The organism is Planotetraspora sp. A-T 1434, from assembly GCF_025420585.1.
Taxonomy (GTDB): Bacteria; Actinomycetota; Actinomycetes; order Streptosporangiales; family Streptosporangiaceae; genus JAOEGB01.
Genome location: NZ_JAOEGB010000030.1, coordinates 1 through 57,671 on the forward strand (window position 1 = coordinate 1; position 57,671 = coordinate 57,671).

General features: G+C 69.8%; 44 protein-coding genes (1 of these 44 running past the window's edge). 24 read left to right on the top strand and 20 right to left on the bottom strand.

The genetic code is table 11. The features are described from left to right. Positions 1-68 precede the first annotated feature (68 nt). The 3 genes from N5079_RS29920 to N5079_RS29930 form a co-directional block, all read right to left on the bottom strand. Entirely contained in the window at positions 69-875 is an 807-nt protein-coding gene (locus N5079_RS29920; RefSeq protein WP_261587509.1) for a ThuA domain-containing protein, read from the bottom strand. Continuing rightward, positions 845-2,278 (bottom strand): aldehyde dehydrogenase family protein, encoded by a 1,434-nt coding sequence (locus N5079_RS29925; RefSeq protein WP_261587510.1) that lies wholly within the window; start codon positions 2,276-2,278, stop codon positions 845-847. The genes N5079_RS29920 and N5079_RS29925 overlap by 31 nt, the downstream gene beginning before the upstream one ends. A 93-nt stretch (positions 2,279-2,371) precedes the next feature. Next, positions 2,372-3,580 (bottom strand): ROK family transcriptional regulator, encoded by a 1,209-nt coding sequence (locus N5079_RS29930; protein WP_261587511.1) that lies wholly within the window; start codon positions 3,578-3,580, stop codon positions 2,372-2,374. Between the two features lie 483 nt (positions 3,581-4,063). Between N5079_RS29930 and N5079_RS29935 the strand changes: the two genes are divergently transcribed. The 5 genes from N5079_RS29935 to N5079_RS29955 all read left to right on the top strand — a co-directional run bounded on the left by N5079_RS29935 (position 4,064) and on the right by N5079_RS29955 (position 15,706). Continuing rightward, entirely contained in the window at positions 4,064-10,078 is a 6,015-nt protein-coding gene (locus tag N5079_RS29935; RefSeq protein WP_261587512.1) for a phospholipase A2, read from the top strand. Positions 10,079-10,266: 188 nt separating this feature from the next. Beyond that, complete coding sequence (locus N5079_RS29940) at positions 10,267-13,308, top strand: AfsR/SARP family transcriptional regulator (RefSeq protein WP_261587513.1); 3,042 nt, start codon at positions 10,267-10,269, stop codon at positions 13,306-13,308. A gap of 116 nt (positions 13,309-13,424) precedes the next feature. After that, positions 13,425-13,817, top strand: coding sequence for a hypothetical protein (locus tag N5079_RS29945; RefSeq protein ID WP_261587514.1), 393 nt, complete (start codon positions 13,425-13,427; stop codon positions 13,815-13,817). A 54-nt stretch (positions 13,818-13,871) separates the two neighbouring features. Next, positions 13,872-15,179, top strand: coding sequence for an acyltransferase family protein (locus tag N5079_RS29950; RefSeq protein WP_261587515.1), 1,308 nt, complete (start codon positions 13,872-13,874; stop codon positions 15,177-15,179). A gap of 77 nt (positions 15,180-15,256) precedes the next feature. After that, complete coding sequence (locus N5079_RS29955) at positions 15,257-15,706, top strand: GNAT family N-acetyltransferase (RefSeq protein WP_261587516.1); 450 nt, start codon at positions 15,257-15,259, stop codon at positions 15,704-15,706. Positions 15,707-15,763: 57 nt separating this feature from the next. On the opposite strand, the gene N5079_RS29960 is transcribed toward N5079_RS29955, so the two are convergent. After that, positions 15,764-16,945 carry an FAD-dependent monooxygenase gene (locus tag N5079_RS29960; protein ID WP_261587517.1) on the bottom strand — a complete coding sequence of 394 codons (1,182 nt, stop codon included), beginning with the start codon at positions 16,943-16,945 and terminating at the stop codon, positions 15,764-15,766. Between the two features lie 404 nt (positions 16,946-17,349). Between N5079_RS29960 and N5079_RS29965 the strand changes: the two genes are divergently transcribed. From N5079_RS29965 to N5079_RS30015, 11 genes are all read left to right on the top strand, one after another. Beyond that, the gene (locus N5079_RS29965; RefSeq protein WP_261587518.1) at positions 17,350-18,045 is read left to right on the top strand and encodes a GNAT family N-acetyltransferase; all 696 of its coding nucleotides are present in this window, start codon (positions 17,350-17,352) and stop codon (positions 18,043-18,045) included. Positions 18,046-18,125: 80 nt separating this feature from the next. Further along, positions 18,126-19,754, top strand: a complete 1,629-nt coding sequence (locus tag N5079_RS29970; RefSeq protein ID WP_261587519.1) for an ABC transporter substrate-binding protein — start codon at positions 18,126-18,128, stop codon at positions 19,752-19,754. Next, positions 19,751-20,707, top strand: a complete 957-nt coding sequence (locus N5079_RS29975) for an ABC transporter permease (protein WP_261587520.1) — start codon at positions 19,751-19,753, stop codon at positions 20,705-20,707. Before N5079_RS29970 ends, N5079_RS29975 begins: the two co-directional genes overlap by 4 nt. Then, positions 20,704-21,534 (top strand): ABC transporter permease, encoded by an 831-nt coding sequence (locus N5079_RS29980; RefSeq protein WP_261587521.1) that lies wholly within the window; start codon positions 20,704-20,706, stop codon positions 21,532-21,534. Before N5079_RS29975 ends, N5079_RS29980 begins: the two co-directional genes overlap by 4 nt. Then, positions 21,531-23,339 carry a dipeptide ABC transporter ATP-binding protein gene (locus tag N5079_RS29985; protein WP_261587522.1) on the top strand — a complete coding sequence of 603 codons (1,809 nt, stop codon included), beginning with the start codon at positions 21,531-21,533 and terminating at the stop codon, positions 23,337-23,339. The genes N5079_RS29980 and N5079_RS29985 overlap by 4 nt, the downstream gene beginning before the upstream one ends. A gap of 79 nt (positions 23,340-23,418) precedes the next feature. After that, positions 23,419-24,276: an alpha/beta fold hydrolase gene (locus N5079_RS29990; protein WP_261587523.1), complete on the top strand. Its 858-nt coding sequence runs from the start codon at positions 23,419-23,421 to the stop codon at positions 24,274-24,276. Further along, positions 24,273-25,295 carry a 2-oxoglutarate and iron-dependent oxygenase domain-containing protein gene (locus N5079_RS29995; protein WP_261587524.1) on the top strand — a complete coding sequence of 341 codons (1,023 nt, stop codon included), beginning with the start codon at positions 24,273-24,275 and terminating at the stop codon, positions 25,293-25,295. The genes N5079_RS29990 and N5079_RS29995 overlap by 4 nt, the downstream gene beginning before the upstream one ends. 2 nt (positions 25,296-25,297) lie before the next feature. Further along, positions 25,298-26,071, top strand: coding sequence for a DUF427 domain-containing protein (locus N5079_RS30000; RefSeq protein ID WP_261587525.1), 774 nt, complete (start codon positions 25,298-25,300; stop codon positions 26,069-26,071). 274 nt (positions 26,072-26,345) lie between these two features. After that, on the top strand, positions 26,346-27,797 hold the full coding sequence (locus tag N5079_RS30005; RefSeq protein WP_261587526.1) for a VOC family protein: 1,452 nt from the start codon (positions 26,346-26,348) through the stop codon (positions 27,795-27,797). Further along, positions 27,794-30,760, top strand: a complete 2,967-nt coding sequence (locus N5079_RS30010; RefSeq protein WP_261587527.1) for an FAD-binding and (Fe-S)-binding domain-containing protein — start codon at positions 27,794-27,796, stop codon at positions 30,758-30,760. The genes N5079_RS30005 and N5079_RS30010 overlap by 4 nt, the downstream gene beginning before the upstream one ends. 184 nt (positions 30,761-30,944) lie before the next feature. Then, positions 30,945-31,910, top strand: a complete 966-nt coding sequence (locus N5079_RS30015) for a LysR family transcriptional regulator (protein WP_261587528.1) — start codon at positions 30,945-30,947, stop codon at positions 31,908-31,910. A 30-nt stretch (positions 31,911-31,940) separates the two neighbouring features. Here the strand turns inward: N5079_RS30015 and N5079_RS30020 are convergent, their stop codons facing one another. From N5079_RS30020 to N5079_RS30060, 9 genes are all read right to left on the bottom strand, one after another. Continuing rightward, positions 31,941-33,476 (bottom strand): aldehyde dehydrogenase family protein, encoded by a 1,536-nt coding sequence (locus N5079_RS30020; RefSeq protein WP_261587529.1) that lies wholly within the window; start codon positions 33,474-33,476, stop codon positions 31,941-31,943. Positions 33,477-33,622: 146 nt separating this feature from the next. Further along, entirely contained in the window at positions 33,623-34,789 is a 1,167-nt protein-coding gene (locus N5079_RS30025) for a Glu/Leu/Phe/Val family dehydrogenase (protein WP_261587530.1), read from the bottom strand. A gap of 109 nt (positions 34,790-34,898) precedes the next feature. Further along, the gene (locus N5079_RS30030; protein ID WP_261587531.1) at positions 34,899-36,254 is read right to left on the bottom strand and encodes a flavin-containing monooxygenase; all 1,356 of its coding nucleotides are present in this window, start codon (positions 36,252-36,254) and stop codon (positions 34,899-34,901) included. A gap of 12 nt (positions 36,255-36,266) precedes the next feature. Then, entirely contained in the window at positions 36,267-36,755 is a 489-nt protein-coding gene (locus tag N5079_RS30035; RefSeq protein ID WP_261587532.1) for a gamma-glutamylcyclotransferase family protein, read from the bottom strand. 39 nt (positions 36,756-36,794) lie between these two features. Beyond that, the gene (locus tag N5079_RS30040) at positions 36,795-37,973 is read right to left on the bottom strand and encodes an NAD(P)/FAD-dependent oxidoreductase (protein WP_261587533.1); all 1,179 of its coding nucleotides are present in this window, start codon (positions 37,971-37,973) and stop codon (positions 36,795-36,797) included. A gap of 44 nt (positions 37,974-38,017) precedes the next feature. Beyond that, positions 38,018-38,521 carry a hypothetical protein gene (locus N5079_RS30045; RefSeq protein ID WP_261587534.1) on the bottom strand — a complete coding sequence of 168 codons (504 nt, stop codon included), beginning with the start codon at positions 38,519-38,521 and terminating at the stop codon, positions 38,018-38,020. A 133-nt stretch (positions 38,522-38,654) separates the two neighbouring features. Next, the gene (locus N5079_RS30050; RefSeq protein WP_261587535.1) at positions 38,655-39,398 is read right to left on the bottom strand and encodes an amino acid ABC transporter ATP-binding protein; all 744 of its coding nucleotides are present in this window, start codon (positions 39,396-39,398) and stop codon (positions 38,655-38,657) included. 4 nt (positions 39,399-39,402) lie between these two features. Continuing rightward, complete coding sequence (locus N5079_RS30055; RefSeq protein WP_261587536.1) at positions 39,403-40,452, bottom strand: amino acid ABC transporter permease; 1,050 nt, start codon at positions 40,450-40,452, stop codon at positions 39,403-39,405. Positions 40,453-40,529: 77 nt separating this feature from the next. Next, positions 40,530-41,495 (bottom strand): transporter substrate-binding domain-containing protein, encoded by a 966-nt coding sequence (locus N5079_RS30060; protein WP_261587537.1) that lies wholly within the window; start codon positions 41,493-41,495, stop codon positions 40,530-40,532. A 547-nt stretch (positions 41,496-42,042) separates the two neighbouring features. On the opposite strand from N5079_RS30060, the gene N5079_RS30065 reads away from it, so the two are divergent. Further along, positions 42,043-43,422: a ricin-type beta-trefoil lectin domain protein gene (locus N5079_RS30065; protein ID WP_261587538.1), complete on the top strand. Its 1,380-nt coding sequence runs from the start codon at positions 42,043-42,045 to the stop codon at positions 43,420-43,422. A gap of 85 nt (positions 43,423-43,507) precedes the next feature. On the opposite strand, the gene N5079_RS30070 is transcribed toward N5079_RS30065, so the two are convergent. The 3 genes from N5079_RS30070 to N5079_RS30080 form a co-directional block, all read right to left on the bottom strand. After that, the gene (locus N5079_RS30070; RefSeq protein ID WP_261587539.1) at positions 43,508-44,965 is read right to left on the bottom strand and encodes an NAD-dependent succinate-semialdehyde dehydrogenase; all 1,458 of its coding nucleotides are present in this window, start codon (positions 44,963-44,965) and stop codon (positions 43,508-43,510) included. A 74-nt stretch (positions 44,966-45,039) separates the two neighbouring features. Next, positions 45,040-45,492 (bottom strand): hypothetical protein, encoded by a 453-nt coding sequence (locus N5079_RS30075; RefSeq protein WP_261587540.1) that lies wholly within the window; start codon positions 45,490-45,492, stop codon positions 45,040-45,042. Positions 45,493-45,521: 29 nt separating this feature from the next. Further along, positions 45,522-47,126 (bottom strand): GMC family oxidoreductase, encoded by a 1,605-nt coding sequence (locus N5079_RS30080; RefSeq protein ID WP_261587541.1) that lies wholly within the window; start codon positions 47,124-47,126, stop codon positions 45,522-45,524. A 196-nt stretch (positions 47,127-47,322) separates the two neighbouring features. Here N5079_RS30080 and N5079_RS30085 point away from each other — a divergent pair, with 196 nt between their 5' ends. Further along, entirely contained in the window at positions 47,323-47,493 is a 171-nt protein-coding gene (locus N5079_RS30085) for a hypothetical protein (RefSeq protein WP_261587542.1), read from the top strand. Between the two features lie 98 nt (positions 47,494-47,591). Here the strand turns inward: N5079_RS30085 and abc-f are convergent, their stop codons facing one another. The 3 genes from abc-f to N5079_RS30100 all read right to left on the bottom strand — a co-directional run bounded on the left by abc-f (position 47,592) and on the right by N5079_RS30100 (position 50,642). Beyond that, positions 47,592-49,226, bottom strand: a complete 1,635-nt coding sequence (abc-f, locus tag N5079_RS30090) for a ribosomal protection-like ABC-F family protein (RefSeq protein WP_261587543.1) — start codon at positions 49,224-49,226, stop codon at positions 47,592-47,594. Between the two features lie 301 nt (positions 49,227-49,527). Next, positions 49,528-50,106 (bottom strand): GNAT family N-acetyltransferase, encoded by a 579-nt coding sequence (locus N5079_RS30095; protein WP_261587544.1) that lies wholly within the window; start codon positions 50,104-50,106, stop codon positions 49,528-49,530. Then, positions 50,103-50,642 carry a CGNR zinc finger domain-containing protein gene (locus N5079_RS30100; protein ID WP_261587545.1) on the bottom strand — a complete coding sequence of 180 codons (540 nt, stop codon included), beginning with the start codon at positions 50,640-50,642 and terminating at the stop codon, positions 50,103-50,105. The genes N5079_RS30095 and N5079_RS30100 overlap by 4 nt, the downstream gene beginning before the upstream one ends. A 216-nt stretch (positions 50,643-50,858) precedes the next feature. Here N5079_RS30100 and N5079_RS30105 point away from each other — a divergent pair, with 216 nt between their 5' ends. From N5079_RS30105 to N5079_RS30130, 6 genes are all read left to right on the top strand, one after another. Beyond that, positions 50,859-51,896: an alpha/beta fold hydrolase gene (locus N5079_RS30105; protein WP_261587546.1), complete on the top strand. Its 1,038-nt coding sequence runs from the start codon at positions 50,859-50,861 to the stop codon at positions 51,894-51,896. Between the two features lie 270 nt (positions 51,897-52,166). Then, a complete protein-coding gene (locus N5079_RS30110; RefSeq protein ID WP_261587547.1) occupies positions 52,167-53,117 on the top strand; it encodes an NmrA/HSCARG family protein in 951 nt (316 codons plus the stop codon). Between the two features lie 5 nt (positions 53,118-53,122). Further along, positions 53,123-54,196, top strand: a complete 1,074-nt coding sequence (locus tag N5079_RS30115; protein ID WP_261587584.1) for an LLM class flavin-dependent oxidoreductase — start codon at positions 53,123-53,125, stop codon at positions 54,194-54,196. Further along, positions 54,196-54,813 (top strand): FMN reductase, encoded by a 618-nt coding sequence (locus tag N5079_RS30120; protein ID WP_261587548.1) that lies wholly within the window; start codon positions 54,196-54,198, stop codon positions 54,811-54,813. The genes N5079_RS30115 and N5079_RS30120 overlap by 1 nt, the downstream gene beginning before the upstream one ends. Positions 54,814-54,881: 68 nt before the next feature. After that, on the top strand, positions 54,882-56,750 hold the full coding sequence (locus tag N5079_RS30125) for an AfsR/SARP family transcriptional regulator (protein WP_261587549.1): 1,869 nt from the start codon (positions 54,882-54,884) through the stop codon (positions 56,748-56,750). Positions 56,751-56,757: 7 nt separating this feature from the next. Continuing rightward, complete coding sequence (locus tag N5079_RS30130; protein ID WP_261587550.1) at positions 56,758-57,324, top strand: hypothetical protein; 567 nt, start codon at positions 56,758-56,760, stop codon at positions 57,322-57,324. A gap of 129 nt (positions 57,325-57,453) precedes the next feature. On the opposite strand, the gene N5079_RS30135 is transcribed toward N5079_RS30130, so the two are convergent. Further along, positions 57,454-57,671, bottom strand: partial view of a SulP family inorganic anion transporter gene (locus tag N5079_RS30135; protein WP_261587551.1) — the final stretch only. Its footprint extends 1,408 nt past the window's final position; 218 of the gene's 1,626 nt are visible here — the last part of the coding sequence; its start codon lies off the right edge, out of view; it ends in the stop codon at positions 57,454-57,456.

Consider the following 57,671-nt stretch of genomic DNA (forward strand, 5'->3'; position numbering starts at 1 on the left):
ACGCCCGCGGAACAGCCTCGCGGGGAGGTTCGGGAACATGGCCAGCACCACGCCGGGGTCGTCCGCCCTCATCGGGCCGCCCAGAGCAGGCCGCGCTCGGTGAGCGTGCGGACCACCGGGTCGGTCAGGTCGGCGAGCCGGTGACCGATCGCCGAGAAGAAGACCTTCCCGGCGCCCCATCGGCGCGTCCACACGACTGGCATGTCGAGGGGTTCGCCCCCGTGGCCGCCGTGCCCCCCTTGCCCGCCGTGCCCCCCTTGCCCACCATTCTGGGGCGCGATGCGGGTCTCGGCCAGCACGGTGCTCAGGCCGTCGGTGAGCATCCAGTACTGCTCGGTCGTCACGTCGAAGTCCGGCAGCCCGCACACGATCGGATGCGCGGCGTGCTCGGGCTTGATGGTGACCCGGTAGTCGAGGAAGTCCGGGGGATGGTGGAGGAACAGGCCCCCGACCATCCGCAGGTAGTCGCGGCTGTCGCCGAACGTGGCGACCATCCCGCCATGCCATCCGGCGAAGCCGGTGCCCGCGTGGACGGCCGAAACCAGGCCGTCCTCCTGCTCCTTGGTGAGGGTGCCCATCGACCAGCACTGGACGATCAGATCGGTCGAGGCCAGGAGGTCGGCGTCCCGGTAGACGTCGAGGTCCTCGCTGACCGTCACGGAGAACCCGGCCGAGGTCAGGGACGGCCGGAACAGCTCGGTCGTCTCGACCGGAGCGTGGCCCTCCCAGCCGCCCCGGACGATGAGCGCGCGTCGTCCCCCACCGTTCCCACTCGCGGGTCCGCCCGTGCTCGGCTCCGCACCGATGCCCGCGTTCGCGGGTCCGCCTGGACTCGTGGCCGCGCTCATGCGCGGGCCGCCGGGTCGGCCGTCCATTCGGGGAGGGTGAGGGGCGTCCGCTGCACGCCGATCCACTGGCGCCGGGTGAAGCCGCCCATCTGGTTCTCCGCCCCGTGCCGGGCGAACGCGTCGTTGATGTGCACCTCGCCCGCCTGGAGTTGTTCGGCGACCCGCATGCCCCGGATCAGGTCGGCACTGAACACCGAGTTCATCAGCATCGGATAGCCGTTGGTCAGCGCGATGGCCTCCTCCTCGGTGTCCACGACGGTGATCGGGATGACCGGGCCGAAGATCTCCTCGGTGAAGGCCGGCATGTCCGGGGTGACGTCGCCCAGCACCGTCGGGCGGTAGAACAGGCCGTCGTACGTGCCGCCGGTGAGGACCTTCGCGCCCATGGCGACGGAGGGCTCGACGATCTTCTTGTGCACCCTGTCACGCTGGGTGGTGCTGATCAGCGGGCCGAGGTCGGCCTCGCCCGTCATCGGGTCGCCGACGCGCAGGGCCTCGACCCGCCGGACCACCGCGTCGATGTACCGGCCGGCCACCTCCCGCATGACGATGTGGCGGCTGGAGCTGATGCAGGCCTGCCCCTGGAACTCCAGAGAGGCGAGCAGCGCACAGGAGGCCGCCAGGTCGATGTCGGCGTCGTCCAGGACGAGGAACGCGTTGTCGCCGCCGAGCTCCAGACGGATCGGCCGCAGGTCGGCGGCGGCTGAGGCGGCGATGGCCAGGCCCACCTCGCGCGAGCCGGTGAAGTCGACCAGGTCGAAGCCGCGGTGTTCGGCGAGCGCCCACCCCGCGCTCTGGCCTTCACCAGTGACGACGTTGAACACGCCGGCCGGCAGGCCCACGTGGTCGGCGGCCTCGGCGAACACCTGGCCGCCGCTGATGGGGGTGAGCTCGGCCGGCTTGAGCACGATCGTGTTGCCGAACGCCAGCCCCGGCGCGACCGCCCGCATGGCGAGGTTCATGGGGTAGTTCCACGGGGTGATGACGCCGAGCACGCCCAGCGGTACGGCCCGCGACAGCGAGAGCTTCCCGGCCTTGTACGGCGGAAGGATGTCACCGGCGTTCTCGGTCGCCTGCACGGCCGAGATGTGGAGCTGCCGGATGGTCGTGGTCACCTCGTCCTCGGCCTTGGCCCGCACACCTCCCGTCTCCCGCATGCTGAGGGTGACGAGCTCCTCGTAACGGTCCCGCAGGTGGTCGGCCATTCCGCGCAGATAGGCGGCCCGCGCGGGGGCGGACAGCGCGGCCCATCCGGGCTGGGCGGCCCGCGCCGCGGCCACCGCCTGGTCGACGTCCCGGACGTCTCCCAGGGCGTAGGAGCCGATACGCGCTCCGGTGGCCTTCTCCTCCACGATGCCGACCTCGCCGGACGCCGACGGGCGCCACGTCCCGTCGATGTACAGACGGCCGTCGGCCGGGTGAGACGTCATGCGAACTCCGGGGATGCTCAGGTGGCAGGGGGGACCACAGTCACTTCGTCTATGACTTAAGCTAAGTCCCACGTTGCCTTCGGTCAATCGGAGTCAGGCCAACGGAAAACCGCCGTTCGCCAGGACGCGCACAACCGGAAGCGTCGCCGCGCCCATCGCGACCGCCTCGGGTCCGAGCTCGCCGACCCGGATCCGCACCTGCCCCTGCAGATAGCCCAGCGCGTGCCGCGTCACAGTGGCCCGTACGGCAGGCAGGATCGCCGGTCCCAGCGTCGCCCCCGCCCACCCGGACAGGACCACGATGTCGGGGTTGAGCAGATTGATCAGGTTGGCGATCCCGATTCCCAGGTACTTCGCGGTTCTGTCGAGGATCTCGGCCTCGGGACCGGGGCCCGTGGCGCGGGCCACCAGCTCGGCGAGGCGCGATTCGGTGTCCGCGGTCTCGAACGGCCTGGCGCCCGGAAGGCCCAGGTAGTCGTCGAGGATCGCCTTCGCGCCGACGTACGCCTCCAGGCACCCGCGTGAGCCGCACCTGCACGGCCGGCCGTCCACGTTGATGACCGTGTGGCCCCATTCGCTGGTCAGGCTGGTGGCGTCCCGCAAGGGATCGGCCGCCGTCGTGACCGCGGCCCCCACTCCCACGCCGAGCAGCGCGACGACCGCCCGCGCGGCGCCCCGTCCGGCGCCCCGCCACATCTCGGCCTTCCCGAGCGTGCGGGCGCAGTTGTCGACGTAGAGCGGTACGGAGATGTCACGCCGGAGCATGTCGGCCAGGGGAGTGGCCTGCCAGCCCAGGGTCGGCGCGTACACCAGCTCGCCGCCGCCGGCCGTCACCGCGCCCGGCACGCCGACACCCACCCCGAGCAGGTCGGTGGGGTCCAGCCCGACTTTGGAGACGACCTCGCCGACCCCCGCGACCACGAGCCGTGCGACGGACTCCGGCTCCAGGCCGGCACCCGCGACCGGATAGGTCTCGGTCGTGATCGTGCCCAGCGTGTAGTCGAAGAGGCCGATCTGGATGTGGGTCTCCCCGATGTCCACCCCGGCGACATGTCCGAAGTCGCCGCGGACGCGGATCAGGGTGCGCGGGCGGCCGCCGTCGGAGCCGACGAGCCCGGCCTCCGCGACCACGCCGTCGTTGATCAGGTCGGAAACCACATTGCTGACCGTGGCCGAGCTCAGCCCGGACTCCCTGATCAGATCCTGCCGGCTGACGGGCCCGTGGAGGTAGAGATGCGACAGGAGGGCCGAGCGGTTATGGCGACGCAGGTCGCGTGTCGTCTGCTGTACCGCACGGTTCACAATGTGAATTCTGCCAGAGCGTAAAGCTTGTCAGAGATCCTCCGCCGATCCTCCCCTCGCTGTCGTACGGGGATGTCCGTGGCGGGCTTCAGCCGCAGACCGGATGGTGTGTTGGGGTCCAACCGTTCCTAGGTCGTGTCTGACAAATCAAGCCCTGCCGCGCGCGGCGCAGCTGGCGCCTCGCTGCGATGTGATGCGTGGAGATGATCGCCGGCGTGCCGCCGGGGCCCAGCGCGTCCGCGGACTTGTTGACGCGCGCGTCCGGATCGATCCCGCTCTCCCTGAACTCGCCCGTCGAATATGGCCGCATAACGGGATCTATACGGCACCTATACAGCCTCTGGCCAGTCTGAGTCACACTGCCCGTCCGTATGCGGAGGAAACTCGGTGTTGACGAAGAAACTCGGCCGGCTTACGGCGATGCCGCCCTTAATCGTCCTGGCGCTGGTGTCGACCACTCTTTCACCCCTCTCAGCGAGGGCGATGCCCGTACCGAAGAAGATCCAGGCCGCGAAGGCGGCCTGTCCCGATGAGATGCCCACCGAGGCCTCCGCCAGGCTGGCCGCGGCGGTCTGCGGCAAGCGGTTGAAGGTGACGTCGCTCACCTCGGAAACCGACGAGTTCTACATAAACCCCAATGGCACCGTGACGCAGGAGCACCGGTTCCGCCCGGTGCGCGTGAAGCAGGGCGACCAGTGGATCGCCGCCGACGCCACGCTCACCGCGAACCCCGACGGGTCGGTCACGCCGAAGGCGGCCTCCGTGTCCTACCGCTTCTCCGGCGGTGGTGACGGCCCGCTGGTGACCGCGTCGGAGAAGGGCACCGAGCTCACCCTCGGCTCGCCGCTGGGCGCCCTCCCCAAGCCGGTGCTGAACGGCGCGACCGCCACCTATCCCGAGGTGCTGCCGGGCGTCGACCTGGTGCTGACCGCCGATGTGGACGGCTTCGCCGAGAAGCTCGTGGTCAAGACCCGTGAGGCGGCCGCCGATCCGAAGCTGAAGGCGCTGTCGTTCGGTACGTCCCTGAAGAAGGGCAAGATCAAGGCCGACAAGTACGGCAACGTCACGGTCGTGAACGCCAAGGACGACCCGGTGTTCGCCACCTCGTCGGCGGAGATGTGGGACGCCGCCGCCGAAGCCGCCATGAAGCACAACCCGGCCGTCTCGACCGGCGCCTCGATCGCCGCCGCCCAGCCGGGCAAGCGCGGCAAGATGGACGTCAAGCTCGCCGACGGCGCCATAAAGATCACTCCGGACGCCGGGCTACTGGCCGACCCGGCCACGGTCTTCCCCGTGACGATCGACCCGAGCTTCACGGCCACGAAGTCGGGCTGGACGTATGTCGACTCCGCCTACCCGACCAGCACCTACTACAACTCCACAAACGACGCCACGTCCGGAACCAGCAACTCCGGCGGCTTGAAGCGGCGCTCGTTCTTCAACATGGGCCTCTCGGGGATGGCCGGCAAGCACATCATCTCCGGGACGTTCAACATCAGGGAGACGTGGGCCTGGTCCTGCTCGGCGCGGAACGTCGAGTTGCACCGGACCGCCGCGGTGAGCTCGTCCACCAACTGGAACAACCAGCCGGCCTCCAACCTGAGCATCGGCGCGAAGAACGTCGCCTACGGCTGGTCGTCGAGCGGATCGGGCGGGCCTTCGAGCTGCCCCGCCGCCTGGGTGGGCTGGGACGTGACCAGCGCCCTGCAGAGCACCGTGAACGCGGGTGGCACGTCCATCACGCTCATGGTCAAGGCCGGCAGCGAGACGGACAACTACTACTGGAAGCGGTTCGAGAACAACCCGAACATTTCCATCAACTACAACACGCTCCCGGCGACGCCGTCGAGCCTGGCGATCGCGCCGTGCACGACCTGCACCAGCCCAGCTCTGGTGGGTACGGCCCAGCCGACGCTGTCCGCCAAGGTCAGCGACGCCGACGGGCAGGCGCAGCGCGCCGACTTCGAGGTGTGGACGCCTGACCACGTGACCAAGGTCACCGGCGGGTCCGTCTCCAGCATCGCCTCCGGTGCCACCGGCTCCTGGAAGGTCGGTACGGCTCTCGCCAACAACACCTACCACTGGCGGGTCCGCTCCTTCGACGGCACGGACTACGGCGCGTGGTCGGGCTGGTTCACGTTCACCGTGGACGCGGCGCCTCCGGCCGCTCCGGGCGTGTCCTCCACCGACTACCCGGAGGGTCAGTGGGCGAAGGGTTCCGGCCAGGCCGGCAAGTTCACCATCACCCCGTCGGGCACCGACGTCGCCAGTGTGCTCTGGTCGTTCGACGGCGCCGCCCAGCAGTCGGCCGCCAACACCGGCACGCCGTACATCGTCACCTGGACCCCCACGAGCGACGGGCCGCACACGCTGAAGGCGTGGGTCAAGGACAAGGCGGGCAACACCTCCGCCGCCACGACGTACACCTTCAACGCCGGCACCTCGGCGGTCACCTCTCCGACGGACGGGCAGACGACCGCCCGCCGTACCGTGCTGACCGCGAAGGGCAGCGCGGGGCTGACGGCGGTCACCTTCTCCTACCGGCGCGGCGAGGCGGACACCTGGCACCAGGTCCCGGCCGCCGACGTCCGGAAGAAGGCCGACGGCTCGGCGGTCACCTGGCCCGTCGCGATGGCGAACGGCGTCTCCCCTGAGCTCGTCTGGGACACCACCCACACGCTGACCACGGACGGCGTGATCCAGATCCAGGCCGAGTTCACCACCTCCTCCGGCACGGCGGCGTCCCAGTCCGTCGACCTGATCGTCGACCGCGACGCGGAGGGCGCCACCACGCAGCCCGTCGGACCGGGCTCGGTCAACACGCTGACCGGCGACTTCAAGATGGCGGCCACCGACGCCAACGTGTTCGGCGTGGGGCTCATGCGCTCCTTCTCCTCGCGGAACCCGCGGAAGGGCTCCTCGCTGCCGGGGGTCGCGGCCATCTTCGGCACCGAGTGGACCCCGACCGGGCTCGCCCAGGCGGGGCAGGGCACCTTCGCCCAGCTCACCCCCACCTCGGCCACCTCGGTCGAGATCAGCGGCGAAGGCTCCACCGTCGCCTTCACCAAGAACGCCGACGGCTCCTTCACACCGCAGCCGGACGCCGCGAACCTCAAGCTGACCTACGACTCGGCGACCGACCGCTACACCCTGTCCGACGTCAACTCGGCGGACCGGACGGTCTTCGGCAAGGTCGACCCCGCGGTCGCGACCTACCTGGTCCGCGCGGTCTACCCGGCCACCGGCAAGGCCAGCACGATCTTCGTCTGGGAGTCGGTGACCGGGTCCGACGGCAAGCCGCTCGCCCGGCCGGTGAAGATCATCGCGCCGTCGTGGGCGGTCGCCCAGCAGTCCGACTGTGATGTGAACACCCTCGGCGCCCTCCCGCAGGGTTGCCGGTTGATCAAGTTCGAGTACGCCGCCACCACGACCGCCGGCGCGCAGCTCGGCGACGTGGCCGGCCAGGTCAAGCGGATCGACCTCTGGGAGGGTGGCGCGAGCGCGCCACAGGGCCTCGCCGAGTACCGCTACGACGACCTGGGCCGCCTCCGCGATCAGTGGAACCCCAACACCCCTGACGTCAAGACCCACTACGACTACGACCTCGGGGGCCGGGTCAACCGTTACTCCCCGCCCGGCGAGCTGCCGTGGACCTTCACGTACGGCAAGGCCGGCAACCCGGACACCGCGGCCGACGGGATGCTGCTCAGCGCCTCCCGGCCGACGCTCCGCCCCGGCACGCTGAGCGAGACGAACGGCACGGCCACCGTCTCGGTCGTCTACGACGTCCCGGTCAGCGGGAGCGGTGCGCCGTACGCCATGGCCTCGGCGAACACGGTGACGTGGGGCCAGAACGATCCGCCCGTCGACGCCACGGCGATCTTCCCGGCCGACCAGGTGCCCGCGAACAACACCGGGCGCGGCGGCCTGGCGGCGTCCGACTACGGTCGTGCGACGATCACCTACCTGAACGCGTCGGCGCAGGTGGTCGACCGCGCGGAGCCGGGCGGCGGCGTGTCCGTCAGCCAGTACGACGCGTTCGGCAACACCGTCCTGTCGCTGTCGGCCGGCAACCGGGCGCTCGCGCTGGGACAGGGGCCGAACGCGGCGAACGACCTGACCCAGCTCAACCTGATCAACACCGCGTCGGCGGACCGGGCCCGGCTGCTGTCCGAGGAGACGATCTACACCTCCGACGGGCAGCGGGTGCAGTCCGAGCTCGGGCCCCTGCACCTCGTCAAGGCGAACGGCGCGCAGGTGCCCGCGAGGAAGCACACCGTCAACACCTACGACGAGGGCAGGCCGGCCGACGCCAAGGTGGCGAACCTGGTCACCACCGTCGCCGTGGGCGCCTGGGTGTCCGGCCAGACGGCCGACGCCGACGTCAGGATCAGCAAGACGTACTACGACTGGGCGACCGGCAAGGCGACCAAGACCGTCGACGACCCCGGCGGCCTGACCATCACCAAGACGACCGCCTACGACACCGAAGGCCGGGTGATCAGCACCACCATGCCGAAGTCGTCGGGTGACGACGCCGGCACGACGACCAGCGAGTACTACACCGCCGACGGCACCGGAACCTGCGGCGCCAAGGCGCAGTGGGCCGGGCTGCTCTGCCGTACCAAGGCGAAGACGACCGTCTCCGACGGCGGCTCCAACCCCGCCGAGCTGGTCACCAAGGTCTACACGTACGAGCCGGGCGGCCGCGTCAGCGACGTGACCGAGACGGCGAACGGAGTCACCAGGACCACCTCCATGACGTACGACGTCGCGGGCCAGATCGTGAAGACCACGGTCACGGGCGGCGTGGGCGCGGCGGTGCCCGAGGTGAGCGCGACCTACGACGCGGCGGGACGCACGCTGAAGACCATCGCGTCGAACGGAACCTCGATCACCCGTGAGTACGACGTCCTGGGCCGCCAGGTGTCCTACACGGACGCCGACGGCGGGGTGACCCGGGTGGAGTACGACGCGCTCGACCGGGTGATCAAGAAGACGGACGGCGCGCCCTCCACGGTGACATACGTCTACGACACCTCGGCCGACCCCAGGGGCGTGCTCACCTCGATGACCGACTCGGTCGCGGGCGCGTTCACCGCCACCTACAACGTGGACGGGGCCGTCGTCCGGGAGACCCTCCCGGGAGGCGTGTCCTACAGCGTCCTCCGGGACCCGTCGGGTGAGCCCACCTGGCGCGGTTACCAGACCGCGGGCGGCGTGAAGCTGGTCGACGACTCGGTGACCTGGTCGATCCACGGCCAGCAGGTCGCGCACAACGGGCTCTCCGGTCAGCTGATCGACTACGACAAGGCCGGCAGGATCGGCTCGGTGGACGACACCGTGAACGGGACCTGTGCGCGGCGCAAGTACGGATATGACGCCAACTCCAACCGGACGTCGCTGACCAGGAGCGCCTGCGACGGCTCGGGCGCGGTCACCGAGAACCACGTCTACGACGGCGGGGACCGGCTGGCCGACTCCGGGTACGTCTACGACGCCTACGGCCGTACGACCGCCACGCCGGCGGGGCTGACGGTGGACTATTACAACACCGACCTGGTCAAGTCGATGACCTCTGGCCCCGTGCGGCAGTCCTACACCCTCGACCCGCAGTTGCGGCGCAACACCACCACGGTGGAGCAGCAGACCGGCGGGACCTGGATCGGCGCCGGCACGCGGACCGAGCACTTCGACGCCGACGACGACACCCCGGCGTGGATCGTCGAGAACGCCGCGACGGGCGCCGTCACCAGGAACGTCCACTCGATCTCGGGCGGCCTCGCGGCGGTCACCTCGGCCACCGGAGATGTCCGGCTGCAGCTCACCAACCTGCACGACGACATCAACGTGGTCTACAGCCTGTCCGACGGGGTTCCGCTGGCGCTGGACTTCGACGAGTTCGGCAACCCGCGCCCGGGTCAGCCCTCCACGCGGTACGGCTGGCACGGCGCGGCCGAGCGGGTCTCCGACACCCCCGACGGCACCATGCTCATGGGCGTCCGGCTCTACCAGCCCAAGCTGGGGCGGTTCCTCCAGACCGACCCGGTGGACGGCGGCAGCGCCAACGCCTACGACTACGGCAACCAGGCGCCCACGTCGAACGCCGACCTGGACGGCAAGAAGTGGTACTGGTGCACCAACTTCTGGCACTTCGCGTTCAACCACTGCGGCATCAACTACGCCTGGTACCACGGCAGCTGGCGCTACGTGTGGTGGGTCATGACGCCGGCCGGCTGGTGGGTGCGTGGCGTGTTCTACGACTACTGCACGCACGCTCCCGACAAACCGCTCGGGTTCGACTTCCGGGCGGCGTGCATGATGCACGACTACGGATACGCCCTGCGCGGCATGGGAGTCATCTCCAGCAGGAAGACGGTGGACGACGTCTTCTACTACGTCCTCTACTACGGCGTCTGCTCGCACTACTTCTGGAAGGGGACCTGCAGAGGCATCGCCTACAAGTACTACCTGGCGGTTCGGGCCTTCGGGGGGTGACCCAACGCTGAACCACTGAGGCGCGATCACTAACATCCAACCCGCACCGGCGGGGGCCGTCACAACGGCTCCCGCCGGTGTGTCCTTGTGACAGGAGCCGACTCATGGGTTGACGGAAGTAAATACCATCGTGCACATTGAAGCGGCTTTGATCTTCCTTGAGCACGATCGTTCGTCCGGGGAGCGCGATGGAGTTCGCCATCTTAGGACCGCTTCACGTCACAGCCGGTGCTCTAACTCTGCCGCTCGGTGGCGGCAAGCAGCGCGCCCTGCTGGCCGAACTGCTCTGCCACGCCGGTCGCGCGATCCCGCCGTCCGCGCTCATCGAGGCGCTGTGGGGTGACGCCCCGCCGCGCACCGCCTCCGACAACCTCCGGCTGTACGTGCACCAGCTCCGCAGGGCGCTCGGCCACGACCGGATCGTCCGCACCGACATGGGTTACGTGCTCGAAGTCCACCCCGGCGAGCTGGACGCCGACCGGTTCGAGGCCCTGGCGGAGCAGGGCACGATCGCCCTCGCCGCCGGAGACCACGAGCGGGCCACCACGCTGCTCCGGGAGTCGCTGGAGCACTGGCGCGGCCCTGCCTACGCGGGTCTCAATCTCACCGCCGACCTCCGCGACCACGCGTTCCGGCTCGAGGAACGGCGGCTGACCACGCTGGAGAACCGCGTCGAGGCCGACCTGGCGCGCGGGACGCACGCCGCGCTGGTGGCCGAGCTCAGCGGGCTCGTGGCCGAGCACCCGTTGCGGGAGCGGCTTCGCGCGCAACTGATGCTGGCCCTGGCCAGGTCCGGAAGGCAGGCCGAGGCGCTCGCCGTCTACGGGGACGCCCGCCGTCTGTTCGCCGCCGAGCTCGGCCTGGACCCCGGCCCCGAGCTTCGCCACCTTCACCAGGCCATCCTCACGGGCGAGACTCCCGCCGAGCCGTCCGCGGTGTCGTCCGCGGTGTCGTCCGCGGTGTCGTCCCGCGACCCCTCTCCGGCCCAGCTCCCGACCGACATCTCCGACTTCACCGGCAGAGCCGACCAGATCGCCCAGTTGACGGATCTCCTCGGCGGACAGCCCGACCCGGGACGGGGACCTGTCCGGGTGTGCGTCATCGCGGGGATGGGCGGGGTCGGCAAGTCCACGCTGGCCGTCCACGCCGCCCACCGGATCGCCGGAGACTACCCCGACGGCCAGCTCCACGTGAACTTGCACGGCGCGGAGGCGTCTCCCGCCGATCCCGCCCAGGTGCTCGCCGCCTTCCTCACCGCGCTCGGACTGCCGGGCCCCGCCGTACCGGAGACCACGGAGGAGCGGGCCGCGCTCTACCGCAGCCACCTGGCCGACCGCCGGATGCTCATCGTGCTGGACAACGCCGCCTCGGAGCAGCAGGTCCGCCCGCTGCTCCCGGGCACGTCCGGCTGCGCCGTCCTCATCACCAGCCGGGTACGGCTCACCGGGCTGTCCGGGGCGACCCTGATCGACCTGTCGGTGCTGGAGACGGAGCACGCGGTCCGGCTGCTCGCCAGGATCGCCGGGGCCGACCGGGTGGCCGCGGAGCCGGAGGCGGCCGCGGAGATCGTCCGGCTGTCCGACCGCATCCCGCTCGCCGTCCGGGTGGCGGGGGCCCGCCTGGCCGCGCGGCCCCACTGGTCGCTGAACCACCTCGCCGGGCAGCTCACCGACGAGCGGCGACGGCTCGATCACCTGGTCATCGGCGATCTCGCGGTCCGGGCGAGCCTCGCGCTCAGCTACGTGGGGCTCGACCTCGTCACCCGGAAGGCGTTCCGGCTGCTCGGCTCGCTGAACGCGCCGGACTTCGGCGACTACGTCGCCGCGGCGCTGCTCGACCTGCCCATATCGGCGGGCGAAGAGCTCGTCGAGGCGCTGGTGGACGCACAGCTGGTGCTGATCAGCGGGATGGACCCGGCCGGGCGGCCGCGATATCGCTTCCACGACCTCGTCCGCCTGTACGCCCGCGAGCGCAGCGGGCTCGAGGACGACCCCGAAACCGTGACCACGGCCCTGAGCAGGGCGTTCGGAGCCTGGCTCGCTCTGGCGGAGCAGGCGACCGAAAGGGTGCCGGGGAGCTCCTGCGCCATTATCCACGGCACCGCCCCGCGCTGGACCCCTCCCGACGCCCAGCACGGCTCGCGCTTGCCCGGCGCCCTCCAGGGCTTGGGGGACTGCCTCGTTGAGCAGGACCCGATGGCGTGGTTCGACACGGAGCGGGCGGCCCTGGTCGCGTCGATCCGGCAGGCCTGCACACTCGGCCTGGAGGAGGCCGCATGGGATCTGGCCTGCTGCGTCGAGCGCTACTTCGATGTGCGCGGGCTGTTCGACGAGTGGCGCGGCACCCACGAGGTCGTCCTGGAGGCGTGCCGTACGGCGGGCAACAGGCTGGGCGAGGCGATGATCATGCGCGGGCTCGTGCACGCCACCACGTGGATGGAGGGCGGCGACGAGGCCATGGCCGCGCAGTACGACGGGGCGGAGCGGTTGATCGCCATGTTCGGCGAGCTGGGGGAGGACCGCGGGCTCGCCGACGCCTACGTGCTGCGGGCCTGGGGAGAGGGAGCCCGGGGCGACACCGAGCAGGGCCTGAAGTCGGGGGAGATCGCGTTACGCCTCGCAGAGGGAAGCGGCCACCTGGCCGGGCAGGCGCGGGCGCACGTGTGCATGGCGGTCGCGTACGGCCTGCGGCGGATCAGGCAGGGCATCGTCCACCTGCTGCGCGGTCTCGAGCTCGCCGAGAAGCTGGGCAACCCCCGGTTCGAGGCCACGACGCTCCAGTTCCTCGGTCTCGCGCACGCCCAGACCGGGGAGTTCGAGGCGGGTCTGGAATACCTGGTCCGGGCGCTCGCCATCTACAGGGAGCTCCGCGACCCGCTTCTGGAGGCGATGGGGCTCGTGGCGCTGGCCAAGCTCTACGCCGTGCACAACGACCCGCGGGCCAGGGCGGCGGCGGAGGCGGCCGAAGCCCTGAGCCGCTCCCATCGCCTGGCCCACCACCGGGCCGACGCGCTCTGGGTGCTCGGCCGCGTCGACCTGGCCGAGGGCAGGACCGCCGAGGCGGTGGCCCACCTCGAGGAATCGGTGCGGCTCTGGCGCACGCGCGGCTGGCAGGAGTTCCTCGCGGGCACGCTGGACAGCCTCGCCGACGCCTACGCCGCCGCCGGAGACATCGAGGGAGCGGACCGGGCCCGCCGCGAATCGGACGACCTCGTCGGGACGGCCCCGTGACGCCGGTCGATGTACTTACCTCTGTTTAGGTATATCCACACTTCTCGGGCAGGACGCCAACGGGCGAGGATCGGAGGGGTAAGCAGCATTCCATCGGGTCCAGGGAGCACGCTCACATGCCGCGACCGCAGCTCGGCACCGTCACCGTGTGGACGATCGCACTGATCGTCGCAGGGTCCATCGCTGTGGCGATCTGTCTCATCACCTCGCCGCCGGTCGCACCCGACGCGCCCCGCGACTTCTTCGACTCGCCCTACCTCTTCCCCGCCTTCGTGTGCCTGGGGATCCTGGCCGGCCTGGCCGGGTGGCTGGTCCCCCGGGCCGGGTTCCTCTGGGGCCTGCTCGCCGCCGCGCCCTTCTACGTCGTCTTCGCCGTGGGGGTCATCAGGGAGGTCGGGGAAGACGGCCAGGGACTGTGGCCCGTCGGCCTCATGTTCCTGGTCGGCCTCACCGTCATCCCGGTCCTCGCCGCACTGGTCACGTCCCTCATCGCCTCGCGGGCCTCATAGGGATCTCGACCAGGTTCAGCCGGATATTTGGCTCTATCGCCTAAAGTCAGGCGAATGGCTCCGACGACTTCCCAGCCGGCCGCGCCAACCACGCCGACCACTTTCGCCGGGCAGTCCCGGCAGTCCCGGCTGGCCTGGCTGGACGCTCTGCGGGGGCCCGCCGCGCTGGCCGTCGCGCTCCATCACTCCGCCTGGACCTTCATCCCGGGCTTCTGGGCGGAGGTCGACCGCAGGATCGACGTCGGCACCTGGGGCGTCTTCGTGTTCTTCCTGGTCAGCGGCTATATCATCCCCGCGTCCCTGGAACGGCGCGGCGACCTGCGCGCCTTCTGGATCGGCCGGGCCTTCCGCCTCCTTCCCCTGCTGCTCACCGCGATGGCCCTGGCGCTCCTCCTCGCGTGCGGCGGAGCGTTCGTGTTGCACCCTGACCTCGGCGTGCGCCCCCTGCCTCTTGTCGTCCTCGGCAACGTGACGATGCTGCAGGAACTGCTCGGCGTCCCCGCCGTCATCAACGTGATGTGGACGCTCTCCTACGAGTTGGCGTTCTACCTGCTGACGGCCGGGCTGTTCACCGTACGGCAGGCGCATCGGCCGGCCAGGACCGCGATCGTCCTGGCGCTGCCGGCCGCGCCTCTCGGGCTGCTGATGCCGGGCGCGACCATCAACGGCCGCGCCGACGTGGTGGCCGCCCTCCTCGGCGTCGCGGTGGTCGCCGTCATCGTCGTGTCGGCACGGTCGCGCGGCAGGGCGCGTACGGCCGCCGCGGTGGCCGGCGGGCTCCTCGGCCTGGCGCTGGTGATCCTGGGCAGCCGGGTCGGCGCCTGGCAGGGCCTGATCATCTTGGCCATGATGTTCGCCGGCACGGCCGTCTACCGCGCCGAGCAGGGGACGATCCGGTGGCGTACCGCCATCGCGGCCGTGCTCACGGTCCTGGCCTGCGGGGTCCTCGCCAAGGACGACCCCGGCTGGGCGCCGGCGATCCTGCTGGCCGCCGGCTTCTTCGCGGCCGCGTTCGCGCTGCGGCACCGGCACTTCCCCCGTTGGCTCGCCCACCTCGGGGTGATCAGCTTCTCTCTCTACCTGCTGCACCCGCTCCTGCTCCGGCTGAGCCCCAACCTGCCGGTGTTCTTTCTCATCCTGGTGCCGCTCGGCTACCTGACCCATCGCCTGATCGAGGCCCCGGCGCAGCGCCTCGGCCGGCGGCTGGCGCGAAGGACCCGTGGGTCACAGGTGGACATCCAGCGCCACCAGCCCGTTGGCGGTGGCGATGACCAGGGTTCCCGGCTCGCCCTCCGCCATGGAACGGACGTCGATGTCCAGGTCGATCTCCAGAAGGGCGGGCCCGGCCAGGCCGTCCAATGACCAGATCCTGACCCATCCGGCCCTCGGAATAGTGTTCTGATCCGGCTGGCGTGGCATTCGGACAAGTTGGAGAAACCATGCTCGACCACGACGTTCGTACGGCGACCCCGCAGGACTACGACGCCATCGCCGCCGTGGTCGATGAATGGTGGGGCCGGCCCGTTCTGCCCTTACTGCCACGGCTCTTCCTCGATCACTTTCACCGGACGAGCTTCGTGGCGGAGGCGGAAGGCGAGCTGACGGGGTTCCTCATCGGGCTGCTGTCCCCTTCTCTCGCGGACGAGGCGTACATCCACTTCGTCGGAGTCTCACCGGCGATGCGGGCGAACGGCCTCGCGCGTCACCTGTACGAACGGTTCTTCGATCTGGCTCGCGAGCACCGTCGTCATGTGGTGAAGGCGATCACCTCGCCGGTCAACGAGACGTCCATCGCCTTCCACGGCGGCATGGGCTTCACCGTGAGCCCGCCGATTCCGGACTACAACGGCCCCGGCCGGGACCTCGTCACCTTCGAGCGGACCATCTGACCGGGCCCCGCCTCCAAGCCCCGGACCGCCCTTGGGCCGTGGACACCGAGGCCTGAGTCATTCCCCCGTGACGTCGTGGTCCGCCACGACGGTCGCGTCCCAGTCGATGTGGTGACGGTGGACGGCCGCGAACATCTGCTCGGGGGCCGGCATGGCGGGCTGGGCGCCGGCCTGGCCCGCTTTGGCCTTGTTCTTGGCGGCGGCGTCGCCGCCGATCATCTCCACCCGAGGGCGGCGCAGGTGTTCGTACGCGGTGAAGGCGGCGGCGACGGGCAGGTCGCGGAGGCAGCGGGCCAGTTCGACGGCGCTTTCGACGGCCAGGGAGGCGCCCTGTCCGGAGCTGGAGGAGGGGGCATGGGCCGAGTCGCCGACCAGGACCATGCGACCGCGGTGCCAGCGCGACACTGAGGGCATGCGCTCCATCGGGCCGACGACCATCAGGTCCCGTGGCTCCGTGTGGCCCAGCAGGGCCTCGCCGGGGACGTGGCCGGCGTACAGCTCGCGCAGCCGGGCCAGCCAGTCGGCGGCGGGGACGCGACCGGCCTCCGCGGAGGTGAGCGGCTCGGTTCGGGGAAGACCGGCGAACCAGCAGACGCGGTCGTCCGGCAGCCGCCAGTAGCCGATGAAGGTGCGGCCGAAGGCGAAGTACATGCTGCCCGGCTCGGCCTCCACCCCGCTCCCGCCGCTGTAGCCGCCGAAGCTGAGGACCCCGCCGTACTCGGGGCCCGGCGCGCCGGGGTCGATGAGAGTGCGGACGGTGGAGCGGATGCCGTCGGCGCCGATCAGCACGTCGGCCGTCGCGGTGGTGCCGTCGGAGAAGGTGGCGGTGACGCCGGTGGGGGTCTCCTCCGCGGTGACGAGCCGCTTGCCGTACTCGATGGGCACGCCGCAGGCGACCGCATGGTCGGACAGCGCCCGGAAGAGATCCGCGCGGGCCATCGCCAGAGTGGCGGGCAGTCCGGGGAAGCCGCCGAACTCGGCGAGCCGGTTTCCGCCGCCGTCGGCCATCACCACGCCCGGCACCGGCTGCCCGATGGCCTCCACGGCCTTGGCCGCTCCGATGATCTCCAAGGCGGCCAGCCCGTTCGGCGCCACGCTCAGCATCGAGCCGACGCCCTCGGCGGCGGCCGCATGCGCCTCGTAGATGGTCGACTGGATGCCCGCCTTGGCCAGTGCCAGGGCCGTCACGGGTCCGGCGATGCCGCCTCCGATGACGAGTGCGGTCCTCACCCTGCTCATGCTCGCTCCTCAGCTCATGCGATGTTCGGATTCCAATGGTTTCAATGAAACTAGTTCTTTGTCAACTAGTGCAACTGAGGCTAGTATTCTGAGCATGGGCACCGCAGTACGCAGTTCCCCGGCGATCCCGCTATGGATCCGATAACCAACTTGCCAAGTAGGTATTGACGGGAATGTTCCTCTGTGGTGTGGTGAAACCTCACGAACGCCAGAAAGGGCGCAACCATGCCTGTGGAGTTCCGCGGCCTCATCCTCGGCGGCCGCGCAGGTCGCCGCGTGATCCCGCTTGTCAGGCAGGCGGTCGCCGAGCGTGACCGCCAGAAGGCCCGTGTGTCCGCCGAGCTTGCTCCGGTTGGATCGTGACGCTCCAAGCCGGGCGGCCCGATCATGATCGAGGTGGAGCCGTGAGCGCGCGGCATCCGTTGGACAATCCCGCCTACGAGTCGTTGTCGGGGGCGCACGCGCATCTGGCCGAGCGGCGTGGCGCCGTGCTGCGCTATCAGCCTGACGTCGCCCCGTTCCTCGCGCTGCCCAGTGAATCGTCCCCCGACGACTGGGACGATGTCGCCGCCCTGGCGGGACCCGACGCGGTGGTGCCCCTGGCCGGCCTGGCCGGCGCCCTCCCCGCCGGATGGCAGGTGGAGCTGAGCATGCCGGGCGTCCAGATGACCGGCGCCGATGTCGCCGGCGTACACGACGACGAGGCCGTCCTTCTGGGGCCCGAGGACGTCCCGGAGATGCTGGACCTCGTCGCGCGGACCCAGCCCGGCCCCTTCCTGCCACGGACCATCGCGCTCGGCGCCTACCTCGGCATCCGCCGGGGTGGCGCGCTGGTCGCGATGGCCGGTGAGCGGCTGCGCCCGCGGGGCTGGACGGAGATCAGCGCCGTCTGCACCGACGACGCCTTCCGAGGTCAGGGGCTCGCGACCCGGCTGGTGCTGGCGGTGGCGGCGGGCATCCGGGAGCGGGGGGAGACGCCGTTCCTCCATGCTCGCGCCGACAACACCACGGCGATCCGGCTCTACGAGACACTCGGCTTCCGGTTGCGCCAGACCACGACCTTCCTCGCCGTACGGGTACCCACTTACCTGGCCGGCTGACCCGGCGCACGATGATCCATGGCTGAGCTGTCAGGTCGCCCGGGTTGACAACCCCTAATACCTACCTAAATAGTATAGATATGCCCAGAACGCTCGAGTTGCCTGATCAAGACACGCTCTCCAGACTGCCGGGCCTGTCCCGGCGGTTGTTCCTCGGGGGGACGGGCGCGGCGGCACTGACCGCGCTGCTCGCCGCCTGCGGAGCCGACACCACCCCCGCGACTTCGACGCCGTCCGCGGCGAGGGCCGCCGTCTCCGCCGCTCCCAAGCGCGGCGGCGTCCTGCGGGTGGGCACCCCGCCGCCGCCCACCAAGGTGGATCCGGTCAGCATGTACGACGGCAGCGCCATCGCGATCGTGCAACTCGTCGCCGACTACCTGATCTGGCTCGACAAGGACTTCAAACTCGTCCCCCGCCTCGCGGAGAAGTGGGAGTCGCGGGACGGTGGTAAGCGCTGGGTCTTCACCCTGCGCCAGGGCGTCAAGTTCTCCGACGGCACGCCGCTCGACGCCGACGCCGTCAAGGCCACGTTCGATCGGCTGCTCGACCCCAAGAGCAAGTCCGCGGCGCTGTCGGCGTTCGACAGCGTCCTCGCCCGGGGCGGCGTCAACGTCTCCGGGCCGTCGACAGTCGTTTTCACCCTGGAGCGGCCCTTCTCGGACTTCCCCTACCTGGTCTCCGCAGGCAACTACAACGCGGTGATCCTGAAGAAGGACCACGCGGGCGACTTCACCAAGAACCCCATCGGCACCGGGCCGTTCCTGCTCCGGTCCTACGACCTGTCCCGTGGGGCGTCGCTGGTTCGTAACCCGTCGCACTGGCGGGAGGGGCGCCCGTACCTGGACGGGATCGAGGTGAAGTTCTACGCCGACGACCAGGCAGACCTGCTGGCGCTCCAGAGCGGCGAGATCGACGCGCAGATCCTCAGCAGGGCCCAGCTCGTCGGGCCGCTGAAGGGCGCGGGCGACATCGTGGTGGACCAGGTGCCGGCCACCGCCCTCACCGCCTTCACGTTCCGCGTGGACCAGCCGCCCTTCGATCGCAAGGAGGTCAGGCAGGCCGTCGCGTACGCACTGGACCGCCCCGGCCTCAACGCCACCCTCTACGAGGGGATCGGCGCGCTCGGCAACGACCACCTGTTCGCTGCCCTGTTCCCGGCCGCGCCGGCCGACATCCCGCAGCGTGGTAAGGACCCCGCGAAGGTGGCCGAACTGCTCGGCGGCCAGAAGCTCACCTTTCCGCTGACGTTCGACCCGCCGACCAAGGACTACGCGCTGGCCCTGCAGGCCCAGCTGAAGGCGGTCGGCATCGAGGTCACCCTCGACCAGCGCACCTCCGCCGACTTCTACGGCGGCGACCAGGAGAAGGACACGCCCTGGCTGTTCAGCACGGCCAATCTGGTCGGCTGGGCCGGACGGGCGGTGCCGAGCCAGTTCATCATCCCGATGGTCAAGTCCGGCGGGGTGTGGAACGGCTCCAAGTACGCCAATGCCGCGCTCGACGCCGCCGCGGACGCGTACGACGCGGCCACCACCGACACCGAGCGCAAGGCCCAGGCCGAGATCATCGCCAAGGCGCTGAACGAGGACGTCCCCGTCGTCATCTCCGTGTGGGGCGGCGCGGTCCGCGCACACAACGGCGCGAAGTTCGCCGGGGTCGCCGCCCATCCGTCGAACTACGTGGACTTCAGCGAGGTTCACGCGCTGTGAGAAGGTTCCTGCTGCGGCGGCTCGCCACGATACCGCTGACATTGTTCGCGGTGTCGCTGCTGGTCTACGCGGCCACCGAGCTGGTGCCCGGCGACGTGGCGCGGACCATCCTTGGGCGGGAGGCGAGCCCGGCGTCGGTCGCGGCGCTGCGCGCGCAGCTCGGGCTCGACCGGCCGGTCGTCCAGCGCTACCTGGACTGGCTGTCGGGTTTCCTCACCGGCCGCTGGGGCGACTCGTACACGCTGGGCGCGCCGGTGCGCGGGCTGGTGCTCGACCGGCTCGGGGCCTCGCTGCTGCTCGCCGGCCTGGCGTTCGCGCTGCTCGTGCCGGTCGCGCTCACGCTCGGGCTGATCGCCGGGGTCAGCCACGACCGTCCGGCCGACCGGGTGATCAGCGTCACGGGTCTGACGCTCGGGGCGGTGCCCGAGTTCGTCACCGGGGTGGTGCTGCTGGTCGTCTTCGCCGTGCGGCTGCACTGGCTCCCCGCGTCCGCGCAGGCACCGGAGGGCGCCTCGCCGGTGACCAGGCTCGGTCACCTCGTCCTGCCCGCGCTGTCGCTGGTGCTGCTGTGCATGGGCTACGTCGCCCGGCACGTCAGGGCCAGCACCGTCGCCTCGGTCGAGAGCCCGTACGCGCGGGCGGCCGCGCTGCGGGGGGCCACCCGCGCCCAGGTGGTGCGCCGGCACGTGCTGCGCAACTCCACGGTCCCCGCCACCAGCGCGCTCGGCGTGCAGCTTCAGTTCCTGCTCGGGGGGCTCGTCTCGGTGGAGTTGCTGTTCAACTACCCGGGCGTCGGGGCGCTGCTGCTCCAGTCCGCGGTCGACAAGGACCTGCCCACACTGCAGGCGGTGGCGATGGTGCTCGGTGTCCTCTACATGCTGATCGTGCTCGCGGCCGACCTCACGTACCGGCTGCTCGACCCGCGCGTCAGGCTCGGAGAGGCGGTCGCGTGACTGCGATCCCGCTGCCTCTCCCCAGACGGCGCTTCGGCGTCGCGCTCGCTGTGGGAGCCGCGCTGGTCGCGGCCTGGACGGTCGTGGCGCTGCTGTGGCCGTCGCTCGCGCCCTTCGATCCCGGGGCGCAGGACCCGCTTCGGCGCTTCGCCGCGCCGGGGGCCGGGCATCTGCTCGGCACCGACCAGTTCGGCCGTGACACCTTCTCCCGCATGCTGGCGGGCGCCCGCCCCGTCCTGCAGGTCGCGCCGCTCGCCACCGTGCTCGGCGTGCTGCTGGGCACGGCCATCGGCCTGGTCGCGGGCACGCTTGGCGGTCTGGTAGACGAGATCGTGATGCGACTGCTGGACGCGGTCGCGGTCTTTCCCGCGATCATCGCGGCCGTGCTCTTCGTGGCGCTCGCCGGACGGTCGGTGACCGTTATGGTGCTGGTCATCGCGGGCGCGTTCACCCCGATCGTGGCCCGCAGCGTACGCGCCGCGACGCTGGTCGAGCGTGAGAAGCCGTACGTGGAAGCGGCCAGGCTGCGGGGCGAGCGGCCCTGGGCGCTCATGGGACGAGAGATCCTGCCGAACGTCGGGACGACCGTGCTGGTCGAGGCCACCTCGCGCTTCGGCGACGCGATCTTCGCCGCCGCCACCCTGTCATTCCTCGGTCTCGGCCAGCCGCCCGGCTCGCCCGACTGGGGCGCCTCGGTGTCGGACAACAGGGTCTGGCTCCAGATCGCCCCTTGGACCGTGCTCGCGCCCGCGCTGGCCATCGCGTCCCTCGTCGTCGGCATCGCCCTGGTCGCCGACGCGCTGCGTGCCCGATGGGAGGCGTCATGAGCGACGGACTGCGCGTGGAGGGGCTCACGGTCGCCTATCGGGGCGTCGAAGCCGTCAGCGACGTCTCGTTCTCCGTCGCGCCCGGCACGACGTACGGGCTGGTGGGGGAGTCGGGATGCGGTAAGACGACGCTCGGGCGCGCGCTCGGTGGCGGCCCGCCGCCCGGTGGGGCGGTCACGGGGGGCCGGGTGTACGTGGACGGCGTCGACGTGTTCGGCCTGTCCCCGGCCGAGCTGCGCCGCTGGCGCGGGTCCGCGCTCGCGGTGGTCCACCAGGAGGCGGGCAGCTCGCTCGACCCGACCATGCGGGTCGGCCCGCAACTCGCCGAGATCCTGCGGGCACACGGGCGCAGCCGCGCCGATGCCCGGCGCGAGACGCTCGGCCTGCTGGAGAAGGTCCGGCTGCCCGACCCCGCGGCCATTGCCAGGCGCTACCCGCACCAGCTGTCCGGCGGCCAGCAGCAGCGGGTCGTCATCGCGGCCGCGCTCGCGGGCCGCCCCCGCCTGCTCGTGCTGGACGAGCCGACGACCGGGCTCGACGCGACGGTCGAGCGGGAGATCCTCGACCTCATCTCGGCGCTGCGCGCGGACATCGGCGCGGCCGTCCTGCTGATCAGCCACGATCTGGCCCTGGTCGGGCGGCTGTGCGACGAAGTCGGCGTGCTGTACGCGGGTCGCGTCGTGGAGCAGGGCCCGGCCGCGTCCGTGCTGTCGGCGCCCAAGCATCCGTACACGGCGGCGCTGCTCGGCAGCGTCCCCAGGATCGGGGTGTCCCGGCGGTCGCGCCCGCTGGCCGCGATTCCCGGCCGCCCGCCCGCCCCGGGGGAGCAGGCGCGGGGCTGCGCCTTCGCGCCGAGGTGCGCCGCCGCCGACGAGCAGTGCCGCACGGTCCTGCCGGTGCTCGACCAGGTCCGCTGCCACCATCCGGGCGCGTCGGCCGTCCCGGCTGAGGTGGCGGGACCGCAGGACGTGCCCGCGCCCGGCGCGCCGCTGCTCGAAGTGCGTGGCCTGACCATCGCGTACGGCAGGACGACCGTTCTGCACGGCGTCGACCTCACTGTGCGAAAGGGGGAGATCGTGGGCCTGGTCGGCGAGTCGGGCAGCGGCAAGACGACGCTCGCCCGCGCGGTCGCGGGCCTCGGGCCGCACGGCACGGGGACGATCACGCTCGGGGGGACGGAACTCGCCGTCGGCGTGGGCCGCAGGGACCAGGCGACCAGGCGGCGCGTCCAGATGGTCTTCCAGAACGTCGACGGGTCGCTGAACCCGAGCCATACCGTGCGCACGATCCTGGCCCGCGCGCTGCCAGAGCGCACCCTCAAAAAGCCGGGAAAGCCGGGAAAGCCGGGAAAGCCGGGAAAGCCGGGCACAGGGCAGGGCGACCCCGAGCGGCTGGCCGAGCGGTCCGGCCTCGACCCACACCTGCTCGGCTCCCGGCCCGACCGCCTGTCGGGCGGCCAGAAGCAGCGGGTCGCGATCGCGCGCGCCTTCGCGGGCGAGCCCGACCTGGTGATCTGTGACGAACCGGTGTCCGCGCTGGACGTCAGCGTGCAGGCGGGGGTGCTGCGGCTGCTCGCCGACCGGCAGCGTGCGACCGGCGTGTCCTACCTCTTCATCTCCCACGACCTGGCGGTGGTCGGCTACCTGGCCGACCGGATCGCCGTCATGCGCGACGGCCGGATCGTCGAGGAGGGACCCGCGGAGCAGGTCCTGCTCGCGCCCCGGCATCCGTATACGGCTTCCCTCGTCGCCGCCGCCAGGAACGACCCGCCGCGCGAGCGGGAGAAGGAGGACGCCACCGCCTGACCGGCCGTTCGCACGCACCTCACCCCCGGAGACATCCCCTCGGAGACATCCCCTCGGACGCATCCCTCGGAGACACAGCATGTCGACCAAGCTCGCCGTACCCGACCAGGAATTCGCCCTGGTGCCGGTCACCGACCCGCGCCGGATCCAGCGCCGCTGGCTCAGCGTCGTGGCCGGAGGCCACGTCAGTGGCGTCACGTGGGGCAACCCGCCCATCCAGACCGTGCTGCTGCACGACGCCGGGCGCAGCGCGCGCTCCTTCGACCGGCTGCTGTTCGCGTTGGACCGTCCGGCGCTCGCGCTCGACCTGCCCGGTCACGGCCGTTCGAACTGGCGCAACGGCGGCGACTACGCCCCGCGCCGACTCGCCGGGGCGACCGCCGAGGCCATCAGATCGTTCGCCCCCGCCGCCCGGCTGGTCGTCGGCGCCGGGCTCGGCGCGCTCACGGCGATCGCGCTGACCATCAGGAGGCCCGAGCAGGTCGGCGCGCTCGTCCTGCTGGACACCCTGCCGGGATCGGGCGTCGGACCCGTCCCGTCCGATTCCCCCCGGTACGCGTCTCAGGAGGAGGCGCTCGACGAGCTGCGGCGCATCCGGCCCGAGGAGGCGGAGGCCGACCTGGCCGACGACGTTCGCTACGAGACCGCCCAGGAGCCGGACGAAACCTGGGCCTGGCGCCACCACCTGGGCAACCTGCCCGCCGACGCGGCCGGGAACCTTGACGACGCGACCCTGTGGGAGCCACTTGCCGCGCTGGCCGCCCGCCAGATCCCCGTCGTCCTCGTACGGCCCGCCGAGGGCGGCCGCCTCAGCGACGAGGCCGTCGCCGAGTTCCGTCGACGCGTGCCTACCGCCGACGTCGTGGCCGCTGGGGAGCCCGAGCTGCCCCAGCTGCTGCGCGACCTGCTCGACCAGATCCAAAGGAGCACCGTATGACCCACCAGATCCCCGTCGTGGACCTCGAACTCGCCCTCAGCGACGACGCACCGGCAGAGCTGCTCCAGTCCGTACGGGAGACCGCCGAGCGGATCGGCATCATCCAGGTCGTCAACCACGGCGTGCCCGAAGAGCTGATCGACGGCTTCCACGACTCCATCGGCCGGGTGCTCGACCTGCCGCGCGAGGAGAAGGCGCGGCTGGCCAGCCCGACCGGACACCCGTTCCGCGGTTGGCGGCAGTGGCCGGACGACTTCGGCCGTCTGGAGCTCGAACGCTACAACATCGGCCAGTTCGACAGCGCCGAGGAGGCCGTCGCGGCAGGCCTCTCCGAGGAGTACGCCCAGCTGTACACACACGTCAACGTGTGGCCGCCGCAGGAGCCCGGCCTGCGCGAGCTGGCCAAGAACTACCACGACGCGTCCGTGGGCGTGGCGGAGCGGGTGCTCGCCCTCTACGCGCGGGTGCTCGACGTGCCGCTGTCGACGTTCCCGATCGCGGGCCGTCCTCACTACACGACCTTCGTCGTCAACGACTACCCGACCTGGTCCTACGACGAGGCGTCCTCGGACGAGGAGAAGCTCCTGCTGCTCGAACACGCGGACGGCTCCGTTCTCACCGTGCTGCACCAGCGCGGCGACTACGCGGGGCTCCAGGGCCAGGCGCCCGACGGGAGCTGGATTCCCGTGCCGATCGTGCCCGGCGCGTTGCAGGTCTTCTCCGGCCACATCCTGACCCAGTGGACCAACGACCGGCTGACGGCGGGACGCCACCGTGTCGTCGCGGGCGGCACCGTCACCCGGCGCTCCACCGCCGTGTTCTGGCACCCGTCGCTCGACACCGTGATCGAGCCCCTGGCGCCGTTCGTCGGAGCCGACGGCACCGACTACGAGCCCGCGCTGCTGTGGGACCGTGTCAAGGACAACGTCGAGAACTACCTTCAGGTGTTCGGCCGCCCCGACCAGGTCGCCGCCTGGCGCGAGGGCCGGCCGTACGTCGCGGAACTGGCTGAGGTGTGACCGTGCCGTACAACAGGACATTCAACTGGGAGCCGAGCCGGCGCTGGGTGCGCGGCTACAAGGGCGCGGTCGCCGTGGTGGACAGCCGCGCCGCGGTCCTCGTGTGGGAGCCGGGGCATCCCGTGCCCCGGTACGCGTTCCCCGAGGCCGACGTGCGTACCGACCTGCTGCGCCCGGCCGAGAACCCGCCCGTCGGAACGCACGAGGGGGCGACGAGGTTCTTCGATCTGGTGGTGGACGGGGAGGTCGCGTACAACGCCGCGTTCGAGTACCCGGATCTCCCCGGGTATCTGTCCCTGGAGTGGTTCCAGCGGGCCGAGCCCGTGCTCGACCGCTGGCTGGAGGAAGAAGAGGAGATCTTCGTGCATCCACGCGACCCCTACAAGCGGGTCGATCCGATCCCCAGCTCGCGCCACGTGCGGATCGAGATAGGGGGCCAGGTCGTCGCCGAGTCCCACGAGCCCGTTCTCCTGTATGAGACAGGGCTGCCCACCCGCTACTACATCCCGCCGAAGGACGTGAACTTCGACCTGCTCGTGGCCACCGACACGCACACCCGGTGCCCGTACAAGGGGGAGGCGTCCTACTGGTCCCTGCGTGAGCCGGTCGAGGGCGTGCCCGCGGACGTGGCCTGGGCCTACCCGGACCCGATCCCGGCCGCCGCGGCCATCAAGGACCACGTGGCGTTCTACAACGAGGTTGTGGACATCGTGGTCGACGGGGTGAAGGAAAAGCGCCCCGCCACGCTGTTCAGCAAGCGCCTGGCCGAGGCGTAGACCCGTCCGCCCCCCGGGCCCGCCGCGTGTGGGCCCAGGGGGCGCGACAGGGCTGCCCATTTCGTCGCGGGTGTTCTGTTCGCCGACCGGCATGCATCACGTACCTCGTGAAGCACCAGTGTTCCTGTGTCTGGGAGCAGGCAGGTCGCAGTCTCGTGGTCTTGGCCCCGGCTCGGGGAGTCAGTGATCCTTGGGGTGCGCGGCTGTCCGACGCCGCCACGAAGGAGTTCAAGGTGCCCCAGGCAAGGCATCTCGACGGGCTGGAGCACCTGGCATGACGTACCTCGAGACCTGGCGGCTCAGAGCCGAGTTCGCGCGGAGGCTGTCCGACCTCTACGGCACGGAGGTGCCCGCGTACACGACGCTTGTCGACGTTTCCCAGAGGGTGAACGCGAAGGTGCTCTCCGAGCGGGGCGCCTCCGCCGAGAGGCTCGGGTCGATCGGCAGGGTGACCGCGGAGCGTCACGGGGCGATCCGGGTCGGGACGCCGGCCGAGCTCGCCCAGGTGGCTCGGATCTTCGGTGCGCTGGGCATGAGCCCGGTGGGCTTCTACGATCTCCGGGACGCCGCGCCGCGTCCCATCCCCGTCGTTTCGACGGCGTTCCGGCCGACCGCCGCCCCGGAGCTGGCGAAAAACCCCTTCCGGGTCTTCGTATCGCTGCTCGTGCCCGAGGACGGGCGATTCTTCGACGCCGATCTCACGAGGCGTCTCCACGCGTTCCTCTCACGCCGGCGGCTGTTCCCCGACGAGCTCCTGACGTTGGCGGATTCCGCGGAAGCGGACGGCGGCCTCGACACCGGCCGCGCCGCCCGCTTCCTCGATCTGGCGGTCGCGGCGTTCGCCCTGTCGGACGAGCCGGTCGATCGCGGCTGGTATCAGGAGCTCGAGGCCGTCTCGAGTGTCGCCGCCGACATCGGTGGCGTCACCACCACGCACATCAACCACCTCACCCCGCGTGTCCTCGACATCGACGAGCTCTACCGGGAGATGAGCCGCCGAGGCGTCGAGATGATCGACGAGATCCAAGGCCCGCCGCGATGGGACGGGCCCGACGTGCTGCTGCGCCAAACGTCCTTCCGCGCCCTGGCGGAGCCCCGCCGCTTCCGTGACGCGGATGGCACCGTCGGCTCTGGGGAGCTGCGCGTCCGCTTCGGTGAGGTCGAGGCACGCGGCATCGCCCTGACCACCGCAGGACGGAATCTGTACGACGCCCTGGTGGCGGAGGTGGACCGAAGGCAGCCCGGATCGACGTCGCCCCGTCAGGACGTGGCGCGGCAGGTCTGGTCGGAGCACATGCCGCGCACCGAGCGCGAGCTCGCGGCCGGCGACCTCGCCTTCTTCACCTACGAGATCGACGGCACGAGGCCCCTGGACGGCACGGCTCCCCCCGCCGGCCTCTCCCGGCTGCTCGCGGAGGGCTGGGTCGTGCCACGCCCAATCGTCTACGAGGACTTCCTGCCTCGATCCGCGGCCGGTATCTTCTCGTCCAACCTCACGAGCGCCGGGGCCGTCACGGACACCGGCGGCGGTGTCCATCGGGACGCCGAATGGATGTCCGCCGCGATCGGCCGCCGGGTCCAGGAGCCCGGTGAGCTGTACGAGGCGCAGCGCGCGGAGTCGTTGCGGCAGGTCGCGGCAGGGCTCGGCCTCGACGCGATCCACCTGCCCGGCGACGAACTCAGCTCGGTGGCAGGGGGCCGTACCGCTCACGGCGGCGTGAGATGACCCGTGATGCGGGTGGCGTGGACGCGGATCTGGTCGCGGCCCTGCGTTCGGCGGGCGTCGGAGGCGTGGACGGCTCGCCTATGCGCCGGTCGTTGTACTCCTCCGACGCGTCGCTGTACCGGATCCCCCCTCGCGTGGTGGCCGCGCCGCGTCATTTGGACGAACTGGCCGCTGTGCTCCAGGTGTGTCGCGAGCATGCCGTACCGCTGACGATGCGGGGAGCCGGCACGTCGATCGCGGGCAACGCGGTCGGGCCCGGTGTGGTGGTGGACGTCAGCCGCCACCTGAACCGCGTGCTGGAAGTGGACGCGGAGGGTGGAACGGCGCTGGTGGAGCCCGGTGTGGTGCAGGCGGAACTGCAGAAGGCGGCGGCGCGGCACGGCCTGCGGTTCGGGCCCGACCCGTCGACCCACAACCGCGCCACGCTGGGCGGGATGATCGGTAACAACGCGTGCGGGTCGCGGGCGCTGGGGTACGGCCGGACCAGCGACAATGTGCTGGGGCTCGACGTGCTGGCCGGCACGGGGGAGCGGCTGCGGCTGGGCGCGATGGACAACCCCACGGCGAGCTCGCCGCTGCTGACGGATCTGCGGGGCGTGGTGCGCGACGGCCTGGCGACGATCCGCACCGAGCTGGGGAGGTTCGGGCGGCAGGTGTCGGGCTACTCACTGGAGCACCTGCTTCCCGAGAACGGGTTCGACGTCGCGCGGGCACTGGCCGGCAGCGAGGGAACGCTGGCCTTGACGCTCGCGGCCCGGGTGCGGCTGGTGCGCGACGCCCCCGTGCGGCTTCTGGTCGCGCTGGGATACCCGTCGATGGCGGACGCGGCGGACGCCGTCCCCGCCGTCCTGCCGCACGCTCCCGTCGCCTGCGAGGGGCTGGACGCGCGGATCGTCGACGTGGTGCGTGAGCGTCGGGGGCCGGCCGCCGTCCCCGAGCTGCCGCGCGGTTCCGGGTGGCTGTTCGTCGAGCTCGTGGGGGAGGAGAGCGGCGCCGTACAGGCCGCGGCGGCCAGACTGGTCGCGGACGCCGGGGCGCTGGACGCGCGGGTCGTCACCGATCCCGTCCAGGCAGCGGCGCTGTGGAAGATCCGGGAGGACGGCGCGGGGCTGTCCGCGCGGACGCCCGACGGCGCCCCCGCCCACGCCGGATGGGAGGACGCCGCGGTGCCGCCGCAGCGGCTGGGCGCCTACCTGCGTGAGTTCGAGACGCTGATGGCTCGGCACGGGCTGACCGGCCTGCCGTACGGGCACTTCGGCGACGGGTGCGTCCACATCCGCATCGACTTCCCGTTCGACCGCGGCACCGGCGTCTTCCGCGACTTCCTGCTCGCCGCCGGCGCGCTGGCGGCCGAGCACGGTGGGTCGATGTCCGGGGAGCACGGCGACGGCCGTGCCCGGAGTGAGCTGCTGCCGCTGATGTACTCGCCGCGGGCGATCGGGCTGTTCGAGCGGGTCAAGGCCGTGTTCGACCCCGATGACCTGCTGAACCCGGGCGTCATCGTCCGTCCGGCCCCCTTCGACGCCCATGTCCGGGTCGCGGCGGCGAAGCCGTTGAGACGCGCCGAGCTGGCCACCCTCGGCCTGGCGTACCACCACGACCGGGGTGACCTGTCGGCGGCGGTGCATCGCTGCACGGGGGTGGGCAAGTGCCGGGCGGACAACAGCGCCGACGGCGGCGTGATGTGCCCGAGCTTCGCGGCCACGCGCGACGAGAAGGACTCCACACGTGGCCGCGCCCGGGTGCTGCAGGACGCGGTGTCGGGCAACCTCGGCCCGGACGGGTGGAGATCGCAGGCGTTGCACGACGCCCTGGACCTGTGCCTGTCGTGCAAGGGCTGCTCGTCGGACTGCCCGACCGGTGTGGACATGGCCGCCTACAAGGCCGAGGCGCTGCACCAGAGGTATCGGCGCCGGCTGCGTCCGCGCTCCCACTACGCGCTCGGATGGCTGCCACGCTGGGCACGCCTGGTCGGCCGCTCGGTCGCCCTGACGAGGCTGGCCAACATCGCCATGCGGTCGGAGACGCTGCACCCGCTCGTCGCCTGGAGCGCCGGGATCGACCGGCGCCGGTCGCTGCCGGCATTCGCGCAGAGCCCCTTCCGGCGCTGGTTCGCCCAGCGGTCCGTACAGCCCGGCACGGCGAAACACGGGCAACACGGGCAACACGGGCAACAGGGGGCACACGGGGAACAGGTGGAACATGGGGAACACGGGGAACACGGGGACGTCGTCCTGTTCGTCGACACTTTCACGGACGCCTTCTCACCCGAGGTCGGGCAGGCGGCCGTCGCCGTCCTCGAAGACGCCGGCTACCGCGTCACCGTCACCGACCGGCCGGTCTGCTGCGGTCTGACCTGGATCTCCACCGGCCAGCTGGACGGCGCCCGCCGGCAGGCACGCGCCACGGTCGACGCGCTGCTGCCGCATGTGCGGGCCGGTGCAAAGATCGTCGGGCTTGAGCCCTCCTGCACCGGAGTGCTACGGGCCGACACCGTCGAACTGCTGGGCGGGGAGGACGGCACAGACGCCGAGGACGCCCCGGCCCTGGTCGCCGCCAGAGAGGTCGCCGCCGCGACCCGCACCCTGGCCGAGTTGCTCGGCCAGACGCCCGGCTGGACCCCGCCGGATCTGACCGGCACCACCGGGGTCGCGCAGCCCCACTGCCACCACCACGCCGTGATGGGCTGGGCCGCCGACGCCGCCCTGCTGCGGGACGCCGGGGCCGACATCGAGCGGCTCGGCGGGTGCTGCGGCCTGGCCGGCAACTTCGGGGTCGAGCGCGGACACCACGACGTCTCCGTCGCCGTCGCCGAGCAACGGCTTCTGCCCGCCGTCCGGGCGGCCGGGCCCGGCACCGTCGTGCTCGCCGACGGGTTCAGTTGCCGCACCCAGCTCAGCACGCTCACCCACCGCACCGGCCGGCATCTCGCCCAGCTCCTGGCCGAACGCCTGCCCCGCTGAGCGCTGCTGTACGGCCGGCCGCCACGGCAAGGGCCGAAATGGTGGTGCGCGCCGGGGCCGCCGTGATCGCGATGGGGGATGCCCTGAGGCCATATCACCCCAGTTCGCGACCTATTCTGAGCCGAAGCGTCCGCCTTGGCTCTCTGTCGCCGAGGCGTCGGCTGAGCTGCAGATGGGATTTCGGATGCTCAACCCCGTTCATTTACGGACACTTGTCGCCGTGATCCGTACCGGCTCGTTCGCTGATGCGGCACGGGATCTGGGCTACACGGGCTCCGCGGTTTCGCAGCAGATCGCCGCCCTGGAGCGGGTCGTCAAGGTTCCCCTTTTCGAGCGGGCCGCGCACAGTGTGCGGCCCACGGCGGCGGCGGAGTTCCTGGCCACCCGCGCGCACGACACCCTGGCGAGCCTGAAGGCGCTTGAGGACGACATCACCGGCATGGCCGAGGGCACCGTGGGGCGCATCCGGATAGGCAGCTTCCCGACCGCGAGCGAGCGGCTGCTTCCCGAGGCGCTCGCCGCGTTCCTCACCGACCACCCGAAGGTGGAGATCCTCCTCGACGAGGGTGAGTCCGAGGATCTGGTGAACAGCCTCCAGGACGGCAGAATCGACCTCGCCCTGGTGTACCACTACGACCTGGTCCCTCGGTCCTGGCCTCGGAGCCTCCAGGCGAAACCGCTGCTGGACGAGGAGCTGATCCTGCTGCTCCCCGAGGACCACCACCTCACCACCGTGGACACCATCGTCCTGTCCGATCTGGCCACTGAGAACTGGATCTCGACCCGGGAGGGGACTGCGGGGTCCAAATGCATGAGACGGCTGTGCACCGGCAAGGGCTTCGAGCCCGCCGTGGCCATGCGCAGCAACGACTACGACGTCATCCGCAGTTTCGTGCGCTCCAGCCTTGGGATCGCTCTCGTGCCGGCACTCAGCCACGTCACCAGCGACGGGGTCTTCGCGGCCCCTCTACAGGACGTGACCGCCCGCCGCCACGTCGCCGTGCTGCATCGGGCGACGAAGTACAACCGTGCCGTCACCGGGGCCCTGCGGGCGCTCGAGCGAGCCGCGGCCGCGATCGTCGGCACCCAGCCGGGAGTGCGCCCGCCCACGCCCGGGTACGTGACGCACCCCGATGCCGGCAACGGTTGATCTCAAGCGCCATGCCGGCCGTACACGGCCTCAGACCGTGAAGTCGACGCCCTGGGCCAGGGGAAGCTCGCCCGAATAGTTGATGGTGTTGGTCGCCCGCCGCATGTAGGCCCGCCAGGCGTCCGATCCCGACTCACGGCCGCCGCCGGTCTCCTTCTCGCCGCCGAACGCGCCCCCGATCTCGGCGCCGGACGTGCCGATGTTCACATTGACGATGCCGCAGTCCGACCCGACAGCGCTGACGAACCGCTCCGCCTCCGCCTGGTCGGACGTGAAGATCGACGACGACAGACCCTGCGGGACGTCGTTGTTGAGGTCGATGGCGGTGTCCAGATCCCGGTAGCGCATCAGGTAGAGCAGGGGAGCGAACGTCTCCTCCCGCACGATCTCGCTCTGCGCGGGCATGCGGACGATGGCCGGCTCGACGTAGTAGGCATCCGGGCTCACGTCCTCCAGACGGCGTCCTCCGCCGACGAGAAGCTCTCCCCCTTCCTTGTGCGCCCGGTCGAGAGCCCCGGCCAGACTCTGGAAGGCACTTTCGTTGATGAGCGGGCCCACGAGCGTTCCCTCCGCCGTGGGATCTCCGATCGGGAGGCGCCCGTATGCCGCGACGAGACGGCGTTCCAGTTCGTCGGCGACGTCCTCGTGGACGAACACGCGGCGCATGCTCGTGCATCGCTGGCCCGCGGTGCCCGCGGCGGAGAACACGATGCCGCGTGTCGCCAGATCGAGGTCGGCCGATCGTGCGACGACCGCCGCGTTGTTCCCGCCGAGCTCCAGCAGGCACCGGCCGAACCGGGCCGCCACGCGTGGCCCCACGGCCCGCCCCATCCGCGTGGAACCCGTGGCGCTGAGCAGGGCCACGTCGGGGTGATCGACCAGTCGTTCGCCCACATCGGCTCCGCCGAGCAGGACCTGGCTGACGTGCCGTGGCGCTCCGGTCTCCTCGATCGCCCGCTGGAGAACGGCCTGGCAGGCCAGAGCGGTCAGCGGCGCCATCTCGGACGGCTTCCAGACCACCGGGTCGCCGCACACCAGAGCCACCGCCGCGTTCCACGACCACACGGCCGCCGGGAAGTTGAAGGCGCTGATGACGCCCACGACCCCCAACGGGTGCCAGGTCTCCATGAGCCGGTGACCGGGACGCTCGGACGGCATGGTCTTCCCATAGAGCTGACGGGACAGCCCGACGGCGAACTCGCAGATGTCGACCATCTCTTGCACTTCGCCGAGCGCCTCAGAGACGATCTTGCCTACTTCGAGGCCGATCAGGGTTGCGATGTCCTCCTTGTGCTCGACGAGCAGCTCGCCGAGCCTGCTCACCAGCGCTCCGCGCACAGGTGCGGGGGTCTCCCGCCAGATGAGGAAGGCTTCCCGGGCGCGCGACACCGTCTCGTCGACGGCATCGCCGTCCACCCACGTGACCGGCAGCAACTCCGCACCGTTGATGGGAGACCGTGAGGAATGGGCGCCGCGCAACAGCGCGGGGTCCACGCCACAGCGCTCAAGGGCGCGCCGGGCCTCTTCGCGGAGCCGGCCGGGCGTGGGCAGGGGGGCGGTTGACAAGGTGGCGGGCGAGGCGGTGGGCGAGGACGGGGTCACAACAGTTCTCTCAATCTATGGTTATGCGAATCCGGCCGGGGGAGCCGAGTTTTGTCACGATTTCTGACCTCGGAGCCGGGCCCGTACGAGGCGCCGGGCTCGGGCTCGGCTCATGCCACGGGCTGCTTGGCGTGTTCCCCGATGGCGGTCCGGCCACGCAGGCGCATCGCCGCCAGCACTCGCTCCTGGGCGATCTGCCGAGCCGCGACGTGCGGCGTGGTGCCGCGCGTGCTGCTCTCCAGCAGGACCGTCGCGGCGTTGCCGCGGATCTTCGCGGATATGTGCGCGAAGATCTGAGCGGGGTCGGTGGCGAACGCCGAGTATCGGTTGTCCATGGAGAACGCGGCGGCGATGACCCCTCCCGCGTTGGCGATGAAGTCCGGAACCACGGAGACGCCGCGCGCGGCCAGCACCTCCAGGGCCGGACCGGTCGTCGGCATGTTCGCTCCCTCGACCACCAGGGAGGCCGTCGTCGACCGGGCCACGTCCACATCCACCACGTCCTGGATGGCCGCGGGGACCAGGATGTCGCAGTCGAAGGCCAGCGCGTCGCCGGTCGGTCTGACCCCGCCGTACTCCCGCACACACCCGTCGCCCGCCTCGCCGCGCAACTGCAGAAGCCGGTTCAGGTCCAGGCCGTCAGGATCGTGCACGGAGCCGACGGACGTGGACACCCCGACAACCGTGGCTCCCAGGGCGCGGAACCGCTCGGCGGCCGCCGCGCCCACCGCGCCGAAGCCCTGAATGACGACCCGGGCGCCCTTCATCGTGACGCTGAGGGTCTGGGCCGCGGCATCGGCCGCCTCCGCGACGCCGAAACCGGTGACCCCGAGCTCGTCGTAGGGCACTCCTCCCAGCGCCGTGGGAAGGCCGACCGCCGCTCCGCGATCTCCGAGCTCGTCGACGAAGATCGCCGCGTCCTTCTCCGAAAGGCCCATATCCAGGCCGAAGACGTACTCCTTGGGCACCTCGTTGGAGAGGGCCCGCGCGAAGGCCCGCAGGAGTTGCTCCTTGTTCGCCGCATTGGGGTCTCCCACGAGGCCGGCCTTGGCACCGCCGTAGTAAAGATCCGCGGCCGCCCATTTCCACGTCATCGTGCGCGCCAGGCGAGCCACCTCGTCAACGGACAGCGTGGGACTCATCCGGGTGCCGCCTTTGCCCATGCCGCGAGCGGTGTTGTCCAGGACGAGCACGCCCTTCATCCCGGATTTGCGATCCGAGACGCAGACAACCTTCTCCGGACCCCATTCATCCATGAGCGCGAGGACGTCCGTCACAGTTCTCCTTAGGTCATTGTGATGCCGACTCAGCATCACTGAGGCGGTAGCCGCTTGGAAGGTTCTCAGCCGCTGGGTTTCGACACTCGAGCACCAGATCCGCTGGTGGTCATGGACCTTCAGTGGCGCCGTCGGCCCGCCGTACCGGCGATTCCGGAAACGCTGAGCGGGCGGGTCCGTGAAGAGCGCCGGCCGCCGGAGGGCGCTCCTTCAGCCGGCGTGCCAGACGCCCTGCCTTGGCCATGTCCCGTGCCCACACATGCCGGAGTTGATCGATCTGGTCCGTCGCGGCTCGTGCTCCGCCGAAGTATTCCGCCAGGGGTTTCGCCACCTTCTCCTGTACGGCCAGCAGGTCGAGGAGCAACTCCGACTGCGCCGAATAGACGGGCAGTTGAGGACCTCGTGGGGCGATGAGTCCCACGAAGAACAGACGCGCGGCATTGAGGGGCAGCACGCCGCCCGCGACCCTCAACGGAACGCCTCCACGGGTCTCGAGGGCGGAGGGCTCCAGGAACCGGAGGCTGACCTTGAATCCCGAGGCCCACAGAATGGAGTCGAATTCCTCGGTGGTCCCGTCGGCGAACGACACGGCCCTGCCGTCGATGGCGACGACCTCGCCCACCACCCGGATGCGACCGTGGTCGATCCAGTAAGTCAGAAGGCTGTTGACGACGGGGAGGTTCTCGAAGAGGTTCCGGCTGTCGGGCTTCGGGAGCCCGCGATGGCTTTCCGGGTCCCCCACGGCGATTCTCACCAGCTCACGCAGCACGCGCTCCTGAAGCCGCGGCGGCAGTTTCGCGACGAGTTTCAGCTCGCTGCGCGGCCTGCCGTACAGCGTCTTGGGCTGGTAGACCCGGCCGCCCCTGATCGAGATGCTGGTGGTGAAGCCGGCCTGCGCGGCGTCGACGGCCAGGTCGCATCCCGAGTTGCCCGCGCCCACCACGAGCACCCGCTGTCCTTCGAGATCCCGGGTGTTGGTGTATTCGGAAGAGTGCAGAGAAACACCGGTGAATTCACCGGCGAGATCGGGGAGGGCGGGATCCCACAGGTGTCCGTTCGCCACGACGACCCCGTCGAAACGCCGTGTGGCGCCATCAGAGGTCGCGACGAGCCAGCCCTGGGTTGAGTCCCCGTTGACAGGCCTGACCTCGACCACCTCTGTGAAGAACAGAATGTGCTCGGTCAGTCCGTTGCTCGTTCCGTAGTCGACGATGTAGTCCCGCATCTGGTTCCGGCTGGGAAACGTCGGATAGGTGCCGGGCATCCCGCGGTCCGCGAAGCCGGAGGAATCCCGGGGCGTGATCAGGTGCAGTGCCTCGTAGTCCGTGTGCCAGTGCCCGCCGACGCGGTCGCTGCGTTCGAAACATGTGACATCGTGGCCCGCGCTCACCAACGCCTTGAGCGCGGCCAGGCCGGCTGCTCCCGCGCCGATGACGCAGTACGCGGGTTTGGTGGACTTTGTCACGTTGATATTCCTTCAGGAGGCCCTGTGCGGGGGCAGCGCGTCGAGGTAGTCGTTCAACTGGACGACGAAGTCATCGGGGAGACCGGCTGAATGCGATCCTTCGCGCACCAGGCCCACGTAAGCGTCGTCGGGGGTCGCCGGTCGCAGAGGATCCGTCAGGAAGTACGTCGTGACCACCATGGGCAGGCCGTCCACCGTGGTGACGTCGATGGGAAGGCGCCGGAACCAGTCGCGGCCGACACCTGACGCCCGATCGAGGTCTGCCATCTCCGAATCGGTGACCCGGTAGACGACTCCGTACGCGTTCGTTCCCGGCGCCTCGGCCAGGTGGCATCCCACGCGACCGGCTTCGTCGCTGTAGGCCCAGAATTCCAGCCGATGATCGGGGAAGGAGGCGACCGCGATCTTTTCGGCGCCCGGACAGTATTTCCGCATCTCCTCGGTTCCCAGCAGGGTGCCGTAACCGAAGTAGTAGGTGGTGGATTCATCGGGCGAGGTCATTGTCATTCCTCTGAGTAGCGGGGCTTCGGGAGGCGGGGTTCACCCGATCGTTCGTTTGGCGTATTCCGCGCCGGACACCGGGAACCCGGCACCCGCGAATCGATTCAGGTTGAACGGCGTCAGATCGACGGTCGTCGCGTCGTGGCCGAGGATCAGCTCGCTGAGGGACAGCCCCGCCGCCGGTGCCACCTTGTGCCCCTTGCCGGCCGCGGCGACATTCAGGTACAACCCCGGCATCTGATCCACCCCACCGAAGATGGGCTTGCCATCGGGGGCGTAGGTGTCGGCTCTGGTCCATGACCGCCTGACCCTCGAGCGGCCGAGTGACGGTATGCGGGAGGCGACCTTCGCGATCCCTTCCGCGTCGGCGGCCGGATCGACGCGCAGGTCGTAGCTGTCGGGATCCACGGGCTTCGCGGTGAACCGGTCTCGAAGCGTGATGATGCCGCGACCACCGGGCCGGGGCGTCAGCCAGGAATCGGTGATCGGATCCATGTACGAGCTGACTCGGCCGAGCTCTTCGGGAAGGTCGATCTCGCCTACGGATATCGCCCGTGACTCCAGCGGCAACGCGATGCCCGCCGACGCGGCGAGGGGCTTCGACCAGGCGCCCGCCGCGAGCACGACGGTGCGCGTGGCGATGATCTCCCCGCCGGCGGTCTCAACGCCTGTCACTCCGCGGGCATCGACCAGGATCCGGGTGGCGTCCGTGGGGCTCACGCGGACGCCCAGTCGCCTGATCGCGGCAAGAAGCGTCGTCGTGCACAGCCAGTTGCCGGCCGTTCCGGCGTTGGGCTCATAGACCGCCGCGCCGATCCCGTGGAGGTCGAAGTAGGGGTGGAGTTCGGCGATCTCCGCGGGGCCGAGAACGAGCGCTTCCACTCCGAGGTCATGCTGAATGGCGACATTGGTCTTGAGGCTCTCGACCTCGTCCTCGCCGACGAAGCGGATGAAGCCCGAGGGGAGCCACCCGTTCGGCGCCCCCACGTGTTCCTCCCAGTGCTCGAAGAACGGCATGCTCGCCGCCGCCAGGGCCGCCTCGGGCCTGTTGTCGTGGTGGGTTCTCAGCAGGCCGACAGCGTCCTGAGACGCGCTACGGCCGGCCATGGTTCCGGTCAGGAGAGTGACCTGGCCCGCGCCCAGTCGGGACAGGTGATATGCCGTCGCGGCACCGTTGAGGCCGCCGCCGATGACGACGACGTCTTGTGTCACGGTCATGGGTGTTGGTTCGCTTTCTGCCGGCGTCGGGGTGCGACCGTCGGCTATTCGTCCGAGAGGGGGACCGGGTTGGCGCGTCCGGGATCGGGGCATGCCTCGGCCGCGTCATACGTCGCCCGCAACTCATCCCCGTAGGACCGCGGCAGGGTCCACGCCTCGATGCCGGTCAGGATGTGATCCCACTCGTAGTCCGGGACCTTCATCGGCTCACCCGGATTGTTCAGGCAGTACGTCCAGCAGTCGTAGACGGCGCCGTCATCCCCGTACACGCTGAGGAACCGCGCCCCATTCGCCGCGAAGACCCGCGCGTCATGAGGCAGGCCCATTTCGATGATCGCGCCATATGCGACCCGGCCCCAGGCGTCACCGGTGTCCGAGAGGTGACACCAGCCCTTGCTGCCTTCCGAGTCCGCCGACCGGCGGAACTCGACTCGCCGGTTGTGAGCTCTGCCGAGGGTGACGACCCTCGCGCTGGGAGCCCTCGCCTTGAGGAGGCGAGGGTCCAGCCAGGTGCAATAGGCGAAGTAGTAGCCGATCTCGTCCGTCATGAAATCTCGTCCGTCATGAAAGTCGTGTTCTCCCGTTACGCGGCTTCCGTCGTACGGTGGCCGCCGCTCTCGATGTGTAGAGCCGCTGCGATTAGAGCCGGTGTCTTTAGAGCGCTGTGATCAGAGCCTGCGATCAGAGTCGGTGCGATTCGACGAGGCGGCGGAGGAATGCCTGCGTCTTCGGCCGATCCGGGTCGGACAGAATCTTCGCCGCGGGGCCTTCCTCGTATATCGCGCCGTCGGCGACGAAGCACACACGGGTGGCGACCTCGCGCGCGAAGCTCATCTCATGGGTCGCCAGCAGCATCGTCATTCCCTCGTTCGCGAGTTCGCGGACGATTTCCAGGACCTCGCCGACGAGTTCCGGATCGAGCGCGGAAGTGATCTCGTCGAGAAGAAGAGCCTGGGGGGACATGGCGAGCGTGCGGGCGATCGCCACGCGCTGCTGCTCGCCTCCCGAGAGCGCCTCGGGATACTTGTCGACCTTCTTCGACAGGCCGACGCGGGAGAGGAGCCGAAAGGCGATGTCTCGTGCCGCTCCCTTGTCTCTGCCCAGAACGCGCCGTTGAGCGACCATGACGTTTTCGATGGCCGTCATGTGCGGGAAAAGATTGAAATGCTGGAAGACCATGCCCACGCGGCGGCGCACGGCGTTCATGTCCACGATGGGACTCGACACCTCGAGGTCCCCGACGAAGACGGCTCCGGTCTGAATGGACTCCAGGCCGTTGACGCATCTGAGCATGGTGGACTTGCCGCAGCCGGATGGGCCGATGAGGCACACCACTTCGTGCTTGTCGACCCGGAGATTCAGGTCGTTCAGCACATTTATGGGCCCGTAGGTCTTTCCCACATGTTCAAGTCTGACGAATGACATTCACTCACGCCTTTCCCTGGCGCTTACGCGCTGAGCGCATGATGATGTAGTCCGTGAGCCGTGACAGCGGCAGCGTGACGACAAGGAAGCACAGGGAGACCCCCACCAGGGGGCTCAGGTTGGACATGAAAGTGACCTGGATCCTCGCCGTCGTCAGGCCTTCGACCAGGCCGAGCACGGACAGCAGCGACGTGTCCTTGAGCACGGAGATGTACCAGTTGAGCAGCGAGGGCAGAGTCGACCGGATCGCTTGGGGCAAGATGATGTGGCGCATGGCGCCGAAATATCCGAAGCCCAGGGAACGCGCCGCGGCGAGTTGCCCGCTCGGAATCGCGTCGATCGCTCCGCGGAAGATCTCGGCGACGTAGGCGCCGTAGACCACGATGAGGGCTATGGCACCCGTTTGGTACAGCGACATGGTTGCGAAGAAGCCGATGCCGGTGGCGGGCAGTCCGAACCCGATCAGAAGGATCGTCAGAAGGCCGGGAAGCGCGCGGAACAGGTCGATATAGCCGACGACGATAAGTCGTATGGGGAGATATGCCCGGCCGGGCAGGGAGCGGCCCACCGCGAGAACAAGGCCCCAGATCACGATGCCGATCTCGGCCGTGATGGAGACGGTGAGGTTGCTGACAAAGGCGCCGGCGATGTCCGGGATGCTCTTGCTGAGGGCGTCGAGGTCGAAATACGCACGCAGCACGGCGTGATCGTTGAGCAGGAGAAACGCCGCGACCGCCACCACAATGAGGGTGGTGAGGGCCGCGCCGAACGCGTATGTGGCCCAATTCCGTGCCCTCAAGGCCTGCGCGACGGCGGGCTTCCCCTCCCGCACCGACCTGCGATATCTGACCGCGTTGACGAGGGAGACCAGCCCCACCGGCGGGAACAGCACCGTTGCCACGATCGGTGGAATCATGCTCGGGAATCCGTGCGGTGCGTTGTCGCCATCAGAATCAACCTGCCCGACGACCAACAGGCCGTCCGGCGACTGCGCCGGATTCTCAATGGTTTGATCCATGGTTCGCTTCCCTGCTCGGCGGGAGAGCGCGGCCATCCCGGGGGATGACGGCCGGGCTCTCCCGCGTGATCACTTCTTCGATGGCCGGCCGGAGCCGGCCGCAGAGGCCGGCATCAGCCGAACGACGGGCATGTCGGCACGGAAGCCGGATCGACTCCACCGAGAGTGGGCAGGACGTTCTTTTCCTGCATCGCCTTGATGGTTCCGTCCGCCTGGTACTTCTTCAGCAGGTCCTGAACCTTGGGGAAGACCGCTGCGCCCTTGTTGAGAATCCAGGCGTATTGGCTTTCCTCGGGCAGTTGGCAGGCGGCCTGCATTCCGGAGTATTTGGGGGTCTGCATCTTGGAAAGGATCGTCGGCAGGTTGCCGAGGGCGCCGTCGATGCGGCCGTCCATCACCGCGTCGTACTTCTGCTGGTCCTCGTCGAAGCCCAGAGGCTTGACGTTGGGCTTGATCACGTTGTTGATGTATTGGGACGTGTCGCAGGCTCCGCAGGAGCCCAGCTTCAGCCCTCGGATCTTGTCGGCGGTGCTCGCGTCAACGCCCTTCTTGGTGGCGATCGCGATGTGGTCGGACCAGATCGGAGTGGTCATATCAAATTTCTTGACGCGCTCCGGAAGGATCGAGAACGTGTCGGCTGAAATGTCGTAGTTCTTCGCCTGGCCGCCGATCATGGCCGTGAAGTCGATCTTGTTGTATTCGACCTTGAGGCCGAGGTCCTTGCCGATCTTCTGAGTCAGGTCGACGAAGTAGCCGCCCGTCGGGGCGGTGGGGTCGCTGCCTTCGATGAAGCCGGGGTAAGGGAAGTCCGCGAAAACCACGGTCAGCACGCCGGGCTTGACGGTTTCGATTCCGGACTTGTTTCCGGCGGCCGGGTCGGAGCTTCCGCATGCCGCCGTGGTGAGGGCAGTGAGGAACACCGCGCCGATGGCCAGAGAAATGCGCTTCGTGGTCATCGCTTGCCTTTCCATGCTTCCCGGCGTGGTATCCCAGTTTGGGTGTTCCACTCCGGACCGGGGGGTCGCGCTTTTTCGGGGTGCTGCAACAAGTGATAGACCGTTGTGCTGTCGAATTTCCATCCGCCGCGGCTGAGGGCAATCACTGTGCTGCGAGTCTCACGGGCGCCGGATGCAGTGTCCAGACGATAAGCGCGCGCCAATATTGCGCTGAGGATTAGCGATGCTAACCGCTGTATTCTGGATCTTGGCGCGGCCGGTTGAAGTGTTCGGCTGTGGGATTGATTTCGCGCCCCGGCCGGCGTGGAGGCCCGTCAGGCGCGCCGGGCGGGCGGAGGTTCCACAGGCCCCCGGCGTCGCCTGGATCGGCTCACGGGCCTCCTGTCCGGGACCCAGGATCCGCCTCTCGGCCGGCGTCGGCGGGCACGGGGTCTCCGACCCCGGCAGAACCGAGATCCAACCTGACGGCAGTGCGGCCGGCAACTTGCCTCTTGACTCACCGTGCCCGGCCAGCTTTAAATTCAGACCATAAAATAAATAAGAAACCTTCCTGTCAGTATCGGGGCCGCCCGTCGCGGGCTGCGGGAAGGCGGACCAAGGGAGGTTCTCAAGCCCTTAATTCGGAGGTTAGTTCAAGTCAAGCCTCTCTCGGAGAAAGAGACACGCCCCCATGAAATCGCAACGCTCCGGCCGCCACCTGCGTCTCCTCGTGGGCGCGCTGGTGGCCGCCCTGTCCCTCGTCGCGACCGGCGTCGTCCCCGCGTGGGCGGCCACCGGAGAGATCACCGGCTACGGCGGCAAGTGCGTCGACGTGGCCGCCGCCAGCAGCGCCAACGGGACCCAGGTGCAGCTCTACACCTGCAACGGCACCGGCGCCCAGCAGTGGACCGTGGGCACCGACGGCACCATCCGGGCGCTCGGCAAGTGCCTGGACGTGGCCGCCGCCAGCAGCGCCAACGGCACGAAGGTGCAGATCTGGGACTGCAACGGCACGGCGGCGCAGAACTGGACGGCCGGCTCCGATGGCACGCTGCGCGCTCTCGGCAAATGCCTGGACGCCACCGGACCCAGCTCGGCCGACGGAACCCCGCTCCAAATCTGGGACTGCTTCGCCGGCGCCAACCAGCGGTGGACGCTGCCCAGCGGCACGACCCCGCCGCCGCCACCCCCGCCCGGCAAGATGCCCGGCGCGCCGTACCTCTACATGGGCTGGGGCAGCCCGCCCAGCGCCACCTCGGTGATGAGCGCCACCGGGATCAAGTCCTTCACCATGGCGTTCATCCTCTCCGGGGGCGGCTGCACGCCGATGTGGGACGGCTCCCGCCCGCTCACCGGGGGCGTGGACGCGCAGACGATCTCGTCGATCAAGGGGGCGGGCGGCAGCGTCCAGGTCTCCTTCGGCGGCTGGTCGGGCAACAAGCTCGGCCCGAACTGTTCGTCGTCCTCCGCCTTCGCCGGCGCGGTGCAGCAGGTCATCAACGCCGTCGGCCCCGCCGTGGTGGACTTCGACATCGAGAACACCGACGAGTTCCAGAACTACACGGTCCAGGACCGCATCCTGGGCGGCCTGAAGATCGTCAAGCAGAACAACCCCAACGTCAAGGTCGCCCTCACCTTCGGCACGACCACCAGCGGGCCTGACGGCGACGGCACCCGGCTGATCAACCAGTCCCGGGCGCTCGGCGTGCCCATCGACAACTACACGATCATGCCGTTCGACTTCGGCGGCGGCGCGAACATGTACCAGAGCACGGTCAACGCGGCCGAGGGCCTGAAGACCGCGCTCAAGAACGCGTGGGGCTGGACCGACGCCCAGGCGTACGCGCACATGGGCATCTCGGGCATGAACGGCGTGTCCGACCAGAACGAGATCACGACCCAGTCCACCTGGACGCAGATCCGTGACTGGGCCAACTCCAAGGGCCTCACCCGCCTGGCGTTCTGGTCGGTCAACCGCGACCGTCCGTGCGCGGGCGGCGGCCTTCAGGAGACCTGCAGCGGCCTGTCCGGTAACAACTGGGACTTCACCCGCATAACCGCCGGTTTCTAATCAGCTCGTCGTAGCAGCCCGGCCACCGTCACGAGGCGGTGGCCGGGCGTGCGTGGCGTGCGTGGCGGGCGGGTGCGACGGCCGGTCACTCCGTCGCGGCGGCGGTGGGCTGCTGGGCGGCCGTGGGCGCGATCCAGACGCTTCGCACGTTGGTGAACTCCCGGACGCCGGCCGCCCCCAACTCCCGGCCGTACCCGCTGCGCTTGATGCCGCCGAACGGCACCCGCGGGTCGGAGGAGACGAACGAGTTCACGAACAGGCACCCGGACTCGATCCGGCCACCCACCGCGAGGGCGTGCTCGACGTCCCGGCTCCAGACGCTGGCCGCCAGGCCGTACTCCGTGTCGTTCGCCACGGCGATGGCCTCCTCATCGTCCTGGACGCGGATCAGGGCGGCGACGGGGCCGAAGGTCTCCTCGGAGAAGACCGGCATGTCCCGAGTGACGTTGGTCAGGACCGTCGGCGCGAAGAAGTTGCCTTCGCGGTCGATCCGCTCGCCGCCGCACAGCACCTTCGCGCCCTGCGCGACGGACTCCCGCACCTGGTGCTCTAGGTGGTCCAGGAGGTCCGCGCGGGCGAGCGGCCCCACGCTCGTGCCTTCGGCCGTGGGGTCGCCGACGGTCGCGGCGGCGATGGCGTCGACGAAGAGGCGCTCGAACTCGTCGGCGACATCCGCGTGCACGATCACCCGCTTGGCCGCGATGCACGTCTGACCGGCGCACATCAGACGGGACTTCGCCGCGTGAACGGCGGCCGTCCGCAGGTCCGCGTCCGCGAGCACCACGAACGGGTCGGAGCCGCCGAGTTCGAGCACGCTCTTCTTCAGCGCCTTTCCGGCCGCTGCCGCCACGTGGCCGCCCGCACGGGTCGACCCGGTGAGGGTCACGGCGGCGATCCTGCTGTCGGCGATGAGGCGGTCGGCCACGGCCGGGACGTCGCTCTCGTGCACGACGAGCGTGCGCAGCACCCCGCGCGGCAGCTCCGCCGTGAAGACCTCCTCGATCGCGAGGGCAGAGCCCGTGACGTTCGGCGAGTGCTTCAGCAGCACGGTGTTGCCCGCCAGCATCGCCGGCACGGCGAACCGGAAGAGCTGCCAGAACGGGAAGTTCCACGGCATCACGGCCAGCACGACGCCCAGCGGTTCGTAGACGATGTAGCTGGATTCCGCCGCGGTCTCGATGTGCTCGGGCTTCAGGAGCTCGGCTCCCGACGTGGCGTACTGGTCACACTGCCAGGCGCACTTGTCGATCTCCGCCAGCGCCTCGGGCAGCGGTTTGCCCATCTCCGCGGTGATGAGCCGGGCGAGCTCCTCCCGCCGCGACCGGAGAACGCCCCCGACCGCGCCGAGACGCCTCGCCCGCTCCTCGACGGCGACACCGCGCCACGCACGCGCCGCGCCGTACGCGTCGGCCAGCGCCTGGTCGATCTGCTCCTCGGAGAACGCCGGATACGAGCGCAGAGGGCGCCCGGTGGACGGGTTGACGGTGTCGATGGTGCGGGTCTGGATGGGGGTCTCGGTGCGGCCCTGGGTCTCGCTGGTCATATCAGTCCTTGCCGGGTTGTCGGTACCGCGGTGCAGTTGAAGGGAGTGCGGTCAAAGGGAGCGCGGTGAGGGCACTAGGCCTCGCGGTAGCGCGGGCCGCGCTCGATCACGCGCGACAGCAGCTCCTCGTCGATGTCCTCGGCGATGCCGACGACGTGCGGCTGCTGGCCGGTGTACCCGAGCAGCCCGCGGACACGCGGGTTGGTGTAGTAGCCCCCGGCCACGATGAGGCAGAGGGCGTCGTGGGCGGTGGGGTCGAGCGCCCGGAGTTCGGCCATGACCTCCGGCGGATCGGTGTCGACGGTGAGCGTCCATGCGCGCAGCAGATGGTGGGTCAGGTCCGGCCGGCTCCTGAGCACCACGTCGAGCTGGCGGGCGGCGACGCCCGCGTCACTCGCGGCGGGCATGGTCTCCGACGCGGGGATCAGCAGGTCGGCGACGCGCCGCAGCCAGTCACGGCACTCGTCCGGTACGGCCGGCTCGTCGGCGGGGCCGGCGACGTCGACGGAAACCGCCTGTGTGGTCATTTCCGCAGCCTCCTTCACTCGTCCCGCCATCAGGCGGGGATCCGCTGCTGCCTGCGGTTGGCGACCAGGTGCTCGGCCGACCGCAGGGCGAGCGCCACGATGGTGCTCGTCGGGTTCACGCCACCCGACGTGACGAACACGCTGCCGTCCATCACGTAGAGGTTCGGCACGTCATGGCTCCGGCCGAACTCGTCGACCACGGAGGTCGCGGGGTCGGCGCCCATCCGGGCCGTGCCGAGGAGGTGCCAGCCGGAGTAGCGCATCAGCGACTCCGTGGCGATGTCATAGGCGCCTGCCTCGCGCAGCGACTCGGTGGCGCGCGCGATGTGGAAGTCCAGCAGCCGCCGCGAGTTCGCGCCGACCTTGTAGGTGATCTTCGGTGCCGGGATGCCGGAGGAGTCGGTGAGGGACGAGTCGAGCTCGACGGCGTTCGACTCGTCCGGCAGGTCCTCGCCGAAGATGCCCCAGCTGATCGTCCGGCCGAGGTGGCGGCGCACGTGCTCGTGGTGCTCCGGCCCCCACGCGTCCTCGCCGGCTCGCGTGGGCAGTGCGGCGTTCAGCGGCCCACCCGTCGGCGCGAGGCTCCACTTGGCGCCCCGTACGAAGTCGCGGTCCGGGTCGGTCTCGTAGAACTCGTAGCAAGTGATCTTGGCTCCGACATGCCCGTTCCAGCTGGCCATGTCGTCGTCGAAGTAGCCCATGACGTTGGCGAAGGGGTGCACCATCAGCCGCCGCCCCACCAGGCCGCTGGAGTTGGCCAGGCCCTGCGGGTGAAGCGGCGACGCGGAGTTGAGCAGGATCCGGGGCGTGCCGACCGCGTTGGCGGCCAGGATGACGACGTCGGCGCGCGCGATGTCCCACGACCCGTCGGGACGGACGAACTCCGCGCCGGTCGCCAGGCCCTGGCGCGAGACGAGGATGCGGGCCACCCTCGCCTCCGTGATGAGCCGGGCGCCCTTGCCGATGGCGGCCGGCCAGTGGGTCAGGTCGGTAGACGCCTTGGCTCCTTCGGGACAGCCCTGCATGCATGCGCCGTACTGGACGCACGGCCGGCGTCCGGCGTAGGGAGCCGACAGTACGGCCTGCGCCGCCGGCCACCAGTGCCAGCCGAGCCGGTCGTGCGCGCGGGCCATCCGCAGCCCGGTCTGGCCGATGGGCAGGGGCGGCAGCGGCGGTTCCGCCCCGTCCGGGTAGGCCGGGTCGCCGCCGGCACCGGAGACCCCGAAGGCCACGTCGGTGCGCTCGTAATAGGGCCGCAGGTCCGCGTAGCGCAGCGGCCAGTCGTCGGCGACGCCGTCCAGCGACCGGACCCGGAAGTCGGACGGCAGGAGCCGGGGCCAGTCCGCCGCATAGAGGGTCATGCTGCCGCCGACACCGGCGTACATGAGCGGCACGATGTCGGAGTCGCCGTCGTCGATCGGGTAGTCGCCGGCGTTCCGCCGTACGTTCGGGCTGCCCGACCACTGTTTGCGGGCCTCGAGTTCGTAGGTGACCCGTTGCGCGGGGAACTCGGCCCGGTCGGGCCACGTGCCCTGTTCGAGGCACAGCACATCGAAACCCGCGTCCGCGAGCGCGGTGGCCGCGACACCGCCCGACGCCCCGGCACCGATGATCAGAACCTCGGCCTGTTCCATGCTGTCCTCTTCCGCGCTGCCTCGGAAACCGCTTTCCCGCCACCATATGAAAGCGCCCAAACGGTGGCAAGGAGGTGATCCCCACCGCTCCCCGGCGCCGGGTCAGCTCCGCGCGGAACCTCTCCGTCGCGCCGTGGTTCTCCGTCTACCGCATGCACCGCAGAGGGCTGTAGAGGGCTGTAAAGAAAGGCGAGGGATGTCCGCACCACTTGGGTTCGCGATGGACACGTTCGGGGATGTCACCGTCGGCGCGGACGGGAACCGCTTGCCGTACGCGCAGGTGATCCGCAATGTCGTCGAGGAGGCCGTGCTCGCCGACCGCGTGGGGATTCTGGCCGAGACCCCGGCCGCCGCGCCGACCGCCTGAAGCGTCGACGACCGCAACCAGGAGGCGGTCGCCACGCTGTCAGCTGACGGCCGGGCGTCGAAGACGCCTCCGGCATCCGCCCTGAACGGCTGAGCGCCTCATGCGCCGGGGGCGCTCGCATCGAGCAGACGCCCCCCGGACAGCCGCAGCCGGCGGGTCACTCCGATCTCGGCCAGGAACCGCTCGTCGTGGCTGACCACCACGAAGGCGCCCTGGTACGACTGCAGGGCGCTTTCGAGCTGGGCGACGCTGACCAGGTCGAGGTTGTTCGTCGGCTCGTCGAGGAGGAGCAACTGCGGCGCCGGTTCGGCGTACAGGACGCAGGCCAGGGTGGCGCGCAGCCGCTCGCCGCCGGACAGCGCCCCGACCGGGAGGTGGATGCGGGAGCCCCGGAACAGGAAGCGGGCGAGCAGGTTCATCCGGTCCGCCTCCGGCATTCCGGGCGCGAACGCGGCCAGGTTCTCCGCCACCGTGCGGTCGAGATCCAGCAGGTCCAGCCGTTGCGACAGGTACGCGACCCGGCCGTCGGCCCGCCTGGTCCCGCCGCTCTCCGGCTCCAGGTCGCCGTTGACCACGCGCAGCACGGTCGACTTGCCGGCACCGTTGGGGCCGGTCAGAGCGATCCGCTCGGGCCCCCGGATCACCAGGTCGGCGCCCTCCCCGGCGAACAGGGCCCGCTCACCGTAGCGGACCTGCATCCGTTCGCCGAGAAAGACCGTACGTCCGGCCGGGACGTTGGTCCCGGGCAGTTCCAGCGCGATCCTGTCCTCGTCGCGCAGGGCGCGGCTCGCCTCGTCGAGCCGGGCCTTGGCGTCGCTGACCCGCGCGGTGTGCGTCTCGTTGGACCTCCCCGCCGACTCCTGGGCGCGCCGCTTCATCGTCCCGGCGAAGATCTTGGGTAGGCCGGCGCTCTTGAGGTTGCGGGCGGCGTTGCCGGCCCGGCGCGCGGCCCGCTCACGGGCCTGCTGCATCTCTCGCTTCTCCCGCTTGACCTCCTGCTCGGCGTTGCGGACGTTCTTCTGGGCGACCTCCCGCGCGGCGCGTACGGCTTCCTCGTAGTCGGTGAAGTTCCCGCCGTAGAACCGGAGCTCGCCCCGGTCGAGCTCGGCGATGCGGTCCACCAGGTCGAGCAGTGCCCGGTCGTGGCTGACCAGCAGCAGGCAGCCGTTCCAGTCCTCGAGCACGCCGTAGAGCCTGCGGCGTGCGTCGAGATCGAGGTTGTTGGTCGGCTCGTCGAGCAGCAGGACGTCGGGCCGCTTGAGCAGCTGTGCGGCCAGGCCGAGGGAGACGACCTGGCCGCCGCTGAGGGTGTGCAGGCGCCGGGTGAGGGTGACGTCCCCGAGGTCGAGCCGGTCAAGCTGGGCGCGGGTGCGCTCCTCGATGTCCCAGTCGTTGCCGATCGTGGTGAAGTGATCTTCGCTCGCGTCTCCGGACTCGATGGCGTCAAGCGCCGCGATCACCGGGGCGATCCCGAGGACCTCGGCCACGGTCAGGTCGCCGGCCAGCGGCAGCGTCTGGGGCAGGTAGCCCAGCACTCCCTCCACCGTGACGGATCCGGCGGCCGGGCGAAGCGCACCGGCTATCAGCCTGAGCAGTGTGCTCTTACCCGCGCCGTTGGGCGCCACCAGGCCGGTGCGTCCTGCCGGGATGGTGAAAGAGAGGTCCTCGAACACCGGGGTGTCGTCGGGCCAGGAGAAGGACAGGTTGGAAACCCTGATGAGGGCGTCGGACATCGAATCGCTTTCGCGTTCGGCCGGCACGGCGAAGCCCGTCCGGCGAAATGGTCAGGACACGAGGACATCGCCAACGGCGGTCACGCGATCTGCGCGTCACCGATGGCCATGAGATCCGGGATCACCCGGAGATGTCGTCGTCGCCTGCCATGTCATGCTCCGTTCCGCCATTACTGCCCCAATACGTTATCAGCCCGAGAGCCCCTGCTTCGTTCGCCGACGCCTCCTGCCGGCCTCCTGACCGACGGCGACGCCGAGCCGCGTACGTGATCCATGCGGCAACCATCCGGATGGAGGGCCCTCAGTGGATGGGCAGGCCTGGATGTGGGGCGCTGGGAACAATGCCCATCATGGTGTTGGTGATTGCCCACCGTTCGTGGTCCCGCCATGCGCCGTCGATGAACAGCAAGTCGGGTGAACAACCCTCGTAGCGGAAACCGTGGCGTTGGACCAGTTTCAGGGAGGCGTGGTTGCCGGGTTGGATCTGGGCTTCCAGCCGGTGGAGGCGCAACTGCTCGAAGGCGTAGCGCAGCACCAGGCCGAGACCCTCGGACATGTACCCCCGGCCGGCGGTGGAAGCGAAGGCCGCATAGGCGAGAGAGGCCGACTGAAAGCGACCGCGGATGATGCTGTTGATGTTGATGATGCCCGCCATGGCGCCGGTGTCCCGCACACACACCAGTAGGCATTCGGCGGACAGAGGGTCGTCGAATCGCCGGAGGTAGGTTTGGAATTCCCCCGGTGTGGTGGGCAGGGACACCCACGGATGGTGCAGGTCGACGCTGGCACGTACCAGTTCGATGAATTCGTCCTGATCACGCATGGTGATCGGGCGCAAGGTCACGGAGAACCCAGGTCGTGTGGTGACCGTCGTGGTCAACTTTCTCTCCTGCGAGCGCGGTAGGCGGCGGCATTCACCTTGTTACGGCATTTCGTGCCGCACCATTCTCGGCGTGACCCACGCGAACGATCCATGTACACCTGCGTGCACCCGGGTCTGCCGCACTCCCTGAGCAGCAGGGCTTCCGGCCCGCTGAGGATGTCGATGGCGGTCCGCGCGACGGACGACATCGCCTGCTCCGGAGTGGCCTCGATCCGGCGCCCCGCGGAGGTGAGCTGCGGGATTGTGGAGGGTGTGCGCGCTGCGCGATTCACGAGCGAGAGCGCGCTCTCGTTGAAACTCTCGTCCGCCAACCTCGCGGCGATGAGCGAGTAGATCGCCTCTCGGAGTGTCACCGCCTGGGAGACATCCGACGGTTGGCAGTTCGTGTCGCCGTCGACGACTCCGGACTCCCGGAACCACGCGTCGAGGCTCCGCGCCGATTTGAGCATTTCCAGGGGCGCTGCGTTGCGTCGCGCACGCAGCGTTCCCACGAAATCGAGCGCCGGATTGCCGCAGGGGAAGGCGTGTTCCATGGTCATTAGTTTGACCGCTGACGGACGGCCATGCAACTATCGTCAGCAGTTGAACTGATGAGGCACGGACGTGCGGGTCTCATCCGGGCAGTGAGGAAGGGGGGCGCATCGTGGCGCATCCCGTTCGGGAAGGGGGCGAGCCGGCGAATCCAGCCCCGTCGCCGCGCCATCAAGTCATCCGGCTTGCGTCCGCGACCGGAACGCTTTCACAGAAAGGTGAATGAGATCGACAGGCGAACGTTTTCCAAGATGCTCACCGCAGGGGCGGTCGCGGCTTCACTGCCCATGCTCTCGGGGGCCACGCTCGACAGGAAAGAACCAGCGGTTCTGCCCGGAATCAAGCCGGGAACGAACACGTCTCCTGGCTCGCTGAAACAGATCAATGCCGGCGTCCTGAACATCGGATACGCGGAAGCGGGCCCCGTCGAAGGTCCTGCGGTGATTCTTCTGCACGGCTGGCCCTACGACATTCACAGCTATGTCGACGTGGCGCCTTTGCTGGCGGCGGAGGGCTACAGGGTGATCGTCCCGTATCTCCGCGGCCATGGTACGACGCGCTTCCTCTCAAGCCACACGTTCCGGAATGCGCAGCAGTCGGTGATCGCTCTCGACATCATCGCCCTGATGGACGCCCTCAAGATCGAAAAGGCGATCCTGGCCGGTTTCGACTGGGGATCGCGGACGGCCGATATCATCGCGGCGCTCTGGCCCGAGCGCTGTAAGGCCCTGGTGTCCGTGACCGGCTATCTGATCACCAACCGTGAGAAGAACAAGCTGCCATTGCCACCAAAGGCCGAGTCGGCGTGGTGGTATCAGTATTATTTTGCCACGGAACGGGGCCGGCTCGGCCTCGAGGAGAACCGGCACGATTTCGCGAGGCTCATCTGGAAGAATGTCTCCCCGACGTGGGACTTCGACGATGCCACTTTCGATCGCACCGCGGCGGCCTTCGACAATCCTGACTACGTCAGCATCGTGATTCACAACTACCGGTGGCGCCTGAGTCTGGCGAAAGGTGACCCACGATACGACCGTCTCGAAAAGCGACTCGCGGAAGGTCCTGTCATCGCAGTGCCTACGATCACCCTCGACGGTGAGTTGGATCCCTTTACGCCTGCCGGCGACGGCGCGTCCTATCGCAACAAGTTCTCCGGAAAATACGCCCACCGAACTCTGAAGGGCATCGGTCACAACCTGCCGCAGGAAGCACCCGAAGCCTTCGCCGAAGCCGTCGTCGAAGTCGACGGGTTTTGATCGGCATTAGAGTTACATAACTCCGGCCTTACAGCTCTCTGGCCTCTTTATGCCTTGCGGACTGTCTCACGCCGTCCGCCGCCGGCCGTACGGGTGCGCGACCCGGTACGCGAGCGCCCGGAAGGTGCGCCCGGCCCGCTTCTGATCTGCGGCGCGACAGGCGTGGACGGCACGTGAAGCAGACGTGCACGAGGTGTCAATGCCGGGGCGCTTCCATGGGGACGTGATCGGAACGACCGATCGCAGGTGACCCAGGGGGAGTAGCTCCCGATGACCGACAAGAAGATCATCGCCGTGGTCGGCGCCACCGGCCAGCAGGGCGGCGGTCTGGCCCGTGCCATCCTCGACGACCCGGCGGGACGGTTCGCCCTCCGCGCGCTCACGCGGCGGCCCGACTCGGACGCCGCGAAGGCGCTGGCCGACCGCGGCGCCGAGGTCGTGGCCGCGGACGCCGACGACGAGGCCAGTCTGACGAGGGCACTGCAGGGCGCGTACGGCGCCTACTTCGTCACCGCGTTCTGGGAGCTCCAGTCCGTAGAGCGTGAGCAGGCCCAGGCCCGCGCGATGGCCGCGGCCGCCAAGGCCGCAGGGCTCCAGCACGTCATCTGGTCGACGCTGCCGGACACCCGCAAGCACATCCCGCTCCACGACGATCGCGTGCCGACGCTGCACGGCAAGTACAAGGTGCCGCACTTCGACGGCAAGGGCGAGGCCGACTCGTTCTTCACCGACGCGGGTGTGCCGACCACGTTCCTGTCCACCACGTTCTACTTCGAGGCGTTCCTCGATCTCTTCCGCCCGGCGCGCGGTGAGGATGGCACGCTCGCGCTCCACCTCCCGATGGGCGACCGGAGGCTCCCCGGGATCGCGGCCGAGGACATCGGCCGCACCGCGTTCGGCATCTTCGAGCGCGGCACGGGGCTGGCCGGGCAGACGGTCAACGTCTCCGGCGAGAACCTGACCGGCGAGGAGTACGCCGCGGCGTTCGGCAAGGAACTCGGCGAGAACGTCGTCTACCGGCCGATGAGCCTGGACGTGGTGCGCGCGATGTCGTTCCCGGGCGCCGACGACGCCGCGAACATGTTCTTCTTCTACGCCGAGCACGAGGACGCGTTCGCCGGCGTCCGCGACCCCGAAAAGGTGCGGGAGCTCAACCCGCGGCTGCAGGACTTCGCCACCTGGCTCGCCGCCAACCACGACAAGTTCGGAGACCTGCGATGACAGCCATGCAGTTCGGCATCTTCACGGTTGGCGACATCACGCCCGATCCCACGACCGGGCGCGCTCCGACCGAGTACGAGCGGATCAAGCGGTTGGTCGAGATGGCGCTGAAGGCGGAGGAGGTGGGCCTCGACGTCTTCGCGACGGGCGAGCACCACAATCCGCCCTTCATGACGTCCTCGCCCACCACGATCCTCGGCTACATCGCGGCGCGGACCAGCAAGATCCTGCTGTCGACGTCGACGACGCTGATCACCACCAACGACCCAGTGAAGATCGCCGAGGATTACGCGACGCTCCAGCACCTCGCGGACGGCCGGATCGACCTGATCATGGGCCGCGGTAACACGGGCCCGGTGTATCCGTGGTTCGGCAAGGACATCCGCGACGGGATCGCGCTCGCGGTGGAGAACTACGCGCTGCTGCGCCGGTTGTGGCGCGAGGACGTGGTCGACTGGCAGGGCAGGTTCCGCACGCCGCTGCAGGCGTTCACCTCGACCCCCCGCCCGCTCGACGGCGTGCCGCCGTTCGTCTGGCATGGTTCCATCCGCAGCCCGGAGATCGCCGAGCAAGCCGCCTACTACGGCGACGGGTTCTTCCACAACAACGTCCTGCTGCCGATAGAGCACACCCGGCAGATGGTCGACCTGTACCGCACCCGGTTCGAGCACTACGGGCACGGGCCGGCCGACCAGGCGATCGTCGGGCTCGGCGGGCACGTTTTCATGCGGCGCAATTCCCAGGACGCGATCGCCGAGTTCCGGCCGTACTTCGACAACTCCCCGGCGTACGGCAACGGGCCGTCGCTCGAGGAGACCATGCGGTACACGCCGCTGGTGGTGGGCAGCCCGCAGGAGGTCATCGACACGACGCTCCAGTTCCGGGAGCACTTCGGCCACTACCAGCGCCAGCTGTTCAACGTCGACGGCATGGGCCTGCCCCACAAGGCGGTGCTGGAGAATATCGAAATGCTCGGTGAAGAAGTCGTCCCCGTGCTCCGTAAGGAGTTCGCGGCAGTGCGTCCGGCGCACATCCCGGACCCGCCGACGCACGAGTCACTGAAGGCGGCGAGAGCCTGATGAAGCGCACCATCGCCGTTGTGTCCGCCGGGCTCGGCCTCCCGTCGTCGAGCCGGCTGCTCGCCGACCGGCTGGCCGCGGCCACGGAGCGGGAGCTGCGCCAGTTGGGCGACGAGGCCGAGGTGCGCGTGGTGGAGGTCCGCGACCACGCGCACGACCTGGTCAACAACCTGGTCAGAGGCTACCCGTCCCCGGAGCTCCAGGATGCGCTCCACGCGGTGACGGGAGCCGACGGGCTGATCACGGTGACGCCCACGTTCGCCGCCTCCTACAGCGGAATGTTCAAGACGTTCTTCGACGTCCTCGGCATGATGGACGGCGAGGCGCTGGCGGGCAAGCCGGTGCTGATCAGCGCGACCGGCGGCACCGCGAGGCACTCGCTCGTGCTGGAGCACGCTCTGCGGCCGTTGTTCACCTATCTGCGGGGTGTGGTGGTGCCGACCTCGGTGTTCGCGGCGCCGGAGGACTGGGGCGGCGCGGCCGCCCCGGACCTGCTGGCCCGCCGGATCGACCGGGCCGCGGCTCAGCTCGCCGCGGAGATCCACCGGCGAGATGCGCCGGTTGGCCGAGATCCGTTCGAGCCGACGCCGTTCGAAGACCTCCTCAATGCGGGCTGACCCGGAATATCGGCCGTACGCCGGCGGTTGCGCCGCTTGAGTGTGCGGTCGGTTCCCGAGGAGGTCTGGTGGGCGAACAGCTGCGGTTCGAGCTGCTCGGTCCGGTGCGTGCCTGGCGCGGGGACGTTGAGATCGATCTTGGCTCCCCGCAGCAGCGGGCGATCCTCGCGATCCTCCTGCTACAGGCAGGCACGCCCGCCTCGGCCGACCAACTGGTCACGGCGATCTGGGGCGGCGCTCCGCCGCCCGCCGCGATCGGCATGGTCCGCTCGTACGTGTCCCGGCTGCGCCGCGTGCTCGATCCCGGCCACCCGGCGGCGGTGATCGAGTCGGTCGGCGGCGGCTACGCGGTGCGGGCCGAGGAGCTCGACCTCACCGAGTTCCAGCGGCAGCTCGGGGTCGCCAGGGAGGCCCGCCGCGCCGGTGACGCGCCCGCCGCGGCGACCGCGCTGCGCACCGCGCTCGATCTGTGGCACGGCACGCCGCTCGCCGGCGTCAACGGCGAGTACGCCGAATTCGAACGCACCCGGCTCGGGCAGTTGCGGCTCACGGTGATCGAAGACTTGGCGGCGGCTGACATCGAGTCGGGCAGGCCCGTCGAGGCGGCCGCCGAGCTGGCAGAGGTGATCGCCGAGCAGCCGCTGCGGGAACGGCCACGCGAGCTGCTGATGCTCGCGTTGTACCGGTCGGGCCGGCAGGCCGACGCGCTCGCCGTGTTCGGGGAGGTCCAGCGGCTGCTCGCCGACGAGCTGGGCCTGGACCCCGGCCCGGACCTGCGGGAGATGCAGCGGCGGATCCTCGTGTCGGACCCGGCGCTGGCCGCTACCGCCGCCCCGACGCTGGCGGTAACTCCGTCGCGCATCCCCGCGCAGCTGCCGCCGGACCTGCCGGACTTCGTCGGCCGAGACGAGACGAAATCTCGTATGGCCGACGCACTGACCCCGTCCGGCGCGAGCGTGCCGGTGGTCGGTGTCGAGGGGCTCGCCGGCATCGGCAAGACCACTCTCGCCGTGCACGTCGGGCATGTGGTCGCCGCGAGCTTCCCAGACGGTCAGCTGTTCGTCGACCTCGGCGCGGCCGGCGAGCCGCTGGCCGAGCTGTTGCGTGGCGTCGGCGTGCCGTACGCGGGGCTGCCCGAGTCGTTCAGCGAGCGGGTGGCGTTGTGGCGGACGCTGACCACCGGCCGCCGGCTGCTCGTCGTGCTGGACGACGCCCGCGACACCGAGCAGGTGCGGCCGCTGCTGCCCGGCCCAGGCGGGTCCGCGGTGATGATCACTGCGCGGCAGCGGCTGTACGGCCTGGCGTACGCGCACTGGCTGAAGCTGGGCGGGCTGAGCGAGGACGACTCGGTCGCCCTGCTGGAACGGCTCATCGGCGTCGAACGGGTGCGCCCGGAGCAGGCGGACATCCGCGAGATCGTCCGGAACACCGCCGGCCTGCCGCAGGTGCTGCAGGTGGTCGGCGCGCGGGTCGCCGCCCGGCCGGGCTGGAGCATCGCGGAGGCGAGGCAACGGCTCGCCAGGCCCGAGCCCGGCTCGCCAGTGCTCCCGCCGGACTGCGCGGCCATCGACCGGCCGTACACCTCGGCGATGGAGCAGCTGTCACCCGCGCAGGCGATGGCGTTCCGCCTGCTCTCCTTGGCGGATCGGCCGGACGTCTCGCTCGCCGCCGCTTCGGCCCTGTTGGACCTGCCGCCCGGCGACACCTCGGCGCTGCTGGAGTCCCTCGTGGACATGCACCTGCTGGAGCCTGGCGGCCCGGACCGGTACTACTACCAGGAGCCACTGTGGAATTTCGCCCGCAGCCGCGCGTTCGCCGACGACGGTCCTGAAGCGAGCCAGGCGGCGCTGACCAGGCTCGCCCGGTTCTACAGCGCGGAGGAGGCTCGGTTTGGCGCCGGACACCACTTCAATGAGCGACTGCGCCTTCAGATCTAGGGGACAGATGCGGGTATGGCGTTGGTGGTCGGCGGCTGCGCTGCTCGCACTCTTCCCCACCATCCTGGCCTGGTTCGGTGGTGAGCTCATCGCGAGTACCGGGCTCTTCTACTCCGACATACAGGTCGTGGACGGGATCGGGATCTATCCTCTGGCTCAAGCTCTCGGCGTCGGCTACCTGGGCTCTGCGGGCATAACCGCCATGCGGGCGCTCTGGGACACGGAAACAGTCATACTCGCTTTCGCTCTGCCTGTGCCCGTGATGGGCGTCGCGGCTTTGCTCCGGCGACGGTGGCAGGACCGGATCACCTTGGTCGTGGCCGTCGTACTGGGCGTCCTCGCGGCGATCAACGTCGCCGCCAACGTTGTCGGCCCCTGGTCGAGCCTGACCCAGTGCCCACCGAGCGACCTCATGGGCCTGCCTGAGGACTACTCCTGCTACAGGAACGGCACGGGCGTCGGCATCCCGCCCTTCCTGTACGGCCCCGCGTATGCCTTCGCCGCGTACATTCTGGTCGCCCTTCGCCGTCGAGGCCTCGCCGATGCACCCCGCGAACCTGCGCGGACACCGTAGTACTCCGCGCCCCTGACCAGCCACGCCACTCTGAACCGAGCGACCCTCGCCCGTGGATGGGTTCCTGCGGGCCTGGTGGTTGATGGGTCGTCCGATGGCTCGCCACGCGCGGCCTCGCCCATCGCGCATTCATTGACCCGCGCTCACACCCCTGGCTTCGACGGCGGCGTCCAGGGTTGGGAAGGCCGGGACGCCGGCGAGAGGGCTGTCGACGATCGCGTCGCGGGCGTCGAGGTAGAGGTGGGCGAACATCAGGACGCGGCCACGATGCTCCACTCGCCGACGGATGTCGATCAGGGCGTCGATGACGTTGAGCCGCAGCTCGAAGCTGGCAGCCAGGTCGAGGA

Coding starts and splice junctions, on each gene's coding strand:
- N5079_RS29970 (WP_261587519.1), top strand. CDS start 18,126: ATGCCCAGAACGCTCGAGTTGCCTGATCAAGACACGCTCTCCAGACTG.
- N5079_RS29990 (WP_261587523.1), top strand. CDS start 23,419: ATGTCGACCAAGCTCGCCGTACCCGACCAGGAATTCGCCCTGGTGCCG.
- N5079_RS29925 (WP_261587510.1), bottom strand. CDS start 2,278: ATGACGTCTCACCCGGCCGACGGCCGTCTGTACATCGACGGGACGTGG.
- N5079_RS30080 (WP_261587541.1), bottom strand. CDS start 47,126: ATGGAACAGGCCGAGGTTCTGATCATCGGTGCCGGGGCGTCGGGCGGT.
- N5079_RS29960 (WP_261587517.1), bottom strand. CDS start 16,945: ATGAGCAGGGTGAGGACCGCACTCGTCATCGGAGGCGGCATCGCCGGA.
- N5079_RS30055 (WP_261587536.1), bottom strand. CDS start 40,452: ATGGCCGCGCTCTCCCGCCGAGCAGGGAAGCGAACCATGGATCAAACC.
- N5079_RS30110 (WP_261587547.1), top strand. CDS start 52,167: ATGACCGACAAGAAGATCATCGCCGTGGTCGGCGCCACCGGCCAGCAG.
- N5079_RS30115 (WP_261587584.1), top strand. CDS start 53,123: ATGCAGTTCGGCATCTTCACGGTTGGCGACATCACGCCCGATCCCACG.
- N5079_RS30045 (WP_261587534.1), bottom strand. CDS start 38,521: ATGACGGACGAGATCGGCTACTACTTCGCCTATTGCACCTGGCTGGAC.
- N5079_RS30050 (WP_261587535.1), bottom strand. CDS start 39,398: ATGTCATTCGTCAGACTTGAACATGTGGGAAAGACCTACGGGCCCATA.
- N5079_RS30120 (WP_261587548.1), top strand. CDS start 54,196: ATGAAGCGCACCATCGCCGTTGTGTCCGCCGGGCTCGGCCTCCCGTCG.
- N5079_RS30015 (WP_261587528.1), top strand. CDS start 30,945: ATGCTCAACCCCGTTCATTTACGGACACTTGTCGCCGTGATCCGTACC.
- N5079_RS30075 (WP_261587540.1), bottom strand. CDS start 45,492: ATGACCACACAGGCGGTTTCCGTCGACGTCGCCGGCCCCGCCGACGAG.
- N5079_RS30005 (WP_261587526.1), top strand. CDS start 26,346: ATGACGTACCTCGAGACCTGGCGGCTCAGAGCCGAGTTCGCGCGGAGG.
- N5079_RS30040 (WP_261587533.1), bottom strand. CDS start 37,973: ATGACCGTGACACAAGACGTCGTCGTCATCGGCGGCGGCCTCAACGGT.
- abc-f (WP_261587543.1), bottom strand. CDS start 49,226: ATGTCCGACGCCCTCATCAGGGTTTCCAACCTGTCCTTCTCCTGGCCC.
- N5079_RS30060 (WP_261587537.1), bottom strand. CDS start 41,495: ATGGAAATTCGACAGCACAACGGTCTATCACTTGTTGCAGCACCCCGA.
- N5079_RS29955 (WP_261587516.1), top strand. CDS start 15,257: ATGCTCGACCACGACGTTCGTACGGCGACCCCGCAGGACTACGACGCC.
- N5079_RS30100 (WP_261587545.1), bottom strand. CDS start 50,642: ATGGAACACGCCTTCCCCTGCGGCAATCCGGCGCTCGATTTCGTGGGA.
- N5079_RS29940 (WP_261587513.1), top strand. CDS start 10,267: ATGGAGTTCGCCATCTTAGGACCGCTTCACGTCACAGCCGGTGCTCTA.
- N5079_RS29985 (WP_261587522.1), top strand. CDS start 21,531: ATGAGCGACGGACTGCGCGTGGAGGGGCTCACGGTCGCCTATCGGGGC.
- N5079_RS29995 (WP_261587524.1), top strand. CDS start 24,273: ATGACCCACCAGATCCCCGTCGTGGACCTCGAACTCGCCCTCAGCGAC.
- N5079_RS30065 (WP_261587538.1), top strand. CDS start 42,043: ATGAAATCGCAACGCTCCGGCCGCCACCTGCGTCTCCTCGTGGGCGCG.
- N5079_RS30130 (WP_261587550.1), top strand. CDS start 56,758: ATGCGGGTATGGCGTTGGTGGTCGGCGGCTGCGCTGCTCGCACTCTTC.
- N5079_RS30010 (WP_261587527.1), top strand. CDS start 27,794: ATGACCCGTGATGCGGGTGGCGTGGACGCGGATCTGGTCGCGGCCCTG.
- N5079_RS30070 (WP_261587539.1), bottom strand. CDS start 44,965: ATGACCAGCGAGACCCAGGGCCGCACCGAGACCCCCATCCAGACCCGC.
- N5079_RS30035 (WP_261587532.1), bottom strand. CDS start 36,755: ATGACCTCGCCCGATGAATCCACCACCTACTACTTCGGTTACGGCACC.
- N5079_RS29935 (WP_261587512.1), top strand. CDS start 4,064: ATGCCCGTACCGAAGAAGATCCAGGCCGCGAAGGCGGCCTGTCCCGAT.
- N5079_RS29950 (WP_261587515.1), top strand. CDS start 13,872: ATGGCTCCGACGACTTCCCAGCCGGCCGCGCCAACCACGCCGACCACT.
- N5079_RS30085 (WP_261587542.1), top strand. CDS start 47,323: ATGTCCGCACCACTTGGGTTCGCGATGGACACGTTCGGGGATGTCACC.
- N5079_RS29945 (WP_261587514.1), top strand. CDS start 13,425: ATGCCGCGACCGCAGCTCGGCACCGTCACCGTGTGGACGATCGCACTG.
- N5079_RS29920 (WP_261587509.1), bottom strand. CDS start 875: ATGGACGGCCGACCCGGCGGCCCGCGCATGAGCGCGGCCACGAGTCCA.